The 57,671-nt window shown below is 65.6% G+C and carries 47 protein-coding genes, 1 tRNA gene and 1 pseudogene (2 of these 49 cut by a window edge); 27 read left to right on the plus strand and 22 right to left on the minus strand.

What is annotated here, in order from left to right; all coding sequences use genetic code 11:
• On the minus strand, window positions 1-118 hold the 5' end (the start) of the coding sequence (locus IPM18_07790) for a hypothetical protein (protein ID MBK9119489.1). The gene continues 242 nt to the left of window position 1, outside the view; only the first 118 of its 360 coding nucleotides appear in the window; its start codon is at window positions 116-118; the stop codon falls past the left edge of the window.
• A 237-nt stretch (window positions 119-355) separates the two neighbouring features.
• Here IPM18_07790 and IPM18_07795 point away from each other — a divergent pair, with 237 nt between their 5' ends.
• Window positions 356-1,570, plus strand: coding sequence for a hypothetical protein (locus IPM18_07795; protein MBK9119490.1), 1,215 nt, complete (start codon window positions 356-358; stop codon window positions 1,568-1,570).
• 18 nt (window positions 1,571-1,588) lie between these two features.
• On the opposite strand, the gene IPM18_07800 is transcribed toward IPM18_07795, so the two are convergent.
• Window positions 1,589-2,650 carry a threonylcarbamoyl-AMP synthase gene (locus IPM18_07800; protein ID MBK9119491.1) on the minus strand — a complete coding sequence of 354 codons (1,062 nt, stop codon included), beginning with the start codon at window positions 2,648-2,650 and terminating at the stop codon, window positions 1,589-1,591.
• 275 nt (window positions 2,651-2,925) lie between these two features.
• Between IPM18_07800 and IPM18_07805 the strand changes: the two genes are divergently transcribed.
• Window positions 2,926-3,849: a DUF1571 domain-containing protein gene (locus IPM18_07805; protein MBK9119492.1), complete on the plus strand. Its 924-nt coding sequence runs from the start codon at window positions 2,926-2,928 to the stop codon at window positions 3,847-3,849.
• Between the two features lie 64 nt (window positions 3,850-3,913).
• On the opposite strand, the gene IPM18_07810 is transcribed toward IPM18_07805, so the two are convergent.
• Window positions 3,914-5,107, minus strand: a complete 1,194-nt coding sequence (locus IPM18_07810) for a M42 family metallopeptidase (protein MBK9119493.1) — start codon at window positions 5,105-5,107, stop codon at window positions 3,914-3,916.
• Window positions 5,108-5,308: 201 nt separating this feature from the next.
• Here IPM18_07810 and IPM18_07815 point away from each other — a divergent pair, with 201 nt between their 5' ends.
• The 4 genes from IPM18_07815 to IPM18_07830 all read left to right on the plus strand — a co-directional run bounded on the left by IPM18_07815 (window position 5,309) and on the right by IPM18_07830 (window position 10,455).
• Entirely contained in the window at window positions 5,309-7,291 is a 1,983-nt protein-coding gene (locus IPM18_07815; GenBank protein ID MBK9119494.1) for a hypothetical protein, read from the plus strand.
• Between the two features lie 78 nt (window positions 7,292-7,369).
• Window positions 7,370-8,920: a glutamine-hydrolyzing GMP synthase gene (gene guaA, locus IPM18_07820; GenBank protein ID MBK9119495.1), complete on the plus strand. Its 1,551-nt coding sequence runs from the start codon at window positions 7,370-7,372 to the stop codon at window positions 8,918-8,920.
• Between the two features lie 12 nt (window positions 8,921-8,932).
• Window positions 8,933-10,003: a Gfo/Idh/MocA family oxidoreductase gene (locus tag IPM18_07825; GenBank protein MBK9119496.1), complete on the plus strand. Its 1,071-nt coding sequence runs from the start codon at window positions 8,933-8,935 to the stop codon at window positions 10,001-10,003.
• Between the two features lie 125 nt (window positions 10,004-10,128).
• Window positions 10,129-10,455 (plus strand): hypothetical protein, encoded by a 327-nt coding sequence (locus tag IPM18_07830; GenBank protein MBK9119497.1) that lies wholly within the window; start codon window positions 10,129-10,131, stop codon window positions 10,453-10,455.
• Window positions 10,456-10,471: 16 nt separating this feature from the next.
• On the opposite strand, the gene IPM18_07835 is transcribed toward IPM18_07830, so the two are convergent.
• The 10 genes from IPM18_07835 to IPM18_07880 all read right to left on the minus strand — a co-directional run bounded on the left by IPM18_07835 (window position 10,472) and on the right by IPM18_07880 (window position 22,131).
• Window positions 10,472-12,145: a hypothetical protein gene (locus IPM18_07835; protein MBK9119498.1), complete on the minus strand. Its 1,674-nt coding sequence runs from the start codon at window positions 12,143-12,145 to the stop codon at window positions 10,472-10,474.
• Window positions 12,146-12,210: 65 nt separating this feature from the next.
• Complete coding sequence (locus IPM18_07840; GenBank protein ID MBK9119499.1) at window positions 12,211-13,116, minus strand: UbiA family prenyltransferase; 906 nt, start codon at window positions 13,114-13,116, stop codon at window positions 12,211-12,213.
• Window positions 13,106-13,729 carry a UbiX family flavin prenyltransferase gene (locus tag IPM18_07845; protein ID MBK9119500.1) on the minus strand — a complete coding sequence of 208 codons (624 nt, stop codon included), beginning with the start codon at window positions 13,727-13,729 and terminating at the stop codon, window positions 13,106-13,108. Before IPM18_07845 ends, IPM18_07840 begins: the two co-directional genes overlap by 11 nt.
• The gene (locus tag IPM18_07850; protein ID MBK9119501.1) at window positions 13,726-15,534 is read right to left on the minus strand and encodes a hypothetical protein; all 1,809 of its coding nucleotides are present in this window, start codon (window positions 15,532-15,534) and stop codon (window positions 13,726-13,728) included. Before IPM18_07850 ends, IPM18_07845 begins: the two co-directional genes overlap by 4 nt.
• A gap of 181 nt (window positions 15,535-15,715) precedes the next feature.
• A complete protein-coding gene (locus IPM18_07855) occupies window positions 15,716-17,704 on the minus strand; it encodes a M20/M25/M40 family metallo-hydrolase (protein ID MBK9119502.1) in 1,989 nt (662 codons plus the stop codon).
• A 148-nt stretch (window positions 17,705-17,852) separates the two neighbouring features.
• Window positions 17,853-18,686: a ribonuclease H-like domain-containing protein gene (locus tag IPM18_07860; protein ID MBK9119503.1), complete on the minus strand. Its 834-nt coding sequence runs from the start codon at window positions 18,684-18,686 to the stop codon at window positions 17,853-17,855.
• The gene (gene thiE / locus IPM18_07865) at window positions 18,683-19,729 is read right to left on the minus strand and encodes a thiamine phosphate synthase (protein MBK9119504.1); all 1,047 of its coding nucleotides are present in this window, start codon (window positions 19,727-19,729) and stop codon (window positions 18,683-18,685) included. The genes IPM18_07860 and thiE overlap by 4 nt, the downstream gene beginning before the upstream one ends.
• Window positions 19,730-19,820: 91 nt before the next feature.
• Entirely contained in the window at window positions 19,821-20,258 is a 438-nt protein-coding gene (locus tag IPM18_07870; GenBank protein ID MBK9119505.1) for a hypothetical protein, read from the minus strand.
• Window positions 20,259-20,458: 200 nt separating this feature from the next.
• Window positions 20,459-20,899 (minus strand): YjbQ family protein, encoded by a 441-nt coding sequence (locus tag IPM18_07875; GenBank protein ID MBK9119506.1) that lies wholly within the window; start codon window positions 20,897-20,899, stop codon window positions 20,459-20,461.
• Window positions 20,900-20,913: 14 nt separating this feature from the next.
• Complete coding sequence (locus IPM18_07880) at window positions 20,914-22,131, minus strand: endonuclease/exonuclease/phosphatase family protein (GenBank protein MBK9119507.1); 1,218 nt, start codon at window positions 22,129-22,131, stop codon at window positions 20,914-20,916.
• 133 nt (window positions 22,132-22,264) lie between these two features.
• Here IPM18_07880 and IPM18_07885 point away from each other — a divergent pair, with 133 nt between their 5' ends.
• The 9 genes from IPM18_07885 to rpmA all read left to right on the plus strand — a co-directional run bounded on the left by IPM18_07885 (window position 22,265) and on the right by rpmA (window position 31,627).
• Window positions 22,265-22,708: a hypothetical protein gene (locus tag IPM18_07885; protein MBK9119508.1), complete on the plus strand. Its 444-nt coding sequence runs from the start codon at window positions 22,265-22,267 to the stop codon at window positions 22,706-22,708.
• A gap of 148 nt (window positions 22,709-22,856) precedes the next feature.
• Window positions 22,857-23,234, plus strand: a complete 378-nt coding sequence (locus IPM18_07890) for a hypothetical protein (protein ID MBK9119509.1) — start codon at window positions 22,857-22,859, stop codon at window positions 23,232-23,234.
• Between the two features lie 50 nt (window positions 23,235-23,284).
• On the plus strand, window positions 23,285-24,793 hold the full coding sequence (locus IPM18_07895; protein MBK9119510.1) for a hypothetical protein: 1,509 nt from the start codon (window positions 23,285-23,287) through the stop codon (window positions 24,791-24,793).
• Between the two features lie 72 nt (window positions 24,794-24,865).
• A complete protein-coding gene (locus IPM18_07900; GenBank protein ID MBK9119511.1) occupies window positions 24,866-25,876 on the plus strand; it encodes a hypothetical protein in 1,011 nt (336 codons plus the stop codon).
• Window positions 25,877-25,886: 10 nt separating this feature from the next.
• A complete protein-coding gene (locus tag IPM18_07905; GenBank protein ID MBK9119512.1) occupies window positions 25,887-26,780 on the plus strand; it encodes a hypothetical protein in 894 nt (297 codons plus the stop codon).
• Window positions 26,777-27,889 (plus strand): hypothetical protein, encoded by a 1,113-nt coding sequence (locus IPM18_07910; protein MBK9119513.1) that lies wholly within the window; start codon window positions 26,777-26,779, stop codon window positions 27,887-27,889. Before IPM18_07905 ends, IPM18_07910 begins: the two co-directional genes overlap by 4 nt.
• Window positions 27,890-28,089: 200 nt before the next feature.
• On the plus strand, window positions 28,090-30,564 hold the full coding sequence (locus IPM18_07915; GenBank protein MBK9119514.1) for a HEAT repeat domain-containing protein: 2,475 nt from the start codon (window positions 28,090-28,092) through the stop codon (window positions 30,562-30,564).
• Between the two features lie 11 nt (window positions 30,565-30,575).
• Complete coding sequence (locus IPM18_07920) at window positions 30,576-31,268, plus strand: hypothetical protein (protein MBK9119515.1); 693 nt, start codon at window positions 30,576-30,578, stop codon at window positions 31,266-31,268.
• A 98-nt stretch (window positions 31,269-31,366) separates the two neighbouring features.
• Window positions 31,367-31,627: a 50S ribosomal protein L27 gene (gene rpmA, locus IPM18_07925; GenBank protein MBK9119516.1), complete on the plus strand. Its 261-nt coding sequence runs from the start codon at window positions 31,367-31,369 to the stop codon at window positions 31,625-31,627.
• A gap of 86 nt (window positions 31,628-31,713) precedes the next feature.
• On the opposite strand, the gene surE is transcribed toward rpmA, so the two are convergent.
• A complete protein-coding gene (surE, locus tag IPM18_07930; GenBank protein MBK9119517.1) occupies window positions 31,714-32,475 on the minus strand; it encodes a 5'/3'-nucleotidase SurE in 762 nt (253 codons plus the stop codon).
• The gene (locus IPM18_07935) at window positions 32,450-33,577 is read right to left on the minus strand and encodes a diguanylate cyclase (protein MBK9119518.1); all 1,128 of its coding nucleotides are present in this window, start codon (window positions 33,575-33,577) and stop codon (window positions 32,450-32,452) included. Before IPM18_07935 ends, surE begins: the two co-directional genes overlap by 26 nt.
• Before the next feature lie 216 nt (window positions 33,578-33,793).
• On the opposite strand from IPM18_07935, the gene priA reads away from it, so the two are divergent.
• From priA to IPM18_07950, 3 genes are all read left to right on the plus strand, one after another.
• On the plus strand, window positions 33,794-36,097 hold the full coding sequence (gene priA / locus IPM18_07940; protein MBK9119519.1) for a primosomal protein N': 2,304 nt from the start codon (window positions 33,794-33,796) through the stop codon (window positions 36,095-36,097).
• Window positions 36,098-36,250: 153 nt separating this feature from the next.
• The gene (locus IPM18_07945; protein ID MBK9119520.1) at window positions 36,251-37,204 is read left to right on the plus strand and encodes a histone deacetylase; all 954 of its coding nucleotides are present in this window, start codon (window positions 36,251-36,253) and stop codon (window positions 37,202-37,204) included.
• Between the two features lie 328 nt (window positions 37,205-37,532).
• Window positions 37,533-38,270: a radical SAM protein gene (locus IPM18_07950; protein MBK9119521.1), complete on the plus strand. Its 738-nt coding sequence runs from the start codon at window positions 37,533-37,535 to the stop codon at window positions 38,268-38,270.
• A gap of 59 nt (window positions 38,271-38,329) precedes the next feature.
• On the opposite strand, the gene IPM18_07955 is transcribed toward IPM18_07950, so the two are convergent.
• The 6 genes from IPM18_07955 to IPM18_07980 form a co-directional block, all read right to left on the minus strand.
• Complete coding sequence (locus tag IPM18_07955; protein MBK9119522.1) at window positions 38,330-38,704, minus strand: hypothetical protein; 375 nt, start codon at window positions 38,702-38,704, stop codon at window positions 38,330-38,332.
• Complete coding sequence (locus IPM18_07960) at window positions 38,682-39,743, minus strand: tetratricopeptide repeat protein (protein ID MBK9119523.1); 1,062 nt, start codon at window positions 39,741-39,743, stop codon at window positions 38,682-38,684. The genes IPM18_07955 and IPM18_07960 overlap by 23 nt, the downstream gene beginning before the upstream one ends.
• A gap of 290 nt (window positions 39,744-40,033) precedes the next feature.
• Window positions 40,034-42,103: a terpene cyclase/mutase family protein gene (locus tag IPM18_07965; GenBank protein MBK9119524.1), complete on the minus strand. Its 2,070-nt coding sequence runs from the start codon at window positions 42,101-42,103 to the stop codon at window positions 40,034-40,036.
• Between the two features lie 37 nt (window positions 42,104-42,140).
• Window positions 42,141-42,941, minus strand: a complete 801-nt coding sequence (locus IPM18_07970; protein MBK9119525.1) for a hypothetical protein — start codon at window positions 42,939-42,941, stop codon at window positions 42,141-42,143.
• Between the two features lie 37 nt (window positions 42,942-42,978).
• A complete protein-coding gene (locus IPM18_07975) occupies window positions 42,979-43,821 on the minus strand; it encodes a glutamate racemase (GenBank protein ID MBK9119526.1) in 843 nt (280 codons plus the stop codon).
• Between the two features lie 61 nt (window positions 43,822-43,882).
• Window positions 43,883-43,964, minus strand: a tRNA-Leu gene (locus IPM18_07980).
• A 211-nt stretch (window positions 43,965-44,175) separates the two neighbouring features.
• Between IPM18_07980 and IPM18_07985 the strand changes: the two genes are divergently transcribed.
• The 8 genes and pseudogenes from IPM18_07985 to IPM18_08020 all read left to right on the plus strand — a co-directional run bounded on the left by IPM18_07985 (window position 44,176) and on the right by IPM18_08020 (window position 56,349).
• A complete protein-coding gene (locus IPM18_07985; GenBank protein MBK9119527.1) occupies window positions 44,176-46,080 on the plus strand; it encodes a family 20 glycosylhydrolase in 1,905 nt (634 codons plus the stop codon).
• A gap of 47 nt (window positions 46,081-46,127) precedes the next feature.
• Entirely contained in the window at window positions 46,128-47,468 is a 1,341-nt protein-coding gene (locus tag IPM18_07990) for a SpoIID/LytB domain-containing protein (protein MBK9119528.1), read from the plus strand.
• A 53-nt stretch (window positions 47,469-47,521) separates the two neighbouring features.
• On the plus strand, window positions 47,522-49,162 hold the full coding sequence (locus IPM18_07995; protein MBK9119529.1) for a glycosyltransferase: 1,641 nt from the start codon (window positions 47,522-47,524) through the stop codon (window positions 49,160-49,162).
• Between the two features lie 89 nt (window positions 49,163-49,251).
• Window positions 49,252-50,469: a hypothetical protein gene (locus IPM18_08000; protein ID MBK9119530.1), complete on the plus strand. Its 1,218-nt coding sequence runs from the start codon at window positions 49,252-49,254 to the stop codon at window positions 50,467-50,469.
• The gene (locus IPM18_08005) at window positions 50,466-51,308 is read left to right on the plus strand and encodes a phytanoyl-CoA dioxygenase family protein (protein MBK9119531.1); all 843 of its coding nucleotides are present in this window, start codon (window positions 50,466-50,468) and stop codon (window positions 51,306-51,308) included. The genes IPM18_08000 and IPM18_08005 overlap by 4 nt, the downstream gene beginning before the upstream one ends.
• 70 nt (window positions 51,309-51,378) lie before the next feature.
• A pseudogene (gene mnmG / locus IPM18_08010) lies at window positions 51,379-53,221 on the plus strand (tRNA uridine-5-carboxymethylaminomethyl(34) synthesis enzyme MnmG).
• 241 nt (window positions 53,222-53,462) lie between these two features.
• On the plus strand, window positions 53,463-54,029 hold the full coding sequence (locus IPM18_08015) for a response regulator (GenBank protein MBK9119532.1): 567 nt from the start codon (window positions 53,463-53,465) through the stop codon (window positions 54,027-54,029).
• Between the two features lies 1 nt (window position 54,030).
• Window positions 54,031-56,349: an HDOD domain-containing protein gene (locus IPM18_08020; GenBank protein MBK9119533.1), complete on the plus strand. Its 2,319-nt coding sequence runs from the start codon at window positions 54,031-54,033 to the stop codon at window positions 56,347-56,349.
• A gap of 50 nt (window positions 56,350-56,399) precedes the next feature.
• On the opposite strand, the gene IPM18_08025 is transcribed toward IPM18_08020, so the two are convergent.
• Complete coding sequence (locus IPM18_08025) at window positions 56,400-56,708, minus strand: hypothetical protein (GenBank protein ID MBK9119534.1); 309 nt, start codon at window positions 56,706-56,708, stop codon at window positions 56,400-56,402.
• A 580-nt stretch (window positions 56,709-57,288) separates the two neighbouring features.
• Here IPM18_08025 and IPM18_08030 point away from each other — a divergent pair.
• Window positions 57,289-57,671, plus strand: partial view of a PEP-CTERM sorting domain-containing protein gene (locus IPM18_08030; protein ID MBK9119535.1) — the 5' portion only. 376 nt of this gene lie beyond the right edge of the window; only the first 383 of its 759 coding nucleotides appear in the window; the start codon lies at window positions 57,289-57,291; its stop codon lies beyond the right edge, outside the window.

The following is a 57,671-nucleotide window of genomic DNA, read 5'->3' on the forward strand; positions in this document are numbered from 1 at the left end:
GCGCTGCCGTGGTCGTCGGAACCGGCGATCGGGCCGCCAGCGGCGTGATCCCCGAGTGCAACGCGACGATCAGTGCGAGAATGAGCAATGCGGGATGTTGGACGCGGGACGGCCACATAAGAGAAGTATACTGCACGCTGCACACCGCCGTCGTGGCGGCGTGACGGCGGCGGACTCGGCGAAGCCAGCACTTCGACATGAGCGCGAACGTCATGTGCCAATTCTGGTCACAGGGTCCAAGACACCGCTTGCGGCGCGGTGTCATGCCCACACTTGACCGCACTATTCGGCGGAGGGGACGCATAACTTGGTAGCCCTTGGCCCCCGAGCGCGGTTGGGAACCGGAGGGCGTCAAGTGGGTTGGGGAATCCCGGTAGCTTGGGCCGTGCTGCTGCTCTGGTGGGGTGTTCTGGCGTGGACCAAGCCGCAGCCGGTCGTAGACGAGGTGATTCACACCCCGGCGGTATTGGCGCTCGCCACGGGAGACTTTGCGCCTGTCCGTGAATTGCCGATGCTGCCCGGGTACCACCTCCTGGCGGCGGGGATTGTGCGACTGGGCGGCGATTGGGCTGCGCTGCGCGGCGTCAATGTGTTCTTCGTGGGCTTGGGTGCCTGTTGCCTTTACGCGGCCGCTTGCCGTCGCGGGGATGAGGATCCGGATGCGACGGTGTTGCTTCAGGTCCTCAACCCGGCCGGCTTCTGGCTGTTCGCGCTGGTGTACACGGAGCCGCTTAGCTGGCTCCTGCTCGCGATCGCCGTCTGGCTGCATACGTTGCGCCGGCCGGGACTCACCGCGGCCGTGCTGGTGCTCAGCGTGCTGGTGCGGCAGTCCAACGTGGTCTGGCTCGTGCTCTTTGCGGTGTGGTCGTGGCTCAATGCCTACCCGGCGACTGCGCCGCCTGCACGGCGGTTGCTTCGGCGCGGGAGGGTTTTGTCGGCGTACGGCGTGGCGGTCATCGTCGCGGGCCTCATCCTGCTGCTGAACGTGGGCTGGGTAATGCTGCCGAATCCCAACAACCGCGCCGGCCTGAATCCGGCGACACTCTTCCTGTGCGGATTCATCGCGGCCCTGGTGTGGGTGCCGCTCTGGCTGCCGGACCTGTTCCGGAACTGGCGTACGGTGTATGGGCCGGCGCTGCGACGCGCGAGCGTGTGCGGTATGCTGTTGGCCGGGGGTATCACGCTTTTCCTCGTGTACCGCAATCCACACCACTGGAATTCCAACCCGAACTACCTGCATGATGCCTTCGCCGAAACCCTGCTGCGCATACCTGTGGCGCGTGCCGCGGTGATCATGGTACTTCTGGCAGCGATGGTACCCCTGGTGCGGTTCGCGCAGCAGATTCGCCATGCCGCACAACTCCTCCCGGCCTGGATCTTCGTTCTGCTATTCGTGGCGCCCCACTTCCTGGCGGACCATCGCTATGCGATCCTGCCGGTGCTCATTCTCCATGCGGCCGCACGGTATACGCGCTACGAAGCGCGGGTGTTATGTGTGTGGAGCGGTCTGCTCACACTTGGAGCCGCGGCGTACTTTGTCCGCTTTGGAGCCGAGCGTGCCGGGCTTTAGCCCCCGAGTGTCCGAACGTCAATCGTCCAGCCGCCCCATCTCCGGAGGGGCAGCGGCGCGCTGCAGCCGGTCGTGAATCGCGCGCCAGGCAGTGCTATCTGGTGGCCGGTCGACCACAATGACATCACACCCTGCGGCATCGAGTTCGTGCAGCGCCGCATACAGGCGCCGCGCATACTCAACCGGTGACGGAGGCATGATGATTGTGACGAGCCGCTCGCCCGCGGTTTCAACGGTGTGTGCCGTAACATCCCACTGCAGCCAACCGACTCGCAGGTTCGCGGCCTGCAACGCCACGAAGGGCTGGGATGCACCCGGCGCAAGCAGTTTCACTTCGGCGCGCGGCGCATAGTGGCGGTGTCGCTGTCCAGGGGAGCGCGCCATCTCGGTTTCGGTCCCGGTGCTGACTGCTGCCGACGGGGCCTCCACGATCGTAGTCTTCAGCGCCGCCTCCAGGGTCAGCGCGTCAAGTAATCCCGGCCGCAGGATGCGCGCGGGTGTCGTCGTCACATCGAGTACGGTCGACTCGATGCCGCCGGTTGTCGGACCGCCATCGACCACGGCATCAATCCGGCCGGCCAACTGGTCGAGTACATGCACCGCTGTGGTTGGTGACAGCCGGGTGGAACGATTGGCGCTGGGGGCGGCGATCGGGATCCCGGCGGTGTGCAGTAAGGTCGCGGCGATGGGATGGGCCGGAACGCGCACCGCCACCGTCGAACCCCCCGCGACGACAATGTTGGGTATCTGAGCCGCACGGCGTACGACCAGCGTGAGCGGGCCCGGCCAGAATTCCGCTGCTGCACGCTCGGCCAGGGGTGGCCACTCTGCCGCCAGCGCTTGTGCGTCAGCGACGTTGGCGACGTGGACAATCAGAGGATTGTCAGCCGGCCGTCCCTTGGCTGCAAAGATGCCCGCAACTGCCTGTGCCGAGAGCGCCGATGCCCCCAGCCCGTACACGGTTTCCGTAGGGAACGCGACCAGGCCGCCGTTCCGTAGCAATGCCGCCGCGGCGGCAAGGTGTGGCCACCAGGCCTCGGGAGGTCGGCCAACCAGGTCAAATCGTTGCGTGGTGGGCATATGGTACGAGCGTAGCGAACTTGGTGGGCCTACGCGAGTGCTGCGCGCATAAGTCATTGCGGAGATGCGTCTTGCGTGGTCGGGGGCCCTTGGGTATGCTACGCACCCAAGACGGAAGGCACCCGGCCCCTGGCGGCGAACGGCCCATGCTGGTTCGCAGTACGACCTGACGAATGGAACTTGGTGCAGTCTATGCCCATTCATCCCACCGTGAACCCATTCGGTGGCGGCGCCTGATACGAGAGTGGGGCTGACTTCCGCGGCAGGAAATCCTCATGGTGAAAAACCATCGTCGGGGTGCGGTCCAGATTGGGGTGGCCGCTTTTTTACTGTTACCCCCGGTTGCGTGGCTGGTGTGGTCGCTAGTGACGGATCTGGCACAGCCCACCGCTACCGGAGTGCCTGCGGTCAAGATTGTGGCTGAAAGTACGGCCGCCGGGAAAGAGTCCGCCGAGCCGGCAGAGGCGCGGCGGGTCGCCCGCCTGGAGCTTCCGCCCATCGCGGAGCGTGAGGCCCTGGCGCAGAGTGACCCGCGGGCTTTGGCGCGTTTGGGGCGACAGTGGTACACCGAGAACGTGCGTGAGTACCGGTGTGTGCTGGTCAAGCAGGAGCGCCTCGGCCGCAAGCTCACGCCGTTGCAGGAAATCGAGCTGCGTTACCGCGAGCAGCCCTACGCGGTGTACATGCTCTGGCGGGAGAACGCGGACGGCGCGCGCCGGGCATTGCACACACGTGCTCCGGAATACATCGATAAGGATGGGCAGCAGTTGGCGCGGGTGGAGCCGAACGGCGCGCTGGTGCGGTTGATCACGACCGATGTCTTTCTGCCCATCCACGGACCTGAGGCGCGGAAGGCCAGTCGGCGGACGATAGACGAATGCGGATTCCGGGCCTCGTTCGAATTAATGGAGCAGATCAACTCGCTGGCGGAGGAGCGCGGCGTGTTGAAGATCTGGTACGGTGGCCCCGGCACCATCGACGGCCGGCCGACCTTCCAGATCTACCGCGAATTGCCCTACGAGGGTCCGGGGGGTGCTTACCCTGATGCGCGCCTGGTGCTGCATCTCGACCAGGAGTGGCTGCTGCCGGTGGCCGTGTATTCTTATGCCGACACGGAGCAACGTGAGCTGCTCGGGAGCTATGTCTTTTCGCGCGTGGAGTTGAACCCCGGACTCGGGGATGAGGCCTTCCAGTTCTGAAGAAGTGCCTATCGGGTGTGCGGGTGCGAGCCGCAGCCCGCACCCGCGGCATGTCGGGGATTACTCAGTTCTCCAGCCAGGCGGCGAGCAGGTTTACGGCGGCGAACGCATCGTCGCGGTGAATGGTCTCCGTCACGGTGTGGATATAGCGTGTCGGTACACTCAGGGTGATTGCGCGCGTGCCGGCGCGGGTGCGTTGGACCGCGCCCGCATCGGTGCCGCCACGCGGGAGAATCTCGCGCTGGAAGGGGATCTTGTGGCGCGCCGCGAGGGTGACGAATTCATCGAACAGGCCCCGGTGACTGATGCTTGATCCATCCATCAGCTTTATGGCCACACCCTTGCCGAACTCGGTGACGGCATCGTCCTTGCTGACCCCGGGGGTGTCGCAGGCGAGTGTAGTGTCGATTGCGATGCCGATGTCTGGATCGATGCCGTAAGCCGCCGTTGTGGCACCTCGCAGGCCCACTTCTTCCTGTACACAGGCCACAAAATAGATGTCGTAGGGCGAGCCGGTCCCTTTGCCGGCGCGCCCCGTGGCGGTGGCCTTGCGCGCTCCCCGGGTCGGCGCCGCGAGCGGGCAGTCGGGTGGCATGAGGTAGTCGTGGCCGAAAGCACGGCGAATCGCATTGATCGCCACCCAGAGCGAGATGCGGTTGTCGAGGGCCTTGGCGGAGATCCCCGGCCCGATCAGGGCCGCGCGCTGTTCCAGCGTCACGGGGTCACCGATCTCGACGTGCTTGACCACGGTGCTCTTGGGCAGGAAGAGATCCACGCAAAACTCGCCGATTTGCGGCACCTTCTTGCGTTCCTCGTCGGTGGCGATGTGGATCGGCTTACCGACGGGGTTCAGCACACCGGGCAGGTCCTGGCGCCCGTGGACGACGACCCGCCGCGCGAAGAGGTTGCGCGTGTCGAATCCGCCCACATTCTGAAGCCGTAGGAACCCGCTGTCGTCGATATAGCGCACATAGAAGCCAATTTCGTCCATGTGGCACGCGAGCATGACTCGCGGCGGCCGGGCCTCCGCGTTGCCGGCCGCCTTCGTACGCCCCCGGGCACCGCCGGCGCCCTTCACCGGGCGTGCGGCCCGCTTCAGGCAGATCAGGTTGCCCATGCTGTCGATGCGAGTCTCATCCCAGAAGTCACGCGTGAGATCGAGAACGAGATCACGAACACGCTCTTCGCGCCCGGAGACACCCGGTGTTTCGGTGAGGCGACGGAGGAGCTCGAAGGGGCCGAAATCGGTAGCTGACATGGATTCCTCGGCTGGCTGAAATCTTGGGAGGACGGAGCGGAATCCGTCCAAGCGGACAGTGTAGCGCCGTGCGCAGCAGGGTGGAAGGGTTCGGCATGCGCCACCTTTGGTGGACTCCCGGTCCGTGGTAGGATGCCGCCGCGTCTTCCAGCCGTGCTGCGGGTATAAGGCCGGTTGGGGGTCATAGAGAGTGGGTGAGGAATGATGCGTAGTGTGCTTTGGCGGCAGATGGGCGTCCTGGTGAGCTGCCTCGTGATGGCGGGGCCGGTCTGGGCGGACGAAATCACGGAGCCCACCACGACACCGGCGACTGAAGCCCTGATGGTCGCCGGTCCTCATGAGCGCGTCGCGAACACTTCGCGGCCGCCGCTGCCGTTCGGACCGACGCTGGACTGGCCCACGCTCTGCTGGCTTGGGGCAGCACTGGTCCTGGTGCTCACTGTGCGCCTCAACCCGGCCACGCGGTGGCGAAATGTCGACGCCCTGGTGCTGGCCGGGGTGTGCATCCTGCTTGCCTTGCGAGACAGCACACAGATGGGTGTGGGCTGGCGGGGCCATACTTGGGAATGGTGGGCATACGCCGGTCTGACACTGGCAGCCGTGTATTGGTTGCTGCGCGGTTTTGGTTTGCTCGTAGGCAATCGCCCCATCGAGCATCCGGGCCTGATCTCACCCGGGGCGCGGGCAGCCCTGCTTCTGGTGGCCGTCGCCCTGGCTGGTTACCAGTTGAAAACGGCTCCGTTGAGCTCGGCCGCCCAAGACGGCGTGATCGGGGGCCTTTACTTCAACGCCACCGGGTACCTGCCGCACGGCTTTGTGGCCGGGCACGATAGCCGTACACCGCTGCTATACCTCGCGCATGCTGCCGTGCTACGGGCCCTCCCGGTCTCGGTGCCCGATGCGGATACGGGCACGCTCATGCCGCTGACCTGGGGAAACTATGAAAACTGGAAGGATGGCGACTGGATCACCGCCGGCGATCTCACGGCACCGCGCCTGGTAGGGTATGGGTTGTATGTGCTGCTGGTGCTCGGAATTGCCACGCTGGGGCTGCGACTGCAAGGCGGTGCGGCGGGCTGGACGCTCGCGGCACTGGTCAGCGTGTTCCCCGGAACGCTGGAGTGTCTCGGGCATCACGATGTGATGTTGGGAGCGGTGCTGCTGACCTGGGCCCTGGCACTCGCTTTCGTACCCGCCTTGGGCGGACTGCTGGCTACGGCCCTGATCGTCCTGGCGGGCGTGGCATGGCCGTGGTTGTGGCTGACTTTACCGCTCTTCCTGGCGCTGGCGCTGCGACGTGGCCTCCAGGGGTTGGGTGCCATCGTGGGCTTGGGCGGGGCCGTGGCGGGGGTCGTGGCCGCATTGCTCTACCTGGTGGCCGGCGCTCCACCGCGCGAGGACGGCGCCTTGCGGATTGCCGGTGAAGTGCCCGGTTTCAGTGCGCAGATGGTGGACCAGGGTGCAATTCTCATCGAGCCACTCGCCGACTTTGAAAGCCCGGATTCAAAGGCCTGGACGCGGTGGGGGTGGAAACTGCTATTGCAGGGAGATGAGGTGCAACTCGAACGCGCCACGCGCTTCGCGAACATTCATCTCGGCAGCAGCGTCGAGCCGCAGGTCCGATTCCGCGACCTGCGGATGGCCCCCGAGGTGCGGGTAGCATTATCGGGTTGGTATCGCGAACAGGTGGCGGAGTTGCCCCCGCTGGAGCGCCTGCGCGTGCAGACACGCACGCTGCTCGAAGCAACCTGGTTGCCGGCGCAGGGGGTTGTGCACCCGGTCCCGGGCGTGTGGGCACTCTGGGGGCATGACCACCCCGAGCGCGCGACGCTCGCGCGGAGAATTCTCAAGCTGGCGGGCGGGTTGCTCGCACTGTGGGCGACGTTCGCCATCTTCTTCGGCAACCGTGTCCTGCCGCGGCACCTGCTGGGTGGTGTGCTGCTGCTTGTGACGTGCGGGCTGCTCGTAACGGCTCTGGGACCGGTGACGCACCTGGTCTGGTTGGCTGTGCCGGTGGCGGCACTCTGGGCCGTGTTTGATGTGCCGACGGGTAGCCGCACGGGTCACCGTGTACCGATGACTACGACACAGACGAACATGCCGCGCTCCGGCGCGACAGTGCTGGGCGGTCCGGCTCCGAGCAGCGCCCGTGTGACGGTCGAGGGTCCGGCGGCGCAGTCGTAGTGCGGACACAAGCTTGCCCGCGGTATCCGGTCCCGGGGCCGGCGTGGTCACAGGCGTGTCCGGGAAAGGTCAGGCACGATGCAGCGCGAGACAATCGCGATTCTTGATTTCGGCAGTCAGTATTCGCAATTGATTGCGCGACGCGTGCGAGAGTCGCACGTCTACAGCGAGTTGCGAGCGCCACAGACGCCGGCGGCAGAGCTGCGTGCCCGGGGCGTCAAGGGCATCATCCTTTCGGGCGGCCCGGCGAGCGTCTATGCCGCGGGGGCACCACGATGTGACCCTGCCATCTTTGAGCTGGGTGTCCCGATCCTGGGGATCTGCTACGGGATGCAGCTCGCTTGCCAGATTCTCGGGGGCGACGTACGTGCGTCGCAGGCGCGTGAGTATGGGCGTGTGCGCGTCGAAGTTCGCAAGGCCGCGGGTGTGCTGGCCCATCTGCCCGCGGACATTTCCGTGTGGATGAGCCACGGCGACGTGGTAACGGCCGTGTCCGACGACTTCGAGGCCCTCGCTGCGACACGCAATTGCCCGGTCGCCGCGGTGGTGCATCGGACCCGCCCGGTGTTTGGCGTGCAATTCCATCCGGAAGTGACGCACACGCCTCTCGGTGAGCAGATTATCCGCAATTTCGTCTACGAGATCTGTGGTTGTCGCGGTGACTGGCGCGTCGAGAACATGATCGAGGCGACCGTTGCGCGGATTCGTGCGCAGGTCGGAGACGCGGACCGGGTGATTTGTGGACTTTCGGGCGGCGTGGACAGCAGCGTCACGGCAGCCCTGGTGTACCGGGCGATCGGAGATCGGCTGGTCAACGTCTTCGTCGACAATGGCCTCTGTCGTCGGCGTGAGGCGGAACTCGTGGCACTGACCTTCCGTGACCACTTCGGCATGGAGCTGCGGATCGCAGACGCCGCCGACCGCTTCCTGTCGCGGCTGCGCGGGGTACTCGATCCCCAGGAAAAGCGGCGCATCATCGGTCACGAGTTCATCGAGGTATTCAAGTCCGAGGCCCAGCAGATTGCCGGGGCGCGGTTCCTGGCGCAGGGCACGATCTACCCGGACGTGATTGAATCAGGCCACGGCCACAGCGGCCACGCCGCAACGATCAAGCTGCACCACAATGTCGGTGGCCTGCCGAACGAACTCGGGTTCGAGCTGGTCGAGCCGCTGCGCGAGCTGTTCAAGGACGAGGTGCGGCTCGTGGGCGAAGCGCTGGGGTTGCCCGAGGCGCTGGTCTGGCGCCACCCCTTCCCCGGTCCCGGGCTGGCGGTGCGGATCGCGGGTGAAGTCACACCTGCGCGGCTCGAATTGCTGCGCAGCGCTGACGAAATCCTGCTCGAGGAATTGACGGCCGCCGGTTGGTACCGCAAGGTGGCGCAGGGTTTTGCGGTGCTCGTACCGGTGGAGAGCGTCGGCGTAATGGGGGATGGCCGGTCGTACGAAGGGCAGAATCTCATCGTGGTACGTCTGGTCGAGTCCAAGGACTTTATGACCGCGGACTGGGTGCACATCGACTACGCGGTGCTGGCGACGGTGAGCAACCGGATCATCAACGAAGTGCCAGGTGTGAACCGCGTGGCGTATGACATCTCGAGCAAGCCCCCCAGCACGATCGAGTGGCAGTGAGGATCACGTACGGTGGACAAGATTCGCTTCGGTATCTGCGGTCTCGGCTTCATGGGACAGAGCCACTTCTGGCGGCTGATCCGGCAGGAGCACGCTACGGTCACGGCGATCTGTGATCGTGACGCGGGCCGACGGGCGGGGCAATGGGGTCGTAGCGGCAATCTCGACCTGGGTACGCCGACCGAGCCACCACCGCTGGAAGGGATTTCGGCGTACGGTGACCTTCAGGGGCTGCTGCGCGACGAGCACGTCGATGCGGTGCTCATCGCGCTGCCGACGGCTCTGCATGCCGAGACAGCCATTCATGCACTCGATGCCGGCAAGCATGTGCTGTGTGAGAAACCCATGGCCTATCGGCCGGGCGAGTGCAACCTGATGATCGCAGCGGCGGAGCGCAACCAGCGCCAGCTCATGATCGCACACTGCCTGCGCTTCTGGCCGCAGTACGACACGATCAAGCAATTGGTGGAGGAGGGCCGCATCGGGCGGGTTCGGTACGCCACCTTCCGGCGCCTGGCAAGCCCGCCGCTCTACACGCAGGGCAACTGGCTGATGGATGAACTGCAGAGCGGTGGGGCGCTGCTCGATTTGCACATTCACGACATCGACTACGCACAGTATCTGCTGGGGTTACCGGCCACGATCACGGCCCAGGGCTTGCGCGGACCGGGCGGACGCATCGATCATGTTGTTGCCACCTACGGCTTTGAAGACGGGCGCTACGCAACGATCGAGGGTGGCTGGGCGATGCAGACCCCGTGGCCCTTTGAGATGGCGCTCACGGTGCATGGCGACGCGGGCACGCTGGACTGGTCTTCGGCGCGCGGTGCAGAGGTGCGCCTGTACACCGGGAGTGGCGCGGCGGAATCCCTGGCCTGCCCGGGAGATGCGCTCGTGAACGAGCAGGCGTATTTCGTCGAGGCGGTGCGCACCGGCCAATCCCCGGAGCGCTGCCCGCCGAGCGCTTCACGCACCAGTGTCTTTCTCGCCTGGCTGGAGCGCCGGGCCATCGAGAGCGGCAAGCCGGTGCCGGTCTCCGAGCGCCTGAAAGACGCCTGGACCGGCGGCCACGTTGCGTTTTAGTTATCGGGGCGCTCAGCCGTTCGTCCACGAATGCTGTCACAAGTTCATTGGTGGGGTTGGACCATGCCCCCAGGCGGGGAATGAGATGGACATTGCCGTCGGGACGCGCCCTACCATCCCATGAGATGGGAAAAACGCATTCCACATGGCTCGCGGGGGCTCTCTTCGCGCTGTTGGCGCTGTCCGGCTGCTGCACGCGGCCGGAGGCCCTGCGTGGCTTCGGGGCGGATGCTGCGCGGGCCAATCTTGTGCTCGGCCCGTCGGCCGATCATGCGTGGCTCGCGAAGCAGTTCACAGCGCGGGCCGAAGGTCCGGCAGCCATTGTTGGCTGGCGCGGCGAAGAGTTGACCTACTACACGCGGATTCATGTGGACGAGCAGGCCTACTACGACCGCTATGGGAGCACTTTCCATACGACGCAGTCGGTGCAGACGGGGGTGCGGATCCGATAAGCGGCTGGCAGAGGTGTCAGGGCGCGCGTTCGTAGACAAAGACGCGTTTGTTGGCCCAGGTAAGCTGGGTGGCGCCGCGCCAATCGGGGGGCTCTACTGCGATTAGCACATAGCCGAAACGTTGCCACCACGCACTCCGATGCACGTCGACATGGTCGGCCGTGAAGATCAGCCAGCGCGGCAAATCGGCGGGGTCGAGGTCGGTGGGTTCATTCTCGGGAAGGAGTACGAAGCGCCCGTGGGCGAAATCAAAGGGCGGCACGCTGTAGGGAGCGGGTTCCTGCAGCAGGCCGATCGGCTCATCCGGGACCAAGGGGGTGAAGCGGGTGGCGATGCGCGTGCGAGACTCGTACTGCACACCGGCGTCGCGCCAGAATGCGTGAAGATACAGGGGCCAGTCGTTTGCCGACAGCAACAACAGGCCCAAGACGCCCCAGACCACGTGCCGCCGCCATCCCCAGGCGACCACGATGCCCGCGGCCACCGCGAGCAGCAGCAGCGGGAGGATCAGGAAGCGGGCAAACTCGGCCGGCTTCTGCGCGCCGATGAGTACTCCGAGCGTGAGAATCGCAACCCCGGCCGTGATGCTGACCAGCGTAGCGCGCGTCCGACGGCGGAGCAGCAGCGCAAACCCGACCAGGCCGAGCACGCTCGTTCCCACCCCGATGCCGAGCGGTACGAGAGTTACGACCCGTTCCAGCCCGGCCTGGAACTGCTGTGCCTGCCCCTCGTACATCGCCGTGCTGTTGCTCAGATTGCTGACCATCTTCTGTTGCTCAAAAATGGCGTTGTAGAACAGGTACGGGTTGAGCACGACATACACGGCGGCAAAGAGCCCGGCCGCCAAGGCGAGACGCCGCAGGGTAAGGCGCGTGCGCTGCGCGGTCGGCAATGCAAGGTACAGAGCCGGTACGAACAGCGCGCCGGCGAGGCCCGTCAAGGTCAGTGCGAAGGCGTACCCGGATTGCAACCCGAGTCGTACGGCCACGGCGCGGGATGGTGTGCGCAGAAAATCGAGCGCGCTCAATCCCGCCCAGAGCAGCAGGCAGGCGGATGGCAGATGCGGCTTGGCTTCACAGACGGCCGAGAGCAGCACGGGGCTGCAGGCGCCGGCAAGCAGGGCCAGCCAAGCCGCGCGCCGTCCGGCTGTTGCCCGCGCCAGCCGTGCGATGGCGATCAGGGTGGCGGCGCCGAATGCCAGCGAGACGAAGCGGGCGGCGACATAGAATCCGCCGATGGCGGCCGGGTTCTCCAGGTAGACCCCCAGGTCGCGTGACAGCGGGAAGCAGCCCGCGGCCCCGGCGGCCCCGAGCACGGCTCCGACGAGATAGAGGTATCCGCCGCCGTACTGGTAGAGCTGCGGGTCGAAATCGAGTTGGCGCGGGTTCATGCGGGCGAGCGCGCGGAGGATAATCAACTCGTCGGGCTGCCGCGAATAGAGCCGGTAGCCCAGGAGGATGCCCGCCCGCGATGCCTCGTCGGGCACGAGGTCCACGAGGTGGCCGTGCTTGTCGAGCGGGGTGAGGTCAACATCCGCACCGGCCGCGCTGGCCCGCAGTACCGCGAGTGCCGCTGTGCCGCCGTAACGTTCGCCAGGCCAGGGCGGAGCGCCGCCGAAGAGCGTCGCGTCATGGGAATTGGTCGGCAGACCCCACGTCAGCAGCGGCAGCATGGCGATCGCCCACACCATGACCGCAGCGCCGACGGCCAGGTTGTGGCGACACTTTCGCTTTCGGGATGTGTGCGCGGTTACCCTCACCGCAGGAGTATATCGAGGATTCCGAGGGCGCCGAGGAGCAGGCCCACGATCCCATTGACCGTGAAGAACGCAAGATTCACTTTGCTCAGGTCCCGGGGCGTGACGAGCGCGTTTTCTACGAGCAGCAGCACCGCCGCACCAGCCACTCCAATGTAGTAGAGCAGGCCGAGATCCGCGGTGAGCCCGACACCGAGCAGCGCGGTCAGCGTGACGATGTGAAAGCTGCGCGCCAGCCACAAGGCTGCCGGCACACCCAGCTTGGCCGGCACTGAGTGCAGTCCGGCACGGCGGTCGAAATCGGCGTCCTGGCAGGCATAGATCAGGTCAAAGCCGGCGATCCAAAATGCAACCGCGACCATCAGCAGCCACGCCGGTGCCCCGAGCGTATCCGGTCGCAGGGCGATCCACGCGGCAACGGGTGCAAACGCGATACCCAAACCGAGCACGAGGTGGGACCAGCGGGTGAAGCGCTTCGTGTAGGAGTAGCAGCAGAGCCACGCGAGCGTCGGGATGCTGAGCAGAAGTGGCCACGGGTTGGGGGGTTCGTTGGTCGCGAGGAATCCGGCGCAGCCGAGCAGAAAAGCTGCGCAGGCCAGCAGGAAAAATCCCCACGCGGCCGGCGCTGTGATCTGTCCCGCCGGCAACGGTCGGCCGGCGGTCCGCGGATTGGAGGCGTCGATGCGGGCATCGGCCAGGCGGTTGAAGGTCATCGCAGCGCTGCGCGCAGCGACCATACAAAGAATGATCAGTACGATCTGCGGTCCGGTGGGCAGTGCGGGGTGCGCCGCGAGAAACGCGGCAAACAATGCGAATGGTAATGCAAACACGGAATGGCTGAACTTGATCATCTCCCCCCAGGTACGGATGGCGCGCAGCCAACTCGCCAGCGGGTTACTCCTCATCGCCATTCTCGGCGGAGGAAGCCGGCCGCTGGTGCTGAGCCGGATCCCAGCGAATGTTCAGCGTGTGCGGCAAGCCAACGAGGTCGAGAATCCGACCAACGACGAAGTCGATCAGGTCATCGATGGTCTTCGGCAGCATGTAGAATCCCGGGCAGGCGGGGCAGATGATGCCGCCGGCCTGGCTGATCCGCAGCATGTTGGCCAGCTCGATCTGGCTGAGAGGCATCTCGCGCGGGACCAGCACCAGCCGACGGGCCTCTTTCAATGTCACAGCAGCCGCGCGGGTTACGAGGTTGTCACTGATGCCCGCGGCCACCGCGGCGAGCGTGTGACCGCTGCACGGGCAGATCACCATGCCGTCCGTGTGGAATGAGCCGCTCGCCAGGCGCGCGCCGGTGTCGCGGTGGGGATAAAGGGTGACCTGCGGTTGGGGGGCCCCGAGCAGGGTCTCGGCACTGATGCGCCGTAGCCCGAGTTCATCAGCAAAGAGTCGCTGGCCGAGCGGCGAAGCAACCACGTGCAGGTGGGCGCCGGCCCGGACGATGGCCTGCGCCAGTCGCTGGGCGTAGATGGCGCCACTGGCGCCGGTAATTCCGAGGACGATTTGCTTCACGGGGTCTCCGCGGGTTCGGTGGTGACGGCGGCGCGCGGTACCAGTTTGCTCAGCCGTTCGGCCGCGCGCCCGGCCCAGACGGACTGCGGAAAATCAGAAACGACCTGGCGATAGCGCTCGATCCCGGCGGCCCGCAGCGCGGGGTCTGTGCCAAAGGCCTGGGTCTTCAGCTCACCCAACTCGAACAGGGCCTCGACGCGGGCGTCACCGCCCGGGAACAGCGCCAGGCAGGCCATCAGGTTGCGGATGCGAAGTTCGCGGTCGGACCCACGGCTCGCCCAGCGCACGACGAGATTGTCGTACAGCAGACTGTCGGGGTACTGGTGGGCCAGCCGGGCGAGCTGCGCGCGGTAGCCCCGCCGGTGTGGGTCGAGCGTGGCCAGGGCCTGCAGGGGGGCATCGCCATAGGTGGGATCAGCGCGGTTCGCGAGGATCAGCTCGCGTAACTGCCGCAGCTCGAAGAGATCCTGGTCTGGAATGTACTCGAGCGAGGTCTCCGGGGGCGGGGAGCGCAGGAAGGCGCGAGGTGTCCGCACCGCGGCCTCCGCAGCGCGCTGGACCGCTTCCTGGTCGAGCGCCTCCAGCGCGCCGGCCACATCGCCATGCCGCAGCAGCAATTGGGCATTGCGGAGCCGTGCGGCCACGGCGAGCGGTGAATCGGGGTACTGGGTCAGGAGACTCTTCCAGATGGGTTCCGACTCGGCGTGTGGAAAATCCGTGTAGAGCTCGCGCCGCGCAGGGTTTTCGAGCAGTGTGCGCTCGTCGAGTCGCGTGTCGAGGGCCCGGGCCTGGACGAACAGGACGTTGGGAACGTAACGGCTGGTGGGATGATCCGCGATGAATTCCTTGCACGCTTCGTAGGTCTCGCGCCGGTGGTTCATCAAACTCAGCAACAGGTCGTGTGCAATCCGCTGCTTGAGGAGCCGTTGCTGCTGCGGATCGGAATGCCAGACGCCCATCAACGCTGACCGGAAGGGTTCGCGGTTCGCGCTCGGGTGCGTATAGCGATGCACGAGGTCGAAAATCGCATCCGTCTCGTCGCGGACCGGTTCGAAACGCTCGGAGCGCGGGCCGTGCTGGGCCTCCAGGACGCGGTAATGCAGCTCATCCACGCCGATATAGGCCTGGAACAGCAAAGCCGGGGTCGCGAACATCACGGCCATGACCGGGGCGATCGCGCCGGGCCGGTGATTCACGACGCGCGCGATGAAGATCACCACCGCCATCATCGTGCAAGCCGCAAGCATTGCGAGCACCCACGGGGCGATCAGGAGCAGCCGCTCCTCCGGTGAGATGCTCCCGCTCAGCGGGTCGGTCGGACCGCGCGTCGCCAGAAACAGGTAGATCAGCACGGGTACCATCGCGAGCAGGGCGGAGCCGTAGCGAAATCGCATCCGGAAGGGTCGCACCGCCGCGAGAGTGCAACTGATCAGCAGCGTGAAAGCCATCCACGGCATGTGCGCGAACACGAGCACCGCCGCCACGAACGGCAGGGCACTGCGGAAGCGATAAAGAATGGCGACCGAGATCGGCATTGCGACGATCGCGGCGAGCAGCAAGCCGATCACCACGCCGTGCATTGGGGTGTGGTCGACGCGGATGGGAAACAGGATGAAGTCGTACAGGTTCTGCGTGTTCGGCCCCCAGAGCCGGAGTGGATCAAGGTAGTCCTGGGCGCGGAAAGCGAGGGGCTTGCCGACACGCAGCCAGTGCGTGAAGGCGCACAGCCCGCAGAAGAGGACAACGTTCACCAGCAGCAGAATAGTGGCGCGGATGCGGTACTTGCGCGCTGTCCAAGACCACACGTCCGTGATTTCGGGTGTGTGAGCGGGGGGACGCGCGCCTTCCACCGGTGCGCTGACGGGCCTTCCGTCCCGGGGGCCGACACTCTCTGTGTGGGCGGGTACCATGACGTCCGTCATCGTACCGGCGCATGTTCCAATCGAGTAGGCCGCGCGCCCGGCGGTTCGCCGCAGGGCCGTGCAGCTACTGCCGACTGCGCTCCGCCGGGGTGGCCTCCAACGGCACTTCCAGTGTCAGTTCCTGCCCGTCGCGGCGCACCACGACTGTGACCTTGTCGCCCGGCCGCAGGTCGCGGAGGGCTTCCATGTACCCGTAGATGTTCTTGATCTCGTGCGTACCGATCTTGAGGATGCGGTCACGATCGCGGATGCCACCCTTCTGAGCGGCCGATCCTGGTGTGACCATCTCGACCAGCAGGCCGGGTTCCTCGTCGCCGGCGACATCGGGCATGATGCCAAGGCGTACCTGTGGCCGGCTGGGCATCTCAATCTCGGGGTCCGCGCGCGGCGCATCCGGGCGTGCTTCCGCCGGGGCGGGCGTATCACCGTTCGTGGCCGCCTGCTCCTCGATAGCCGGACGCGGCAGGTCTTCCTCGGGTCGTGCCCGGGTGTCCTGTGCGGTGAAAGTGGGTCCGTTCTCCAGGTCGCCGAGTTCGCGCAGGATTCCGTGGAAGAGGGCCAGCAGGCGGGTGGCGCCGGAGGCATCGATCTTGTCCCATGTGTCGGTCGGCTGGTGATAGTCGGAGTGCAGCCCCGTGATGGGGAATAGATAGGGCACGTTCCTTCGATAGAAGCCGGCATGATCGCTGTTGCCCGAAAGGGACTGCGCGGTCCGGAAGTTGATTTCCAGCGGCTCAGCCAGTCGCGGAACCAGCTCGCCGAACTCCGGTGCGCTCGGAATGCCGAAGATGGTGAGTTTGTCCTGGGCGAAGCGGCCCACCATGTCGAAATTGATCATGGCCCGGATGCGCTCGAATTCGACGGTGGGGTGATCGACGAAGTGCCGGCTGCCCAGCAGCCCCATTTCCTCGGCGCTGAACGCGATGAACAGGATTCCACGCCGCAACCCACCCTCCCGCGCGAGCACCTTCGCCAGCTCGATCACGGCGGCCGTGCCGGAGGCGTTGTCATCGGCGCCGAAGTGAATCTGTGGCTCGCTCGAGCCGCTGCGCGCATTCGGAATTTCGCCGAGGTGGTCATAATGACCGCCCACGACGATGAGTTCTGCGTCGTCGGACTTGCCCGGCAGCAGCGCGAGGACATTGCGCGTCTTGACCATCTGCGGGCGGATGCCGGGATGAAGCTCAATGGTCAGGCCCAGGTCGAAGGGCTGCGGTTCGCGGTCCTTCTCCAGCTTCTCTTGCAGGGTGGCGAGATCCGGCTTGCCGGCCTGCTTCAGCAGCGCGTCAGCGTAAGCACGCGTGATTTGCGCCATGGGGAGGTTCAGCGGACGCTGTGCGGACCACTCGGAGAACGGATACAACTCGTCCTCCTCTCCGTCCCGCAGGGGGTTGACGATGAGAAGTCCCTTCGCACCCAGCCGCGCGGCCGTGCGGGCCTTGCGTGTAAAGAGCGAGTGCCGAGAGGGTTCCTGGCCACCGAAGGCCGCGTCCGGATCAGCGCTGCGCGGCTCGTAACGAAAGACGATAAGTACTTTGCCTGTGACCTCGAACTCCTCGAAATCGTCCCAATCGTATTGCTCGGCCCGAATACCGAAGCCGGCGAACGCCAGCGGTGCCGCCACACGATCCGGATCGGAGAAGGGGAGTGGGATCCAGTCCTTCCGCAGGACGGGTTCAGTCGCGTCCGGCACCGTCAGCCGCGCTGTCTCAGGATCGAGTTCGTGGCCACGCCGCACCTCGAAGGTCTGGAACCAGGTGCCATCCTCACCCGCGGGCTGGAGTCCGGCAGCGGCAAACTGTGCAGCGATGTACTCGGCGGCCTTCTCAATACCGGGCGTACCCGGGAGGCGGCCGGTGAGCTCCTCACTGGCGAGGTACTTCACATGGCTCAGAAAGTCTTCCGCCAGAAACGGTGCAACACTCACGAGGGCCGGATTGGAGGTTGTTACTGCCGGGCGTGAGGTGGCCAGATTGTCGGCGTGAACTGCGGCCGCGGCCGCCAGGGTGATCGTCCACAGGATCGGCGTGAGCCGCGGTCGAATCGACGGCATGCGGAAACTCCGATGGGGTTGCGGGATGCGTGGGAACGGAACAATTGTAGCCGGCCGACAATGCGGCTGTCGCATGGAAAATTGTCGCCCGGATTCGGTGTTGCACGGATTCGGGTGGCGGCGCCCCCAGGGGATCAGGACGCGGGCTTCAGCGGGCGGGCCGCGGACCCGGAGCACGGTCCCCGTTCCGCCCGCGCCGCGGGGCGGATGGACACGGGTCCAGCGGCAGGCGATCGATGAGCTCGATCAGGGTGATCAAGTCCCGGCGATTGTGCTCCAGCACGCCCCGCAGAGGGGCAGCATTCCCCGTACGGATGAAGTGATGAAACAGTGCCGGAATCTCCGCGCTGGGCACATCGCCCACGCGTGGCACGCCGAGGATCTCCGCTTCGAGGGTGACGAGGCGGCAATTACTGACGCGGCCACGCCACGCCCGCCGCGCGGCGTGCAGCAGGTCGTAGTGCCGTAGGCACGGAGGCATCACCACGCGGTGCACTTGGGCCCGGTCGCGCAGCACCGGCTCGTCAAAGCTTTTGCCATTGAAACTCACCCACAGCGGGCAGTCGCCAGCGGTTTGCGCGAAAGCCGCCAGTATGGCGGCTTCCTCCGGGTAATCCCGTGCCAGCCACTGCACGAGCCGGGGACCGCGTTGGTCGAGCACGGCCACACCGACCAGAAAGACCGGTGCTCCCGGCAGGCCGCCGGTCTCGAGGTCGAAAAAGAGCGCACGGCCTGGTGCGCCCGTCCGAGCACCTGCGATGTCCAGTCGCGGATACACACGCGCTGCAACCGCGGCCGCCGCGGGAGAGAGCGCCGCCACCGGTGTTTCGATCTGCCAGCACGGTACGTCGCCGCTGGCCAGGACCTGCCCGCCGAGGACTTCCGCCACGCTGCGCGGCGTTGCGTACCCGGGAGCCGGGGCAACGGCCGGCCGGCCACTCGCGAGACGGATCTCTTCCAGCTTGTGCCGCAGGGACTTCACGCGTGCGACTCCGCAGGGGCACCGGCGCGCAAGCAGCGCACCGCCGCCGCCGGGTCGTCGGCGGCGAGCACTGCCTGGCAAACGGCGAGGCAGGTTGCGCCGGCATGCCAGAGCGACGCTGCGTTGTCCGCGGTCAGGCCGCCGATGGCAACGAGCGGAAGCGCGGTCCGGGAGCGCGCGTACCGTAGTGTTTCCGCACCGGCAATGTGGTCCTGGGGCTTCGTGGAACTCGCCCACATGGGCCCGACGGCGAGATAATCGGGTTCCTCGAGCAGGGCGGCGTCGACTTGCGGCTGGGTATGCGTGCTTTTGCCTACCAGCAGCTTCCCGCCCGCGATGCGGCGGACCTCGGCCACGGAGAGATCGTCCTGTCCGACATGCACAATGTCGGCGCCCGCGAGCTTCGCGAGATCGGGGCGATCATTCAGCGCGAGCAGAGCTCCGTGGCGGCGCGTCAGTTCGCGCAGCGCGCGGGCGCGTGCGAGCAGCGCGCGGTCGTCCAGGTGCTTCTCGCGCAGTTGAAGGCAGTCTGCGCCGCCCCGCAAAGCGGCCTCCGCGCTGGCCAGCCATTCGCCGCGGCACAACGCGGCCGTGATCAGGACGTACACGCGTGCGCGGGCCAGGCGCTGTCGCAAATGTCCGCGCAGCACGATCCGCGGCTCGAGTTCGTACGCGCGGTAACGCAAGCGCTCGGCTGCCGCGGCCGCGGCACCGTCCACCAGTTTGCCGTACTCCCCGACGACCCGGGCGGCTTCCTGCCAGCGGGCGAAAGCCGCGGAGACGATGGCGCCGGCGTCGCCGCGGTGCAGTTCGGACGGCGTTTTGAGAGCGCGGCCGATATCCCCCGGGGTATCGCGCGCCGCCCGTAGTTCATCGGGGCCGAACGCGGCACGCAGTCCGGCCAGTTCGTGCCGGCACCGCTTCAGTTCGGCCGCGCTGTCGGCGTCGTTGAGCGAGAAGCGGGCGTAATCCTCCACCACGCGCAGGGCCTCGCGCATGCGATTGAGGTTGGCATCGAGAATGCGCAGCATGTCGGCGTGCAATCGAACGCTCCCACGGGTGCGGCCCTGGAGCTGGGGACGACAATCGCTCGGCGGGGTCATTCCCAAGCGGCAGGGTCCATGCCTGCGGGGCTCATTCTATCAGACTGCCCGGACCGCGTACCCCCAGGGCGATGCGTGCCACATGCACGGCGCCGACAACGACCGGCAGCGCACTGAGGGCGATGGCCCAGCGAACCAGCATGGCGCCGGAATCGCGGCGCGCCCGGCCGACGAGCTCGCAGATGATGAGCACGAAAGCGACCAGCCCGAACTTGTACACCGCCAACCCGGGCAAGGCGTATTGTTCGATAATCCAATTGGCGAGGGCGTTGGCCTCCGTGCCGCCGTGGTGCAGGATCACCCACGTGAACATGATGTCGAGCGAGGAGAAGAAGACGAACCAGAGGTACGGCTGCGGGTAGAGGACGCCGTACCGCAGTCGCCAGGACCCCTGGCGCGCGTTGTGATCAGGGGCGCGCGTTTGCGTCTCGGCGGAGCCGGGCAGCATGGGAGGGGATGATTCGGACACAGGGGCCTCTCCGGCAACACCTGCGAAAGTATAGTCCCGGAGGCAAGCGTGCGGGCACGCTGCCATCCAGTGCCATCCGGTCGGATTTCGTCAGATTCCATCGGAAGCTGCGCAGCTTCGAATGAAGCGGGATGCACCCGGACCGCAGAGGTAGGGGTGCCCCTCCTGCAACCGGAGTACACCGACGGGCGGGAACCTGTTTACGCGGGCCCGCCGTGCGCCTGCTCACCGAGCACCTGCACCAACAAGCGGCGTGTCGATCCGGTGTGTCGGTGTTCCCACAGATAGATGCCCTGCCATGTGCCCAGTGCAAGGTGTCCGTCCTCGACCGGGATCCCGAGGGTGGTGGCGGTCAGGGCGGCCTTGATATGGGCCGGCATGTCATCTGGCCCTTCCATGGTATGGGTGAAGCGCGAAGGTTCCTCCGGTACAAGGTGGGCGAGCCACCGCTCCAGGTCGCGCCGTGCGCTCGGGTCGGCATTCTCCTGGATGAGCAGACTGGCCGACGTGTGCGGCACGAAAACCGTGCTCAGCCCAGCTCGCACCCCACTCGCGCGGACGGCTGCAGCCACCTCGGTGGTGACCTCGTGCAGTCCCTGGCCGCGCGTGCGGATCGCCAGTCGCTTCAGCACCGCCGTCATTCCAGGATCGGCCGTCACTCCCCGAGGCCCAGCACCCGGAAATCAACGACCAGCGGGAGGTGATCGAACTCGCGGCCGACCTCATCCAGTGTGACGTCGAACTTCTGCAGACCGGCAGCGGCCAGGTCCTCTGACGTCATCGTCGTGGTATTGAGGATGAAGGACTTCGCCGCCTCGAGCACGCTGTCGGTGTAGATGACGTAATCAAGGCGCCCCGGATCCCATTGATCGTTGTCGTTTCGCCAGGTCCAATCGTCGGGGCCCGTGATGTTGTGCAGCGGGCGCAGGTCCGTCAGGGGCGTGTCGTCCCAGTCGGGCTTGAAATCGGGTCCGTAGCGGGCTTCATCCTGGATGTCGCCCTCCAGCAACGTGGTCACTGGCTGGAAGCCGCCGACGATGTTCAGGTCGCCGGCGATCACAATGGCGGTGAGGCGTGGCAGGTCGATCGGACCACCCGGTGCGCGGGCTGCGCGGATCCACGCGGCGATCGCATCGGACTGTTGCTGCCGCTGCGGGTCATTGTCGGTGCCACCGCAGCACTTGTAGTGGTTGTTCAGGACGTAGAAATCAACCGGGTACACATCATCCGGCAAGTCAATCAGCGCCATCGCGAGGTCGCGGTCCCCGCGCGGTTCGAGCCGGCTTGCGGTCATCAGCAGCGGATACTTGCTGACGATGACGTTGCTGTGCCCCTGGTAGGTGTACCACTGTCCGCCGGGCGGCGGTGGGGCGATCTGGTGCATGAGTTTCTGCACATCCTCGGCAGTCCAGAAGCGGGCCTCGCGATTATCACGCTCCCCGGGATGCCGACCGATCTCCTGCAGCGCCAGGATATCGGGGTCGAGCGCCTGCACCACCCGGGCGAATTTGGGCGCATGGGCGGCGTCCACCTCGTGGAAGATCGCATTCCACATGACGTTGTACGAGACGAAACGCACCGCCAGCGGATCCGCCCGGTCGACGAACGTGCCGGTTGGCGCGCGCTGTGGCCAGCGCACCGGTTGGGCGACGGGCCGCGTTGTGCCGCCGGCCGGCGTTTCGCTTGCTTCCGGTTTCGACCGTGGATCTGTTTCCGTGGCAACGGAGGCCGCGGTGCCACCCGCGCCGGCGGTTGCGGGTGCGCTCGGGCTGCGGGTGTCGCAGCCGGTGAGCAGCGTCCACGGCGAGATCACGGCCGCCACGCAGAAGAGCAGCCGGGCGCGTGCCGTTGCAGAGAAGGGGCGGTACGGCATGGTCCGTGTCTCCGAATCGGGTGGGAGGGGACCGCCGCCCTTCGCAGAGTCGCGCAGCCCCAAGCGGCACGAAGTGTCGCCCGTGGGCTGCGACCTGTAAAGGCGCCGCCTGCGCGGCCCCTATAATGCCGCGATGAACTCCTTGCCGGCATCTCCATTACCCTACCGCTGGCGCGTACACCCTGCGGTCGAACGTCCGACGGCGGCGGCCGCCGCGCTGCTCCTTATCGTTGCATTGTCCGTGGCCGTATTTGTCTCGACCGACAGCAGTCTGTGGGCCGTATTCGCCGCAGTGGTGCTGGTGCTCTCCCTGGCGCGATTCTTCTTCGCGAGCGACTACGAGGTGACGGCCATGCAGATCGAGGCCCGCCTGCCGTTCGGCACACGACGGCTGACGTGGTCCGAACTGCGGCGCGTGGAGATCGGCGCACACGCCGCGTGGCTCTCAGCGTACCGTGGGCGCTCGTGGCGTGATGGGCGGCGCGGCGTGCATGTGCTGTTCGGCACGCACCGGGCGGCGGCGCTCGCCGCCCTGCGGGCTGCGATTCCTGCGGAAGTGTGGCCCGCGCAGGGGTGACAGCCGCAGTCAGGTTCGCTACGATCTCGCCAACGGGTCAAGCGCGGCACAGTTCGAGCCGCCGCGCCGGCGCCGGGCCCAGCGGTTTCGGCCTGTGCGTAGAACGGCCTGATCTGGACCACCTCAACGGCGCAGGAGCGTTCGGCCGATGCGGAAATGGTGGCAGCATGCCTTTGCGGTGGAGCCGGCCGGCGTGCCGGAGCCGACGGCGGAAGAAGCCCGCCTGATCGATCGCCTGGCGCGCAGCATCGTCCGTCGCGGGCTGACCACCCCGGCACTCTTCTTTCTCGATAGCAGTCATTGCCTGAACTTCCTCAGTTCCCAGGCGCTGCTTTTTTTCGAGCCGCTTGTCCGGACGGTTTTCCGCGGCACGGCTTACACGACCTTGGCGCGGTTTCTCGAGCGCCGCGGCAGTATCGAGTACCTCTGTCGGCGTATTGAGGACGTGCTGGCCGAACCGCCGCCGCCGCCCGAAACGGCCCGTGCGTCCGCCCCGAACGATCCGCCGGGCGATTCCCAAACATGAATCCTGGTTGCGCGGACGATTGCCGTGCGCCTCAGTGTGGAGCCCGTGCGATGGCCAACTCCTCACCGCCCCGCCTGTCCGTCTGGCTGTTGTTACCGAGCATCCTGGCGGCGGCATCGGTCATGGCGCAGAACCCGGCGCCGGACGCCGTGGTGACCAAGGAAGCCGACCTGCGGGCGCTCTGGGGCATCGTCGCAAGTCTGGAGTGGGCCCCCACGCCCGGTGCACCGCGGCGCCTGGTGCAGCAGCAGCTCGAACAACTCGACCAGCCGTTGCGTGCTGCCCAGGCGCTCCTGGCGCGCTATGAACGTGGCCCGGCGGTGGTATGGTGGGACGGGGTGTGGCTGCTGTTGCAGGATGCGCACTACGCGCGGCTGGACCAGGAGCGAAACACGGCACTCGAGGCGCTCGACGCCGAATTGGCGAACCTCCGCGCGACGCTGGTGGACCTGTCCCCGCCAGTAGTGGCGTTTGATGAGGCCAACGACAAGGGTGACAAGATCAACATCGCCTGGCGCCGCGTGGCCGATGCCCCCGGATACCTCATCGAGCGCCAGGAGGTTGAGCGCGACGGAACGCCTAAAGAGGACTGGCGGATCGTGAAGCGCGAGCCGGGCACGATTGCGCAGTTCAAGGATGAGTACCGCCTGCGGACGATGCATCATTACCGTTATCGGGTGCGTGTGGACGAGGATGGTGGACCGGAGCTTGGCACCTCAGCCATTGTGCAGGCCCGCCCTGACCTGGTGCATATGGGGCGGTTATGGTTCCTTGGGTTCCTCCTGGTGCTGTGCGGCGCGGTGATGTTCTATATCGAGCTGGCGCGGCGGGGTGTCCCGCTCAAGGTGCGCAAGATCGCCGGGCTCGAGGCCGTGGACGAGGCCGTCGGCCGCGCTACGGAGATGGGGCGGCCGATCCTGTTCGTACCTGGGATCCAGGACATGAACGACATCCAGACCGTGGCCGGCCTGATCATTCTCGGCCGCGTCGCCCGCACCGCGGCGGAACACGACGCGTCGCTCGAGGTACCGACTTCGCGCTCGCTGGTGATGACGGCAGCGCGCGAAACCGTCCAGGCCAGCTACATTTCGGCGGGTCGGCCCGACGCCTTCGATGAGAAGCGGATCTACTACACGACCAATGAGCAGTTCGGCTACGTGGCTGCCGTGACCGGTGTCATGGTGCGTGAGAAGCCGGCGACGTGCTTCTACATGGGTGCGTTCTTCGCCGAGTCGTTGATTCTGGCCGAGACGGCCAACACGACGGGCTCGATCCAGATCGCCGGTACGGCCCAGCCGGCCCAATTGCCGTTCTTCGTGGCGGCCTGTGACTACACGCTGATCGGCGAAGAATTCTTCGCGGCCTCCGCCTACCTTTCGGGCGAGCCGCAGCAGCTCGGCAGTCTCAAGGGACAGGACGTGGGCAAGCTCATCGTGCTGATCCTGCTCGGTGTCGGGATCACCCTCGCAACCCTGAGTGAGCTGTTCGGAGCGCGGTACCAGTGGGTCGGCGGGGTGCTGCACTTCCTGCAACAGAACATCCTGAGCTCGGCGACGTGAGGCACAGACGATTGGAGCGTGGCCGTGGCGGCGGCATAGGCGCTGCGGCCGCGGACCGGAGGTGACTGGGCTGTGAAACGAACGATTCCCCTGCTGATTACCGGCTGCGTCGGCGCGTTGCTGGTGATTACGCACTTTCTGCCGGTAGCCGAGGCGCTCGGCGAGATCGCGGCAGTGCATTTCGACATCCTGGCTGCGATCGCGTTCATCCTGGGCGGCGGCAACCTCGTGCGGAACCACGGTGCGAAAGTCTGGCGGCGCCAATCCGGCTGGGGCTACAGCGGCGTGGCGCTGATCGCCTTCCTCGGTACGCTGACCGTAGGACTGCTGAAGATCGGGGTCCTGCCGCAACCGGGCTATTGGTCACGCCTCGACGGGCCCGGCCAGGCGATCGGTCTTGTCCAACTCGACATCAGCGAGCAGCGCCGGACGCTGACCGTGCGGGCCTACGCCCTCCCTCCGGAGCAGGACCATGCCCTGCTCATCGACGGTGCGGAACTCGCTATGATCCGGACCAATTCCGAGGGCCAGTTGCTGTACGAAGTGGAGTATCGGCCGCTGCTCGGCGAGCCCGCAGAGCTGCCGAACCCACCCGGTGCGGACCTCCTTGCTACCGTCCACGCGGGCACGCTCTTTGCGGTTGCCGACGTGCTGCGGGGATCTTTCTCCGCCTATGGAACGCATACGGGCGAATACAACCAGAACGGCGGGGCGATGTGGTTCGCCTATGAGTATGGAATGCAGCCGTTGCAGGCGACCACCTTCGCGATGCTGGCCTTCTACGTCGCGTCGGCGGCCTTCCGGGCCTTCCGCGCCCGGAATTTTGAGGCGGTTCTGCTGCTGGGCACGGCGTTCCTGATTCTGCTGGGTCGCACGGCCATCGCAACCTGGCTCACCGGGTGGCTGCCCGACGAGGGCTTCTGGTCCTTCTTCAAGATTACGAATCTGACGACCTGGATCATGTCGTGGCTGAACACGGCCGGCAACCGGGCCATCATCATCGGGATCGCACTGGGCATTGCCTCGACTTCGTTGAAGGTCATGCTGGGGATCGATCGTTCATACCTCGGTTCCGAGCGTTAGGAGCTGGCCGATGGAGCGCTTCTTCCAAGCCCTGGTGCGCCTCGATCGGCGCTGGATCTTCCTGTTGATGGGGGTTGCGGTCATGATCCCCATCATCGCTAAGATGGAGTTCGAGGAGCAGCCCACCAAGATCACGCAGGATGTCTTCGACCTGATCGAATCATTGCCGGCGGGGTCGCGTGTCCTGCTGCCGTTTGACTACGACCCCGGCAGCAAGCCCGAGCTTCAGCCCATGGCCACCGCCCTGGCATGGCACTGCGCGCGCAAGGGACACAAGCTGTACTTCCTGGCCCTCTGGCCACTCGGACCGGAGATGATCGAGGAAACGATTGAGACGGTTCTCAAGCGGGATTTCCCCCACTACCGGTACGGGATCGACTACGTGAATCTCGGCTTCAAGCCGGGGGACGAAGGCGTCATCAAGGTCGTCGTCTCGAACCTGCCATCGCTCTTTCCGACCGACCATCGCGGGCGCAGTCTCAGCCGCATGGAGATGACCCGCGACCTGGTGAACATCCGGTCCATGGATGCCATCGTGAACGTCAGTGCGGGCTACCCGGGTACGAAGGAATGGGTGCAGTATGCCGCGACGCCGTACGGCCTGAAGATCGTCGCGGGCTGCACCGGCGTGCAATCGCCGCTGATGTACCCTTACATTCCTGACCCGCTGGTCGGGCTGCTGGGGGCCATCAAGGGCGCGGCCGAGTACGAAGCGGCACTTGCGGCCGCCTACCCCGAATACTGGGCCGACCCCGAGGGCACGGGTTCACGAGCGGATTTCCGCCAGGGCGTGCGCCGGATGGGGCCGCAGCTCATCGCCCACTGCGTGATCCTGCTGCTGATCATCCTCGGAAACGTGGCGCTGTTCGTGCATCGCAAGGAGCGGGCAGGAGTGCGGGCATGAACCGTGAAAATCTGATCCTCTTGCTGGTGCTTGGAGTTGGTGGCCTGGCGCTTGCGATTTGGGCCGCCACCGGCCAGACCAGCCGCGGCTACTATCGGGTCAATGTCGATGGTGTGCCGCGCTCGCTCTCGATGCGGCAGGCCGAAGCACGTCTGGCGGATCTCGCCCGCTTCGGACTCCCGACCGAGGCGGAAGCGCGCTTCCGCGCAGCGACCACCATTGCCGAGCGTGACGCAATCCTTGCTGCGCTGGAGGTCAGTCCGGCGCTGCGCCAGGAACTGCGGCAGCAGTACCTCTTCGAATTCTCCTGGGCACGAACCATCGGCCTGTGGGTTGCGGCCTTCTTCACGCTGGGGATGCTCTCCTTTCTGTACCGGGACAATGCCTGGTACAAGATCGCCGAGCACGCCTTCGTCGGTATTTCGGCCGCGTACTGGATGATTGTCGGCTTCTGGTCCCAGCTCGTGCCGAACATGATCGGCAAGCTCTTTCCGCGCTGGACCAAGTTCAACCTCCAGCCGGGCCTCGACCTCGACGACATCGCCATCAAGCTCGACATCGAGAGCTGGCTGCGCTGGGTGATCGATTACCACGCGGCTGCGGTCAACCCGCTGGGCTGTCACTGGTGGCAGCTCATGAACTGGTTCTACTGGGTGCCCGTCATCCTGGGCATCATGCTCCTTTGGCGGCTGGCTCCAACCGGCACCTGGATTGCCCGCTGGCCGCTGGCCTACGTCATCGGGACGACCGCCGGCCTGCGGCTGGTCGCGTATCTGGAAGCCGACTTCGTGCTGCAGATCGCGCAGACCGTCGTGCCGCTGGTCCAACTGGCCTACGACCCGGTGACGGGTGCCATCCAGTGGGGCAAATCGTTCTACAACTCCCTGAACCACACACTGCTGGTCCTGGGGGTGGTCTGCTCCCTCCTGTACTTCTTCTTCTCGGTGGAACATCGTGGCTTCGTCGGGAAGGCCTCGCGGGTCGGGATCTGGGTTCTGATGATTACCTTTGGCGCGGGCTTCGGGTACACGGTGATGGGCCGCGTCGCGCTCCTCGTCGGTCGATTCGAGTTCTTGCTCGAAGACTGGCTGAATCTCGTGAAGACGTAACATCGTTGTCCACCACCCCGGCCTTGTAGGTGGCGTCCCGATCCTCCGGATTTACGGGTGTCTGGCCAGGTCCATGTGGCGCAACAGCCGATTCCTCACGTTTGACAGCCCCCCCAGTGGCGCTATAATCGCGGCCGATTTGAAGCTGCGGACTGCGCCAGCGTCCGTATCCAAACCGGTTGCGCTTCGTGGAGACGAGTATGTATCGAATCGCCCGGCCCTTCCTCCTGTTGGGCCTCGGCTTGGTCGTTTTCGTCGGCGCCCGTCCCGGCTTCGCACAGAGCACTCCCGCCGACGCTTGGCCCGCTACCCGCACCGACTTCATCACCGGGGAGGCCACCCGCGCGTGGCAGCTCTGGGCTGCGGCCATGAAGGCCCAGCTTGAGCGCAATGCCGACGGCGTGGAAGGAGCGCTCGGCGAATTGCTCGCACTCAACCCGGCCCCATTGCGCATTGCACTACTGGCCGATCACACCGTTCGGCGCACGAATGCCGGTGGTGCCGTGCTGCTCTTCGAGCAGGATCGTGATGCCGGCGCCTTGCGCGCGAATGGCCAACGGGTGGCCACGCTGCTGGCGACGGGTCGCGAACAGATGCTCGAAGCCGAGGACGGCTTCTACTTCTCACAGATCGGCCGCTTCGACGTGGCCGCCGCCAACTGGCAGGCGCTGCTGGCCGACAACCCCGATCCGGTTTCCCTCGTGGAATTCACAGACCGGGTCCCGCGGCGTCGCGAGATCCTGATCCAGTTGCAGACGCATCCGACGCTCGGGGACAGCGTGCGCCGCCTGATGGATCTGCTCGCCGAGGGGGAGCGCCTGGTCAAGTCCGATCCCACCCGCATCCAGGAAAACATTCGCCGGCTCGGTGGTGCGCCCCGCGCTTTCGAGAACGCCCTGCAAGCCCTCATCGACTCGGGTGAGCAGGCCGTACCCTTCATGATCCAGTTCCTGCGCGACCGCACGCAGTTGGAGCTTCGGCCGGCCATCCTTACGGCCCTGCCGCGACTGGGGCGACCGGGGCTCAATCCGCTGGTCGCCGCGCTACGCATGAACGATACGGCCGTTAAGCAGGATGTGATCGCGGCGCTGGGGGAAATCGGCTACTCGCAGGCGGTTCCATACCTGTTGGCGGTGGCCCAGGCCGAGAGCACGCCTCCGGAAGTCATCATTGCTATTCGTGCGGCACTCGAGCGCATCGTTTCGCGGGGGGTGGCGGTGGATATCAGCCAGTCCGCGGCGGAGGCCTTCTACCAGTTGGCGGAGGCGTACTACGCCGACGCGGGTTCGCTCGCGGCGGATCACCGTCTGGCGACCGCCGAGGTTTGGTACTGGCGCGACGAGATTCTGCAGAATGTCTCCGTTCCGACGGCCATCTTCAACGAGGTCATGGCCATGCGGTGCGCCGAGGAAACGCTCATGCGTGACCCCGGGCACCAGCCGGCACTTGCCCTCTGGTTGGCGGCCAACTTCCGCCGGCAGGCACAACTTGGCCTGGAGGGGGTCGATGCGACCCGCCCGGCAAGCTATCCCACGGGCTTGTACTTCGCGCAGTCGGCGGGCCCCGCCTACTGCCTGCTGGCCCTTGCCCGTGCCGTGGACGATAGCGACCCGGCGGTTGCACTTGGTGCGATCGACGCTCTGCGGCGTACGGCGGGTCCGGCGAGTCTCGTCGGCGATGCCGAGGGTCGTTTGCCGTTGGCGGAGGCGCTGTCTTTCGGTGATCGCATGGTGCGCGTACGAGCCGCCCTCACGCTCGGTCACGCTCGGCCGGAGCATACCTTTCTGAATTCTCAGAACCTGATGCCGGTGCTCGCCGAAGCGCTGCAACTGCACGGTGGTGTTCGTAATGCCCTGGTCGTAGACCCGGAAGAGGTGACGGCTAACGCCGCCGCCGCTGCCTTACGGGCTCAGGGATATGACGTCATTGTCGATGGCAACCTGTTCACCGGGCTGGAGAAAGTCCGTACGGAATCCCCCGGGGTTGACCTGGTGCTGCTGGGATCTGATGTGCGTTCGCCCGACCTGGCGGCCGGCCTGGCGGCCATGCGGGCGGAATTCCGCTTTGCGGCGACGCCCGTCCTGATCCTGGCGAAGCCGGGACAGCTTGAGGATGCCCGGCGTTTGTCTGTGAGTGATGCGCGGGTCGAGTTCATTCCTGCGAACGCCCTCCCGGGGGAGTTGAATCGGGCGGTAGCTCTGGTACTCCGCACGGTGGGGACGGAGCCGATCACGCCGGAAATCGGTGTTCAACTGGCACTCGATGCGGCCGGTGTGCTGCGCGACCTTGCGCTGACGAACAACCCGGTTTTTGAAGTCGCCGACGTCGAAACGGCGCTGCTTGCGGCGTTCACTTCGGAGGATGCCGTCTTACGCCGTACCATTGCTGACGTGCTCGGCTTCATCGCGACGACAGCAGCTCAGGAAACGATCGCCCGACGAGCGCTCGATGCGACGGTAAACGAGGACGAGCGCGTGCAGATGTTCACGTCGCTGGCGGATGCCGCGAAGCGTCGTGGGAATCTGCTGCCTCCGGAGATCGTGGCGGACCTGGTGAAGCTCGCGGAGGGCGAGCCGAACCTGCGGCTGCGCGAGGCCGCCTCGCAAACGCTTGGAGCACTGAATCTGCCGGGCTCGCCGGCCAGCGCGATCATTCGGAACCAGCACCAGGGTTAGGAGCATCGGCAATGTCAACGGTCGTACTGACGTGGCTGCTGCTGACGGGTCTCGGCCAGTTGCCGGAGACCGATTCGAACTCGGTGCGCCAGCCGGCCCCGACCCCCATTTCGTGGGAGTTCGAGTTCCGCTTCCTCGATCCGCGACGGATTGAGCTACCGATCCCCGGGAGCGATCGCACGGTCGTTTACTGGTATGTGGTGTATCGGGTCACGAACCCTACGCCGCGCAGCCAGCGCTACTACCCGCTCTTCCAGATCGTGACGGAAAAGCTCGAGGTCTTCGACACGGAAACCGGGATCCATCCCTACGTTTTTGAGGCCATTCGGGAGCGTCACAAGCTGACCCATCCCTATCTGGTGCCTCCGACCGAGGCGATCGGTAATCTACGGTCCGGCGCCGACCACGCGGTGGACTCGCTTGCGGTGTGGAAAGAAATTGACCTAACTCAAAACAATTTCAGTATTTACGTAGGCGGGCTGAGTGGCGAACTCCAATATGTGACGAACCGGGCATACGATCCGGAGAAGCCCGAAAGCGTGACGGCTACCGGCCCGGACGGTACCACGCGCGAGGTGGTTCTGAATCCGAAGTTCTTCACCCTTCGCAAGACGCTGGAGATTCGTTATAATCTGCCGGGTTCGCCCGCCGCTCGGACAGAGGTCCTGCCGGAGCGGGACATGGTGCGATGGATCATGCGGTAGTACATTGCTCCCTGTTCCGGTGACAAACCGCCAGGGGGGAAGTGTGTTTTTTTCATCCGGCCGCACAGGCCGTGTGACTTTTCGGAAGGTTGTCGAACATGGCACATAAAAAGGGTCAGGGCTCAACGCGGAACGGTCGCGACAGCAGCCCCCAGTACCGCGGCGTGAAGCTCTATGGTGGTCAGGCCGCCAAAGTGGGCAGCATCATCATCCGGCAGTGCGGTACCCCGTTCAAGCCGGGCAAGAATGTCGCCCGTGGACGCGATGACACCTTGTTCTCCCTGGTGCAGGGCACAGTTGAGTTCAAGGGGCGGGTGGTTTCCGTGCAAGCCGCACCTGAGACCGTCACCGCAAACTGACCGAGTGCCTGCACATGCTCCTTGCGAACCCGGTGCAGCCCTGGCTACGCCGGGTTCTTGCGTAGGGTGTCAGGGGGGACGTGGGGTCAAAAGCTCGGCCAAGGCCACGAATCAAGTTCGGCGAGGCGCTGTGTATCGGTCAGGTCGGCCTGCAAAGGGGTTACAGTGACATACCCGGCGCGCAGGGCTGCCACATCGCTGTCCGGGTGACCGTCATGGTTGCCAAGCCGACCGTCGAGCCAGTAGAAGGTACGACCGTCCGGCTCGGTCTCCTTCTTATAGTGCTCATCCCAACTCACCGATGCCTGGCGACAGCACCGCACTCCACGCGGCTCACCGTCTCTCAAAGCCGGCAGGTTCACGCTCAGACAGGTGCCCGGTGCCAACGGGCGCTGCAAGATGCTGTCCAGCACACGGCGCGTCATTTGTCCGGCCCACCCGAAATCGAGCTCATCCGATAGTTCCAGCGAAAACGCAATCGATGGAACCTTGAACAACGCCCCTTCGACGGCGCCAGCCACGGTGCCGCTGTAAAGCACGTTGATCCCCACGTTCGCCCCGGCGTTGATGCCGCTCAACACCAGATCGGGACGCTCTTCCAGCAACTCCAGCATCGCGAGTTTGACACAATCCGCCGGCCGGCCGGCAACACTCCAGCCGTGGAAAGTGTGATTGACATGCACGCGGCGCACCAGCAGTGGCTTCAACACCGAGATGGCGTGTCCGGTCGCGGATTGGGAATCTTCCGGGGCGACCACATCCACGTGTCCGAGGTCCGCGACGGCGCGATAAAGTGCCTCAATACCCGGCGCCAGGATGCCGTCATCGTTCGTGATCAGAATTCGCATCGCGGTATTCTATCGCGATCGCCTCTCCGGAGCGCCGGTCGCGCACCCGACCGCTGGAACTCGCGGTGGTCGACCCGCTCGCACCCTCACCCAGGCACTTGGAACTCGCCTCCGGACCCCTGGGACCGGCCGCGGTGTGCAGCCAGACCTGATTGCGTCCATGCTCCTTCGCAGCATAGAGCATGGCGTCGGCATTTTTCAGTAGTTCATCAACGGAAAACGTTTGGTGGTCGCGGCTGGCGACGCCGCAACTGACCGTCACCGGAATCGTCGTGTCACCCGTGCGCGCGGGCTTTGCCTCGATATCGGCCCGGATGCGCTCCGCCACCGCCACGGCTTGTTCGGCGGTCATGGTAGGGCAGACGACCACGAATTCCTCGCCTCCGAAACGGCCGCAGAGATCCGGGCGTCGCACGGCTGGCCGCAGGAGGTTCGACACGTGAACCAGCACGAGGTCGCCGGCCTCGTGTCCGTAAGTGTCGTTGACATGTTTGAAGTGGTCGACATCGAGCATGATGCAACTGAGTGGCTGGTCCTCGCGGCGAGAAAGCTCCCACGTGTCATGCAGGCGTTCGAAGAGGCGGCGCCGATTCGGCAGCTTGGTCAGCACGTCTGTGTTCGCGAGTTGCTCAAGCTGATTGGCCAGTATCAGCATCTGGGCGTTGGCCTTATGCACTTCGATGCTGCGGCGGAATACCTCTTCCTGCAGGCGGAGCATGCGCTCGCCGACCCGCAATCGCGCCAGCAGCTCACCCTGGTGATACGGCTTGGTCAGGTAGTCGTTGGCACCGCCTTCGAGCCCCTGGATAACGTGCTCTTTCGAGTGGTGGGCACTGAGCAGGATGAAGTAGATGTTTCCCAGGGCTTCGAGCCGCTTCAATTCGCGGAGTTGCTCGCAGAGTTCCATGCCGTCCATCTCGGGCATGGCCCAGTCCGCAAGCACGATACCCGTACCCATGGCGCAGATCGGTTGTATGGCGGCGCGCCCATGCTCGAAACCATCAGCGGCATAGCCCGCGGCGTGCAGGTGCCGCAAGAGCAGGCGCAGCGTTTCAGGGTCGTCTTCCACCGCGATAATCGGGTATCTGTGCTGCTCGCTCATAATTCCTGCCGCCGAGACGCGCGGACTCCGCGAACACCCCGTTGTATCATCGGGTGAGTTCGGCCTGATGTTGCGGACCTCGGGTCGCAATCCGTGCAGCGCTGGGTGGCGCTCCCGTCGCAGGGACTATCGGACGATGGCGCGACAGGATTACGAACTGAGTCCGATCAGGCCGAACTCCGGCCCTGATACCGGGATGGCCCGGAGGAGCGCGACTTGAATGGTGGCGCACGGAAGCCCGGCCGCCCTGTGCGGCAATTATGGCTCGCTCCGGAAGGAGCGGAAACAAGGGAACAGCGTGTCGCGGATGTCGCCATTGCGCTGCCGGTGCCCCGCAGCCGAACCTATGCGATCCCGCCCTCTCTTGAAGGAGTGGTGCAACCCGGTGCCAGTGTCCGGGTTCCGCATGGTCGTGGCCGGCGCGTCGTGGATGGGATTTGTGCCCGGGTGACGACCGCACGCTGGAAGCACACCCGCCGGGAGATTATGTCCGCCACCCCCGGCCCACCGTGGTTCACACCGGCCTTGCTCGAGTTGTCGCTCTGGCTGAGTGCCTATTACGTCTGCTCGCCCTGGAAGACCCTGGCCGCTGTATTCCCGCTCGCCCTCCGGCACGAGCGCCAGGTGGTGCAACGCTATCTGCGCCGTGTGGCGGCAGTCCCGGTGGGGCGCATTACTCCGCGACAAGAAGCCCTGCTCGCTGTGCTCGCCGACGGCTGGACGGCGGAGGCGGACGCGTTGGAGCGCTCGGCCACATCGCGGGCCATTCTGCGCACGCTGATGACCCGTGGCCTGATCGAGCGTGAAGAGCGGCGTGAAACCGCACCGCGCCCCCCCCTGACCATGTCCGCGGCCGAGTCCGTACCGGAGGATGTGTTCGCGCTCACCCCCAGCCAGGCGGCGGCCGTCACGCGCATCACGGAGCAGTTGCAGGCGGATGAACCCTTTCGGGTGTTCCTGTTGTTCGGGGTCCCCGGCAGCGGCAAGACCGAGGTCTACGTCCGTACGATCCGGCACGTCATCGCTACAGGCCGCCAGGCCATCCTGCTCATCCCGGAGATTGCACTGGCGACACAGATTGTTGCGCGGCTGGCGCGGCGTTTTCCGCGTGTCGCCATACTGCACAGTCAACTCAGCGTGCGCCTGCGACAGGACACGCTCGCAGCTATTGCGGCCGGTGAGGTGGATGTCGTCATCGGCACACGTAACGCCGTCTTTGCGCCCTGCCCGCGGCTCGGGCTGATTGTCGTGGACGAGGAACAGGAGACCAGCTTCAAGAACCTCTCGTCACCCTACTACCATGCGCGTGACGTGGCCATCATGCGCGGTCGGCTCGAACGGGTTCCGGTCGTGCTCGGGTCAGCGACACCCGCACTGGAAACCTGGCACAACGCCACCACGCGACAGCACTTCGAGCTGCTGCGTCTCCCGGAGCGCGTGCCGGGCGCCGAGTTGCCGTGCGTGGTTGCCGTAGCGCACCGTCCGGATGAGGAGCATGCCGCAACTGCGGGGGAGCGGGGGTTGCTCGCGCCGCGCCTGCAGCGCGAGTTGGCGCGCGTCCTGGCGGATCAGGAACAGGCCATCCTGCTCTACAATCGGCGCGGCTACGCACCCTATCTGCGCTGCACCCGCTGCGGCACCGTGGCGCGGTGTGAACGCTGCCACGGGCACCTCGTCTATCATCGCAGTGGTGCGAAGTTGAAGTGCCATCGGTGCGGCACTTCGAGCCCGGCGCCGGAGCACTGCCTCGATGCCGGCTGCGGCGGCCGCCTGGAGCGCGCCGGGGCGGCGATTCAGCGCTTGGAGGAAGAACTCCGCGCACGTTACCCCAAGGCCCGGATTCTGCGGCTCGATGGCGACACGATGCGCAGGCGCGACGACTACGAGGCCGCCATCGCCGGCTTCACACGCCGCGAGGCCGATGTGCTGCTCGGCACCCAGATGGTTGCGAAGGGGCTCGATTTTCCCGCGGTCACGCTTGTCGGAGTGCTTGCGGCTGACGAGGGATTGCGCCTGCCGGACTTCCGCGCTGGCGAGCGTGTTTTTCAACTCATCGTGCAGGTCGTCGGCCGCGCCGGCCGCAAGGAGGGTAGGTCGCTCGCCATCGTGCAAACGGCGCCCGATCCCCCCCCCGTGATCGGCGATGCACTTCGCCAGGACTACGAGGCCTTCGCGCAGTCCGAGTTGCCGCTGCGGGAACGCCTGTGGCAGCCACCTTTCACGCGGCTCGTCCGGCTGGTGCTCGCCGACGGGCGCCCGGGACAGGCGCGGGGCGAAGCGCTGCGCGTCGCGGGGCTGCTGAAGGAGACGGCCGGCCGCCTGAGTGCGGCGCTGCGGATCGAGGAGGCCGAGCCCTGCCTGCTTCGCCAGCAGCGCGGGCGGTTGCGCTGGCAAGTCCTCCTACGGGGACCGCGTAACCACAGTATGCAACAGTTGCTCCAGGTGATTCGCAGCGACCGCGCCGTGCGGCCACGGGTGGAACGGCTGACCATCGACGTGGATCCGGTCGAACTCCTCTAGTGTCTTGGGCAGGTCGCCGGAATCACGAGCGGGGGAGTGGGCCGTGACCTCTCCGTCAGGTGAAACGGTGGACAGGTTGTCAAACCGGCATGGCCAGGGAAACCGGATGAAATTCGCGGGCGGGGCGCGCCCGGATTTGTTACACTGGGCGACATGGCAGACTTCGCGATCCTTTTAGACGAGCGATTCGTCCGGCATCACACCGGCGATGGTCATCCGGAGTCTCCCGAGCGCCTGCGCATCATCACCGACGCGCTGCAGGCGGCCGGACTGCTGGACCAATGCCCTGTCTTGCCGGGTGTGTATGTGGGAGAGGACATACTGCAGGCGGTGCATACCCGCGATTACCTCGTGCGGGTGGAGGCCGCTTGCCGCCAGGGATACCCCTTCGTGGATGTTCCGGATTCGGCGGTCTGCCCCGAAAGCTATGACATCGCGCGACTGGCTGCTGGGGGGGTACTCGACGCGGTGCGCCGTGTGGCGCGCGGTGAGTTACAGCGGGCCTTCTGTGCGGTGCGTCCGCCTGGGCATCATGCTGAGCGGGACCGTTCCATGGGTTTCTGCCTGTTCAACAACGTGGCGTTAGCCGCCGCGGTTCTGAAGCAGGAGTTTTCGATCACACGCATCCTCGTGTTCGATTTCGATGTCCACCACGCGAACGGAACGCAGCATGCTTTCGAGGCGGACCCGTGTGTGCTGGTCATCAGCATGCACGGCCATCCGCGCACGCTGTACCCCGGAACGGGATATGCGGAGGAGGTGGGCGTGGGTCCGGGGCGCGGATACACGATCAACATCCCGCTCGAACCGGGCGCGAACGATGCCGATGTGCGCACGGCCTTCGAAGACGAGGTATTGCCGGCGGTGGAGCGCTTCGCGCCGCAGGTCGTGCTGGTGTCCGCCGGATTCGACGGCCATGAGGACGACCCGCTCGGGAACCTCTCGTTCTCCGATGAAATCTTCCCATGGATGACGAAGGAGATGCTGGGAGTTGCGGAGCGCCATGCCCGCGGCCGACTGGTGAGCGTACTCGAGGGGGGCTACCACGCCGGTGTCTTGGCGCGCTGCGTTCCACAACATGTACGCCTGCTGGCCGAAGGCGGCTGAGGCGGTGAACCGGAGAAACAACGCAGACTCGCGACCCCGCCGGATCGCGAGTCTGCCAAGGTCGGTTGGCAGGAAGGGCGAGCCGAGCAACGTCCTGCCAACCCTTCTCCACACCGCGTGGAGAAGAATTCTTTCGCTGGTACCAACCGGCCCCGATGGGCCAATATTCCAGAAATCTCGGCACAGAATGATAGGCCCGGCCCGGCGAGTCTGACGCATGCAATCTCGGCCCGAAGTCTTTTCCTCACACCCGCGTCGCTGGCGTGAATTCTCGCTCGTTTATCCAGTCATTTCCCGGCGCAGCCATGGATTAAGCATCGGCGTCGACTTGAATCCTGACGCCCGCTGTACCTTCAACTGCGTCTACTGCTCGGTAGCGGCCGAGCGCCCGCGCCCGCCCGCGCGGGTGGACCTGAAGCGGCTGGACGTGGAGTTGCGGAGCTTGCTGGACCTCAACGCGCAGCTCTTTGAAGAGCCCGAATTTCGCGCCACACCCGGCGAGTTCCGGGTACTGCGCGACATCGCCTTTTCCGGAAGCGGCGAACCGACCGTGTCCGAGGTCTTCGGCCCCGCCGTGGACCTGGTGGCGGGGATCCGTGAACAGCGCCGCCTGAACGATATCAAACTGGTCTTGATCACAAATACCTGTGGTTTGCACCGGCCGGAGGTTACGAAAGCCCTCACCGTACTCGACGCCCACGGAGGCGAGATCTGGGCGAAGCTCGACGCGGGCACCGACGAGCACTACCAGCGCATCAACCGTTCATGCTTTCCCCTGTCGCAGGTGCTGCGAAACATCCGGGACACCGCCCGAGTTCGCCCGATCGTGCTACAGTCACTCTTCTTGCGTTACGGGGGGGTGGGGCCGGCCCCCCACGAGGTCACGGCTTACCGTACCCGGGTCGAGGAACTGCTCGCCGCCGGGGCCCGGTTCAAGCTCATCCAGGTGTACACCGTCGCTCGACCGACCCCCGATGCCGATGCTACCCCACTGGAAGCGCCGGCCCTCGAAGAAATTGCGGACTTGCTGCGACCGCTGGGCGTTCCCATCGCGGTCTACCCCTGATTGCCCACCGCATGAAGTCCGGCACAGGGGCCGATTGAACCCGTTGCCAGGTCGCCGGATTATTCGAGTACGTAGGGCTTCCGTTGTTCATACAGAGCACGGCGTTGGCGGTACTCCGATAACTGGCCGGCGTTGACGCGCTCCGCCATTGCAATCGCCCGCTCGATCTCCTGCACGGCGTCGTCGAAGCGTCCTACGGCGGCCAGCGCCGCGGCCAGTGTATCGAACACTTCATGGCGGACGTTGGTCATGCTCTGCACGGCCTGCTGTGCCATGGCGAGCGACTCTTCCCGGTCGGCGGATGTACCGTCCGGGCGTGTTGCCTGAAGCCAGGCGAGCGCATTGACGAGGTTGGTATCTTCCGGCGCCGCAGCCAGATCCTCCCGCAAGACCAGCTCAGCGGCCTCAAATTCATGAGCTGCGAGGTGGGTCACGGCGAGACTTACGACCGCCGGACCAAAGACCTTGCCATCCACGTCGCGGCGGGCCTGGGCGAAGTTTTCCCGGGCGTCCCGCAGGCGCCGCGTACTCGGCGCTCTCGCCACGACCCTTGGCCTCGTTGGCTTGCATCAACCGGAAGCGGCCGAGCGCATGCCGCCCGACCACGCCGCTGCGATCCACATCGGCCGCCGTCTGCAAAGTCTCTTCCAGTTCGCGGAACTGCCCGCGCTCGAGCAACCGATCGGCGTAGCGCAGCAGGGTTGCCATGTCGAGACCTTCGCGGAGGAGTTCCTCTTCGTAGGTATCCACCAGCGGCATGGGTACGACCTCGTCCACGCCAGGGACCGCGAAGGGTGCTGCTTCTTCCGCTTTACCCTGGGCCACCAGAGCGGCGTGCAGGCCGGTGCGGGCGGGGATGTACCCGGGTTCCATGGCCAGGGCGTCCCGGAAATGCTGCTCAGCGCCGACCGCGTTCTGGGCCCGCAACGCCAGCAGTCCAAGCCCCGCGTGGGCCACGAGTTGTGCGGCGCGATCCTCCTGCTTGAGGACGGCCTCGTAGTTGACCCGGGCGCGGGCCGCATCCTGGTCGCCCACGAGCGCCGCAAGCCGCAAGAGTGCAGGTGGGTACGGCTTTTCATCCCCGGCCAGCATTTCGTACATCCGGATGGCCGCATCTTGCTGTTTTTTTGCCTCGTAAGCGCGGGCGAGGGCATAACGCCAGCGGGGGGCGTCTGGCCGCAGCGTACGGGCGCGCTCAAAAAGGGGTATCGCTTCGTCAAGGTAGCCCTGGGCGAGCGCCAACGCTCCGAGCCGCCCGACTGCTTCGGCATCCTCCGGGCTGCGGTTCACCACGCTCCGGGCGCTGGTGAATTTCATCTGCAGGGGCAGCGGCAGAGCGGTCACATCGATTGCGGGCGGGGTGAAGGTTGCGCTTGCAGCCGACCCCGGGGACCTTGTGCTGCTGCCGGCAGCCGGGGCCGGCTCACCCGGCTCCTTGCGGCAACCGCTGGCGACCAGCAAGCCACCGGTCAAGATGAGTACCAGAAATGGGAACCTGAAAGCGCACACCGAGCTATGCCACATGTCGTTCCGTCCGCCAGGAGAAAGCTGGGACTCACCGCGGAACACCGGCGCCCCCATGCCGGAGTCCGCTCGAACCCCAAAAGAGTAAGGTTTGGGCGGCGATCTCGCAACGGTCGGAGGTCCTACGCGGGGGGTATGAGCGCATCCTGCGACCGGTCGCAGTTACGTGGCATCGCAGTTCAGCTACGATTCGTGTTGACGGTTCCCGGGCGGGACGGCCTTGCCGGCAGAAAGAGTTTTTACCTGCCCACGAGCCGGTCCCCCGCGGTTGGCAGAATCGTCAGGGTTGCGTCGCTCCACTCGGCTACCGCAAGGGTCCGGCCGGTAAAACGCTGCACGACGCGCAGTTCTCCGAGGTCGCGATCCCCGCGGCGCAGCGTGAGTCGCATGCCTACGTAGCTGCGCGACATTTCGATCGTGGCGAGTCGCTGCTCACCATCCACGTAACGCACGTGGCCTTCCGTGGGCTTCATGCTCAACACCGCCCGACCGCGCTCCAGTGCCGCGACAAAGCGTGGCTGTTCCCAGGGCGGCAACGTACTGATCGTGCGGTCGAGCAGCGGAACTCCCAGGGGGGAGTCGATTTCAGCCAGAGCGGCGGCGGCACCGAGGCCCAGGCGCAGATCGGCATCGCGCAGCAGGTCGACAAGCACCGGCTCCGCGACCTCCAAGCGCAGCTCCCGCAGCACCTCCAGCGCGAGCAGGCGATCGCGCGGTGACTGGGCGGCGAGGTGGGTTCGCCAGTCGCCCGCGCTGAAGAGCACATCTTCCGTGAGGAATGTCGGCGTGTGGCGGTAATAGATCTCGAGCGTCAGCGTTGCGATCGCGGTCGCATACACCCGGCCGCCCATCCGGCCGAACAGCCCCCAGTTGGAACCGAAGGGGACCCAGCTCCCGAAAGTGTGTTTGCGCAGCCCATCGCGTGTCAGTTCGCGCTCCTGCAGTGGCAGGATCTCATCGCGCAGGCGGGCGTTCCAGCGCTCCCAATCCTGGCCGCCGCGTTGGAACATAGCCAGCGTGCCATAGTACCAGTAGTACTCGTTGTGGAACTGGGTCGGATCGCGGCCCCGGGCCCGTGCCGCGGAGGGCAGGTGGTCGAGCAGGAGACCACGCTGGCGTAGTGGCTGAGGAGCGTCAAGACGCCAACCCAGCATCTGCGTGCTCATCAGCCCAGCGGCGAACATCCCCGGTCCATGCTGGTAGCGGGGGCGATAATTGTCGTCGAGCCGGAAACCGGTGCCCGAGTCGGCGTAGCGTACGCGGCCGTCGGGTTCGGTGGCCCGCTGGAAGTGCAACGCCGCGCGGATCAGCGTGTTACGGGGTACGTCTACTTCGACCGCGAGGCAGGCGTGCAGGGCCTGCACCATCCACGCGGTGATGGACGAATCATTCCGCCCCGTGTTCGGTGCCCGGCGGTAGTCCCAGCCGCCGAGGGCCTGTTGACTAGCGACCAGGTTCTGCACGGCGCGTTCCAAGGCCGGCCGCACCCGGTCGTCACCAGAGAGCGCGAGGTACTCAGCCAATGCGAGCGTGGCGAGCGCGTCGTTGTAGCCGGCCATCGCGTCGCTTACACCGAAGCCGCCGGCCGCCACCTGAAATTGTAACAGGGCATCCACGGCGCTGCGCACGACCAACGGATACGGGCCGGTTTGGTCCGTATATCCCGCTCCGAGAAACGCAAGCAGTGCCAATCCCGTCAGGCCGGGGTCGAGATCGACATTGAGCCGGGTGACGGCGACGCCCCCACAGCGATCACCAGCGGGACACTGCCGGTCAAAGTGCAGCCGGCTCCACGTGCCATCGGGTGCCTGGTGTGCCGCAAGCCAGGCCAAGCCGGCCTCGACGGCGCCCTCGGTCTGCTGGGAACCGCCGTAGCGTGTCACGCCACGGCGGCGGGCCTCCTCAGAGCGGTCCCACTCCTCCTCCGCTGGATCGCCGGGCAGGGGGCTGCCGGAGGGGCGCGGCGGCAGCCGCTCCGGTGGTGCGGCGGGCTTCGCCTGGGGGGCGGCTCCCTCCTGCGTACGGCGGCGATCCACAATGGGCCCGGTCGGTACAGCGGGTGGCTCAACTTGGGGCGGGCGTGCCGGGCGCGTGGCCGTGGAGCGTGTGGTTACGGGGGGTCGGGGTGCCGGCAAAGCAGAGACATCAAGCGGCGGTGCCGGTGGCGGCGGTTCGAGACCATCGACCGAGGAGGACCAGAACAGCAGCGGTACTGTGATACAGAGGATGCCAAGCAGGCAGAGCAGGGCAAGGCCCAAGCCCCAAGGCCAGCGGCGCGGCGCGCGCGGGCTGGATTGTGGGTTGGCCATGCGAGTGCGCTCCCGGGTGCGAACGGCGCGGCGGCCTCTAGTCCGCGCTGCCCGGCCAGAGCCACTGCACGAGCTGCTGCGTCTCGTACGCCACCCACTCCACGCCATTGCGATAGGGTGGCTGACGGCTTTCCGGCACATTCCCCGCCTTGACGAAGGCCGCAGCGTGGTGCTCGGCGAGCCACTGCTCCCATGCGAACGGGTTGCCGTGGTGGGTTTCGCCGGTCAGCGCGACCAGCGTGCATTCGCATTCGTGGGTGACGGCAAAATCCTGATCCCGCAGGCCCGCTACCAGTGCCGCCAACACCTCCTCATCCGGACAGCACACCAGCCCGCGAGCGGCTTCTCGCCGCGCATGCCGGTCTGTGTCGCTGGCGAGCCGTGCGAGCAGGGTACGCCGCACCTCCGCGTGCAGGTCCTCGGGGACGCGCCCCGCCACGGCCGCATCCGCAATCAACTTCGTCGCATCCCAGCGCACCAGATCGACCGGTGGCCAGACCTGTTCCGCGGGATGCTCGTTGAAATTGAGGATTTTGAGTGCGGTCTCGAGGCCGCGTGGGTCATGGGTACGCCCCAGGCCCCGCAGTGCGACACAGCGTGTCTGGGGGTCCGTCTCCAGCAAGGCAATCGCCATGAAGCCGCGCACCGCCCAGTCGCGGTTCCGCTGGTTGCTCTTGGAGATCTCGGTTACGGCGCGGCGGCGTGCGTCCGGATCCTCGGCGGAGACCGCCACGAGCATGTTCTGCTGTGCCGAATGCTGCGGCTCGAAGACTTTTTGTACGGCGCGATCGAGCTTCATCTCGAGCAGCGGTCCGTCATGGCAGCCGGCCATTGGCATGAGCAGGGCCGCAACGATTACTCCATTCGCGATACCCCTACGGCCGCGGCGCGCAGCGCAATGGCACCCCCACGTAACGCTCCGGTTCCACCAGCTCGACGTGCTCGATCGACTCATTGAGAAACCTCGATCCCACTTCGCGAAATCGTGCCGGATTGTCGCTCACGTAACAGCGCATCGTACCGGTGTGCTCCGGGCCCCTCAACCCGTTGACTGCGGCGAGCTGTTGCTGCACCTCGAGCGAAGTTTCGCGCCCGCTGTCTACGATTGCGACTGCGGGGCCCAGGCACGCTGCGATCGCACCGCGGAGCAGCGGATAGTGGGTACATCCCAGGACCAGAACCCCGATACCCCGCTCACGTAACGGTCCGAGATACGTCTCCACCGTCAAAAGTACGATCGGGTCTGTGTCGGTCCGGCCTTCTTCCACGAGCGGTACCAGCAGGGGGCACGGCTGCCCGAGCAGTCGCTGCTCTGGCGCGAGTGTGGCGATCGCCCGAGCGTAAGCCTGGCTCCCGATGGTCGCCTCGGTACCAATGACTGCGGCCAGTTTACCGTGCGCCAGTGCGACGGCCGCCCGCGCACCTGGCTCCACGACTCCCACAACAGGCACCGGCAACTCGCGCTGCAACTCTTCCATCGCCAGTGCACTGGCTGTATTGCACGCGGCCACGATCAGCTTGGGTTCGAACTGCAGCAGAAAACCGGACGTTTCGAGTGCGAACTGCACGACGGTGGGCTGTGACTTGGTGCCATAGGGCACGCGCGCCGTATCTCCGAAATAGACCAGGTCCTCGTGGGGCAACAGTTGCCGCAAATGGCGTGCCACGGACAGCCCCCCCAGTCCGGAGTCGAAGACACCAATGGGTCCACCGTTCATGGGGTCCTCCTTGACCGGGCGAAGCGGCTGCACGTTCGTCCGCGACCGGAATGGCCACGAGTGCGAGAGGCGGGACTCGAACCCGCACGGGTTACCCCGCCAGAACCTAAATCTGGTGCGTCTGCCAATTCCGCCACTCTCGCGTGCACCCTGAATACTACCACGCTCATGCAGCCACGGGAAAGGAGTGACGGTACGGCGGCGGCCCACAATCGCATGGCCTGCTTCCGCCCGAAGCCCCCCCGCAATTTCACGGAATGGCACCGCGCGGTACGCTGCTCACTGTATCGCCGGTCCCGGCCGCTGCGGCTGGGGATCGGTGGGCAGAGGGAGTTGTTGCGAGGATTTTCGATCGTGTCTCCCGAAGAGATGGCCGCGAAACTGCTCCCCCGTCCGAGTTCGCTCCGTTTCACCGGTGAAGTGTGGCGACTTCCGTTACCACTGCCGGTGCGTCTACCCGATCAGTTGCGCGTTGCCCTGGCAGCCGACCTGGTCGCACTGGCGGATGCGTGCCTGCGAAGGTTCGGTGTGGTTCTAGAGGTCGGTTCGACCGCGGCTGAGGGGGGCGTGTCGATCCTGCTGGTCAATGACGAGACGGTGGCTACGGAGGTGCCGATCGGAGTTCAGGATGCGGTCACGCTGCCACCGGCCACCGAACAGGGCTACGAACTGGAGGTCACGCGACAGGGAGCACGATTACGGGCGCGCTCGGTCCATGGGGTGGCTTATGGGTTGCGCACGCTCCGGCAATGGGTCGAACTCGGGGGGGCGATCTGGCCGACGTTCATGATCGACGATGCGCCGATCTTTGCCCAGCGGGGGGTCTCACTCGATATCAGTCGTGGCCGTGTGCCGACGCAGGCGTCGCTGCACACGCTCGTCGATCGCCTGGCAGCGCTGAAGTTGAACCACCTGCAACTCTACATGGAGCACACCTTTGCGTTTTCCTGTGATCCTGCGATCAGCGCGGATTGTGATGCTCTGACACCAGACGACCTCCGAGAGCTGGATGCGCACTGCCGTGCTCATCATGTTGAGCTGGTTCCAGCCCTGGCGTGCTTCGGGCACATGGGGCGTATCCTTAGTTTGCCGCAGTATGGTGCGCTGGCAGAAATCCCGGCGTCGAAGAACTGGGAGGTCATGACCTGGGATGAACGCACGCGCGGGCTGACGCTCGACGCGAGCCAGCCCGCAGCGCGCGACCTGCTCCGTACCCTGATCGCGGAATTGCTGCCGTGCTTCACGGCACGACGCTTCAACATCTGCTGCGATGAGACGTGGGATCTCGGCAAGGGGCGCGGCCGGGACCGCGCGGCGCAGATCGGCTCCGGACGGATGTTCCTTGAACATCTCCTGTGGTTGCACCAGCTTGTGGCGGAGCATGGTCGCGCGGTACTGCTGTGGGGCGATGTCATCCGGAACCACCCGGAGTTGATTCCCGAGTTGCCGCGCGATGTGACAGTGTTGAACTGGGGTTACACGCGGGACTTCGACTATGACACGACCGCGCAGTTCCGCGCCCACGGCTTCGATACCTGTGTCTGTCCGGCCACCCATGGATGGAACCGCGCAGTTCACGACCTGAGCTATGCCGAAGAGAACATCCTCGGCCACGCACGAGCCGGGGCGCGACATGGTGCCATCGGCCTGCTCAACACCGAATGGGGCGACGGCGGACACCCGTCCCCGCCCGGCGCGGCTTTTCCAGCGCTGGCGTTGGGGGCCGCACTCGCGTGGAATCCAACCGGTCCGACAGGCGTAGAGTTTGATGCGGCCTTCGTCCGGCTGGCCTATGGACTTGATGATGCGGCCCCCCTGGAGGCGTGGCGACACGCGGTGGCCCTGGCGGACACGATCCGCGTCTGGCCGGCACTGTATGCCCCACTGCCGACCGTGACCCTGCCGGAAGTGCTGGGTACTGAGGCGCTGGAACGATGGGAGGATGCGGCGCGCAGTGCGGCCGCCGCCTTCGCCGCACTCGCTCCGGAGGACCCGCTGGCGGCGCGTGACTGTGCCGAGCTCGACCTGGCGTTACGCGTGCATGCTCTGGTGGCACAACGCTGCCTGCTCGCGCGGCGCATGGCGGCGGGTGCAACCGTTGGCGCCGGGCTACGCAACCTGGCCGCGACCTGCGATGAACTCGTACCGGAATTCGAGGCGGCCTGGCTGGCGACGTCGCGGCCGGCCGGTCTCGAGGAGGTCACCGCGGTCTTTCGGCGGCTGGCGACGGAAGCACGGCAGCAGGCCGTGGGAGTGTGATCATGCCGAGTACTACGGCACCACGAATGTCGGCTTGGACGTTGGCAATGCAACGTGAACCCATGGTGCGGATCGGCATTGTGCTGGCACAAGACGGGCAGCGCGATCTCGTCATTGAGATCCCGACCGTCGACTACACGCTCGATGCGGGTGATGGGGGCGAAGCAGCACCGGCCGGCGCGCTGCTCGCACTGCACCTCGACGGGGAAACGGTTGCATTTACGCTGGGGGATCAACGTCTGCGACGCGCGTCGTGCATCCGGCTGATGCCGCGAACTCCGACGGCCCTTGTGCCGGGAGCAGGTGTCATGGTGCGCGATATTGTGGCAGGGCGGGGCTTCCACTGGCAGAAGCGCATCCATCAGTTTTTGTCAGGCGCACTCGAGATCGTGCCCGCGGCCGGTGGCCTCGTGGTCGTCAACGAACTCCCGCTGGAAGATTATCTCGCGGGCGTGATTACGGCGGAGATGAGCGGCGCCTGCCCGCCGGCGCTCCTGGCGGCGCAGTGCATCGTGGCGCGCTCCTGGCTCCTCGCGCTGACCGAACCCAAGCACGGCGACGAGCCCTTCGACCGCTGCAACGACGACTGTTGCCAACGCTACCAGGGCACGGGTGATCTGAGCCCGACGGCGCTGGAAGCGACGCATGCGACGCGCGGACAGGTGCTGCGGGCGCCCACGGGAGTCGTGCTCGATGCCAACTATGCGAAGAGCTGCGGCGGTATTTCGGAAACGCCGGTGGCGGTCTGGGGCTTCGAGAAGCCGGGCCTTTCGGCCATCGTGGACGCACCTCCGGGCGCCGCCGAGCACCGTTTTTTCCCCCTCATCGACGCTCATCTTGACGAGTATCTGGACGGCCCGTGGGTGGCGCGGACGACCTGTTTCTGCAGCCCGAACGTGGTGCCGCTCGACGCCATCGGGCGCTACCTGGGGCGTGTCGATACGACGGATGATTACTTCCGCTGGACGGTGCGCTATCCGCAGGCCGAGCTGGCGGCACTACTGCGGGAACGGATGACGGATGCGGCGGAGCTGACCGAGGTGTGTGACCTGCGTGTGCGTGGACGCGGGGTCAGCGGCCGCGCGTACAGCGTCGAGGTGCTCTGGCGCGATACCGCGGGTCGGGAGCAACGCAGCCGGCTCGACAGTGAGTACCGGATTCGGCAGGTTCTGCACCGCGGATTCCTTTACAGCAGCGCGTTTGCAGTCCGCCCCGAGCGCACCGCCGAAGGTCGCCTGACGGCTCTCACCCTGCGCGGTGCCGGCTGGGGTCACGGTGTGGGACTCTGCCAGATCGGGGCCCTTGGAATGGCTCTGCTCGGGTATGACCACCGCCAGATCTGTACACACTATTATCCGCAGGCGGAGCTGGTCACGGCGTATGGATAAGTGCGCCGGCGGCACGTTGGCCGCCTCTCGGACCCTTGGTAGAATCACCGCCCATGGCCAACTCATTCCTCGAAACTCGTGTTTCCATCGTGCTGCTCTTTCGGGAGCCGCTGCCCTATGACCGTGGCGCTTTCGTCACCACGCTCCAGTCCGTGGTAGCCCAGGATCTGCGACCACATGAAATCCTCATTGTGGATGACCGCGGGCCGGATGCCCGCCCGGACTTTGCCGACGGCGACCTTGTCGCCAAGGTGCGCCACCTGCCCGGGACCTACGCCAACCGGGCCGCCATGCTCAATGCGGCACTGCAGGCCGCGACCGGCGACTACATCCTGCTCGTCCTCAACGATCAGGCGGCGGTCACCTTGCGGCAGTCCGCCGTGCAGACCCTGGTGATGGCCGCCACTCGGCACGCCGCGCGGGGCAGTGCCGCGGCCACTCGGCACCTGCGGCCGGTGGGCTTCGTGTACGCGGATTATGACCGCGTCGACAGCGCCGGCCAGAAGCGTGAAGTCCACCTGCTCGACTGGCATCCGGGCCGGCTGCGCGAGACCACGGACTTCGGGGCGGCCTTCCTCTTTCCCACGCAGGTACTGCGGACCCTGGGCGGCTTCTCGACCGAATACGGTGCCGCCGCCGACTGGTACGACCTGCGGTTGCGCGCGACGGAGCGGCACGATGCTGTACACATCGCGAACCGCTACGCGGGCGGGCTCTACTCGGTGGCCGCCGCGGGTGCGGGACACAACGTGTTCGCATACCTGCTCGCTGACAAACAGACACAACTCGAGTTGGAGCGCGCCTGCACGGCGCACCTGGAGCGTGTCGGGGCACGACTCGCCCCCGGTGTCCACGTCGGCAGTCTGGAATATACCACCGCCGAGAATGAGGCCTTTCGAAATTGCCTTGCCAGCATCGTGACGCCGGTCAACCAGCGGCCCGAGTTCATCGGCCGGGCGATAGAAAGCGTGCAGGCGCAAACGATTCAGCAGGTCGAGATGATCGTGGTCGTGAACGGCGGACCGGCGGATCCGACAGCGGACGAAGTACGGCGGTACATGCCGGGCGGAGACCGGCACCAACCCGATAAACCGCCCGTCCGCCTCATTGTCGTCGATGTCAACAACCTCGGACTCTGCCTCAACACGGGTATCGCCGCCGCGCGCGGCAAGTTTTACGTACAACTCGATTCTGACGACCGCTTGAAGCCCGACGCGGTGGAGAAGCTCCTGGCGGTGTTCCAGGCGGACCCCACTGTAGGTATGGTCGTGGGTTCATACGAGGTATGGACGCTCGATGCCCAATCCGGCGCATTGCACCGTAATGCGGAGATCCCCGTTGTAACCCACGACGAGTGGACGGCGGACAACGGCCGCAACAACCTGCTGCGGATCAACGGGGCCGGTGCCCCACGGGCGGCGCATGTCAAGGCGATTGCCGCGGCCGGCTGGTTCGGCGTGAACGATACAGCCCAGTGCCGGAACTACGGTGAGGATTACGATCTCGTCCTGCGAATCAGCGAGCGCTTCACCATTGGACGCGTCTGGGAACCGATTTACGAGGTGATCCGGCACTCCGGAGGCACCGACCACGCGATCGACCAGACCACGATCGACCGCAACGACAATGCCAAGGATCACATGCGACTGGAGGCCCTGCATCGGCGGCAGGCACTCGGAGCAAAGTCGTCCTGAGCCGGTCGCATCCGGCTTGAAGGGTCTGTCCCAATCCACGGATCAGCCCGCCATGATGACGCCCCAACGGGCATGAAGACCGATCGCACATGAATCAAGATCTTCTCCTCATCGGTGTCGATGGTGGCGCGACCGAAGCCAAGGCCCACGCCGCCACTTGTGACGACTTCGACCGGCCCGCCTCCTTTACGCTGCGCGCCGAGGCCAGCGGCTGCGTCTACCCGATCATCGCCGGGTTCGTACCCGTCCCGGTCGGGGAGCAGCTTGCCCAGCGCGACGCCGGTGCCATCGTCCTTACTGCGCACGAGCAGGAACAGGGCACCGCGTGGATTCGGGCCACGGCCGGCGCCGTTGCTGCCGTGGCAGAGCAAGCTGGAACCGATCCGCAGGCAGCGCTCCTGATCGGCATCGGTATGCCCGGCCTGAAGACTTCCGACGGCCGTGGCATTGCGGTCATCAACAACGGCCCACGCCTGCCCGACTATCTCCGGCAGTTGGAAGGCGAACTGACGCAACGTGGGCTGCGTCTTGCGGCTCCCATTGCCGCGCTCGGTTCTGATGCCGACTACTGCGGACTCGGCGAGGAGCACGCCGGCGAGGGACTCTTCCGTGATGTCGCGCATGCGTACTATGTCGGGGGAGGGACAGGCGTCGCCGATGCGCTCAAGCTGCATGGCGGACTTGTACCCATGGATCAGGCCCGTACCTGGCTCCAGAAATCATGGCAACTGACCAGTGCCTTAGGGCCCACGTTTGAGCGGCTCATCTCGGCCAAATCACTCAATGCCGTTCATGCCAACCTGTACGGTGGCGTTGGTGCTGCGAATCGGGAATTCCCCGAGCGGGCCGCCCTGGCTGGCGATCCTGTGGCGCGTGCCACCCTGCATACGGCGGCCCTCGTGCTGGCGGAGCTGCTCGCTGAACGCATTCTCACGATCTTTCGCGGACGCATCGCAGCGACTCACCGTGGTGACGCCTATGCGCGGCTGGCGGAGGAACATCCCTTCCGTGGCACCGTGCTGGAGCGGATCATCATTGGGCAGCGCATCGGTGTGCTCTACGCCTGGTCCGAATTGCGGCCATACTTTGCAGCGCCGCTTGAGGCGTGCCTGGCGGCGCTGTTACGCACCGCGCAAGAGCCGGCCATCACCGCGGCTGTGCTCACGGGCACAGGGGCGCTGCGACCCGGATTCCTGGTATCGTCGCAATTGCGCGCGGCACCGGCGCTCGGGGCTGCGATCGCCGCAGTACAGGCACGGGTAAGATCCCGTGCGGAAGCTGGTGCGAAAGGTGGTGCGGCAAGATGAGCACAGGTGCAAACCTCCCACCGCTCGACAGTGCCTACGCGTTGTCGACGGAGGCCCTGGCTGCCTACCAGCGCGATGGTCACATCCTGCTTCGTGAAGTGGTGAGTGTGGCGGAGCTGGCACCCTACCGTGCGGCCATCGCTGCTTTTGTCCGTGGCAGCGGGAAGGACCAGGTGCCCCTGCATGAGCGCGATGCATACCACCAGGCGTTTCTCCAGGTGGCAAACCTGTGGGAGACGGATGCGGTGGTGGCCCGGTTCACGTTTGCCCGCCGTTTTGCCCGCCTTGCCGCCGAGCTGATGGGCGTCGAGGGCGTGCGGTTGTACCACGACCAGGCGCTGTTCAAGGAACCGGGCGGTGGCCCGACGTTCTGGCACCAGGATCAGTATTATTGGCCGTTTGACACCCCGCACATGATCACCATGTGGATGCCCTTGGTCGATGTCCCCGTGGAGATGGGGGCGCTGACGTTTGCGTCCGGCTCGCACCGTGAAGGGGGGTTGTGCGCGGAGTCCATTTCGGAGACCTCCGATGCCGCCTTGAAGCGCATCCTGGCGGAGCGGGGCTTCCCGGTGGTCGTAGAACCGCTCCGGGCAGGAGACGCAACCTTCCATGCGGGCTGGACGATGCACATGGCGCCGGGCAATCGCACCAGCGTGATGCGCGAGGTGATGACGGTCATCTACGTCGCCGATGACGCGCGCATTGTGGCGCCAGACAACCCGCACCGCCCCGCGGACCTGGCGCGCTGGCTGCCGGGTCAGCAGCCGGGGGAACGGGTGGGGAGTTCGCTGAACCCGCTGCTGTACCACCGGGTGACGCTGCCGACCGTGGGGTAAGGGTGCGTGCAAGGGCATCGGAGCAAGGAAATCGCGCTGACCTGCCGGTTGTGCGTACAATCTCCCCGTGATGGCACGTGCGTTTGATGTCGTTGTTGTTGGGGGTGGGCATGCCGGAGCCGAGGCCGCTTGGGCCGCGGCTCGCGTCGGCGCCCGCACCGCGCTCATTACACATGATCCGGCCGCGATCGGCCGGCTGTCGTGCAACCCCGCCATCGGTGGGATCGGAAAGGGGCAGATTGTCCGCGAGGTGGATGCGCTCGGCGGCCTGATGGGGCTCATCGCCGACGAGGCCGGCATCCAGTTCCGCATGCTGAACCGGCGAAAGGGACCGGCCGTGCAGTCGCCACGGGCGCAGGCGGATAGCCACGGGTACCCGCTGGCCCTGCAAGCCCGCTTGGCGACCTGCCCGAATCTCGTGATTCTTGCGGCTGGTGTTGAAGCGTTGCAGTCGGAAAGCTGTGGCCACGAGAATCGGCGAATCACAGGAGTCGAGCTCTCGAACGGCGAGCACCTCACCACCCTTGCGGTTGTCATCGCGTCGGGCACGTTTCTCCGCGGACTCATGCACACAGGGGAGGATCGCACGGTTGGTGGCCGCATTGACGAGGCCGCTGCGAACGGGCTCAGTACCGCCCTCGCAGGATTGGGGCTGCGGCTGGGTCGCTTGAAGACCGGTACACCTCCGCGGGTGGCGCGTGAGAGCGTAGATTTCAGCCGACTGGTGGAGCAGCCCGGCGACGCGGAGCCCGTGCCGTTCTCGTTCCTGACCGAGCGGATCACACAGACGCAGATCGTTTGCTGGCATACCAGCACGAACCCTGCGGTGCATGCTTTGATTCGCGCCAACCTGGCGCGGGCGCCGCTCTATAGCGGGCAGATCGAGTCCACCGGCCCACGCTACTGCCCGAGTATCGAGACGAAGGTGTTGCGCTTTCCGGAGAAGGACCGGCACCAGATCTTCCTTGAGCCCGAGGGGCGCCATAGCGCGCGGATCTACATCAACGGCATCAGTACGTCGTTGCCACGCGACATCCAGGCGCAGATGGTCGCGCTGATTCCGGGCTTGGAGCGGGCGCGGATCGTGCAGTGGGGTTACGCGGTCGAGTATGACTTCGTCCCCCCGGAGCAAATCGACGCGACGCTCATGACCAAGACCGTACGCGGACTGTTCCTCGCCGGTCAGATCAACGGGACGAGCGGTTACGAGGAGGCCGCTGGGCAGGGTTTGCTCGCCGGGCTGAATGCGGCGCGGTTCGTGGCCGGGCAGGCCCCCGTGGTCCTGGGACGTGACCAGGCGTACCTTGGGGTGCTGGTCGATGATCTTGTCACGCGCGGGCTGATCGAACCGTACCGCATGTTCACTTCCCGCGCAGAGCATCGCATGCATCTGCGCACAGACAATGCCGATGAACGGCTGACTCCCATTGGGAGGGAAACCGGACTGGTGGATGACCAGCGCTGGCTGCGGTTCGAACGCCGGCGCACACGGATCGCCGAATTGCTTGCACTGGTTGGGATACTTCGGTTCGACGGTCGTTCGGTCGCGGAGTGGCTGTGCCCGGCCGGAGGAGGATGGAGAGCGTTTCCGCACGGCGCTGCCAGAATTACGATCTCTTGCAGCGGACGCCGATGTCTGGTCGCGGGTGCTGGTAGAGTTGAAGTACGAGGGGTACATCCGACGGCAGGCGCAAGTGATTGCCCAATCTCGGGCGATGGAGGAGCGGTTGTTACCGCCGGATTTAGACTACCACAGTATCGCACAGCTTCGTTTTGAGGCCCGGGAACGGTGGGAGGCCGTGCGACCCCGTAGCATCGGGCAGGCAGCCCGGGTCAGCGGCATCCGGCCCACCGATGTCAGTCTGTTGCTCGTACACATGGCAGCGCTCGAAAGGCGACGAACGGCGGGGTAGTCACCGAGTGGGGTCGGGGTGGAAGCGCAACTTTCGGCTAAGGGCGTGAGAAGGCGCGGGGCGAAATCCGCAAACTGCGCAGAAAGTTCCTTCGGAACCGCGCCCGATGGGCAGATTGTGAGTTCCGAATATCGAACAGCTTGCCAAGACCGCGCAATCGTGCTATATTTGTTAATATGGGTAGTCTGGGAAACCTATGGGGTATTCGATGGCGCAGACAGAGAGTGAACATGTGGTTCCGCTGAAGGACGTTTTCACCACCGGCGAGGTGGCGGAAATTTGTAACCTCAGCCAGCAAACGGTGATACGTTGCTTCGACAGCGGTCGCCTGCGGGGCTACCGGGTGCCGGGGTCGCGCTTCCGCCGGATCCCGCGGGATGCGCTCATCCAATTCATGAAAGAGCACAATATCCCCCTCGACCAGCTCGAAACGGGTAAAACCCGTGTGCTGGTAGTGGACGACGATCCGGCCATCGTCGAGATGCTGGTTGAATTGCTCGAGCGCGACGGGCGTTTCGAGGTGCGGACCGCGGCCACCGGCTTTGATGCCGGGCTGAAGACGCGTGAGTTCCGTCCAGATGCCATTGTGCTGGACTACATGTTGCCGGACATCAATGGAAACGCCGTCTGCCGGAGCATTCGTAACGACGAGTCGCTGCGGGATGTGCGCATTATCATTGTCTCGGGTGTGATCGATCGGGAACGGGTGGAAGAACTGCTGTCTGATGGCGCCGACGACTTTATTCAGAAGCCCTTCAGCATCCAGCAACTGGTGAACCGCATCACCGAGCTTGTGGGCAGCCGGTAGGATGAAGGTCGTACGAGCGTTTGAGGCCCGCATGCCAGCCACCGAGCCCACTTCAACCGAACGTGTCCTGAGCCAGTTGGACAGTCTGCCGACGTTGCCGGCTGTGGCCGTCAAGCTGTTGCACCTCACCGCCCTCGCTGAGAGCGATGCGCATGATGTTGTTCAGCTCATTCGCGGCGACCAGTCGCTGACGGCCCGCATACTGGCGGTGGCGAATTCGGCTGCCAACGGCGTGCGGTTCCAGGTCACCACACTCGAGCGAGCCGTGCCGTTACTGGGCTTCGGTGCCCTGCGCAGCATTGCCCTGGCCACCAGCGTGTTCGGCTGCTTCCCCGCCGCCGAAGAAGATCCGGCGGCGGGGCCGGCCTTCGACCGGGCAGAGTTTTGGAAGCACGCGCTGGCGGTCGCGTCGGCGGCGCGGCGGCTCGCCCAGTTGCGCCCAGAGACGGCTTCTGCCGCCGAGGATGCATTCGTAGCCGGATTGTTGCACGACCTGGGCAAGGTTGCACTCGACGCGGTGTATCCGAAGGCCTACGAGCGCATCGCGCAGCAAGCGAACCAGTCGCGTGGCGACATCGCGGATTACGAGCGGGAATTGCTGGGCATTGATCACACCGTGGCTGGACGGCGTCTGGCGGAACGCTGGCGCCTGCCGCGTGAGCTGCAGGAAACAATCTGGTTGCACCACCTGGCAGGCGATGCCCTGCCCGTCAACATAGCCAAGCCGCACTTGATCGGACTTGTACAGCTTGCGGATACGCTGGCACGCGAGCAGCGGATCGGATACTCCGGCAATCACATCTTCTACGAGCTTTCGCCGCGGCTGGCGGAGCGCCTTGGTTTCAGGGCTGCGGAGCTCGAACCGGTCGTTGCCGCTTTGGCGGAGGACGTGTCCGCGAACGCGCGACTGCTGGGCCTGTCGTCGGACACCCCGCAAGCGGTGTACTACCAGGCGATGACGCGCGCGAACAACGAGTTGGGCCGGCTGAATCAGGATCTGCTTTTGCGGAATCGGCAGCTTGCCGTCGGGGCCCGGTACTTCGTTGCGCTGGGGCTGTTTGAAGAGCAGTTGCAGAACTGGGCGGATCCGCTCGCCGTCGTGGCAGCCCTGGCGGTTGCCGCCGCCCAGGCACTGCAGCGTCCGAGAGTGCTGGCACTGGGGCGCCGTGCCGAGGAGCGGCTGCTCGATTTGTGTGCAACGATGGCCGCGCCTGAACTCCGGCAGGGGTGGACCGAGCCCCTGGACGATGCCCTGGGCCGGACGTTGGACGATGTGCGCGCTGGTGTCGACGCCCTCGCAATGACAGTACCGAAAGCACTGCGCGAAGCTCTGGGTGAGACCGGCCGGCAGCTTGGCGACGGCGCCTTGTGGTGGTTGCCGATCGCACACGAGGGTCGCACCCTCGGCGGGGTCGTCTACGCCTCCGCGCACGATGAACGCGAATTGCTCGCACAGGAAGCGGACGAGCTGCGGGCTTTCTTGCGCAGTATGGGGTTGGCACTCGGGCGGGCGCACGCGCAGGCCGCGGCCCAGCGGCTGTCCGAGCGCTTGGCGGAGGCCAATCGGCGGTTGCAACAGATGCAGGTCGAACTGCTGCGGTCACGGACCCTGTCGATGATCGCGGAGATGGCCGCGGGGGCCGGACACGAGCTCAATACACCGTTGAGCGTGATTTCCGGCCGCGCCCAAATGCTCGCTGCTGGCGAAAAGGATTCGGAAGCACAGCGCGCCTTGCAGACCATTGCACAGAAAGCGCATGAGTGCAGTGGCATCGTCAGTGAACTGATGGATTTCGCCCGGCCCCTTCCGCCGAAGTTGGAGCCGGTTGATCTGCTGGCACTGGCGGCGCGGGTCTGCGACGAGCTGGTCCTTGCCGAGCAGCTCGATCCGGAGCGCCTGCGGCGTGCCTGGCAGGCGGAAGTCGGCCGGTCACCGGTGGAGCCGCTGTATGTGCAGGCCGACCGCGAACAGCTCACGCGGGTGCTGAAGGAGTTACTCGCCAACGCTGTCGCAGCGGTTGTTGAGCGCGCGAGCGTGATCACAGTGCGCTGCCAGCCGGCCCTGCAGCGGGATATGGTCGAGCTTCGCATCGAGGACACCGGTGCCGGCATGGAACCGGCGGTCCTGCAACGGGCATTTGATCCATTTTTCTCGCACCGACCGGCGGGGCGCAGTCGTGGCCTTGGCTTGGCACGGGCGTACCGGATCGTTGAGGCGCACGGGGGGCGCATCTGGCTGGAGAGTCGGTTGGGCGAGGGGACTACGGCATATGTGCTCATCCCGCGGGCGCCGGGTACAGATCGGCCGATAGCGCGCTGACCGCTGGCGGAGCAGGGCGGCCCCGCCGGACTTTGTGGGGATGCGGGGCTTTATGCAGCCGTCAGATTCTCGAATTCCGCCAGGATGACGACGCTTGAGCCCGCGGGGTCCCGCAGTTCGACCTTGACGTGCCCTTTGGACTTGAGGCGTTCCCGGAGGGCTTCACTTGCGACGTAAACCACACTCGCGTGGACGCGCTTATCGCCTTGGAAGAACAGCGTCTGGAGGCGGCGCTTCACGGCTGAGGAGGTACGCTGGCCATCATCATCCCAGGTCGAGAATTGCGGCACCGCACCGGGACGACGGACGCGCACACGGGTACCGGCACCGAGAGCTCGCGAAGCAGCAAAGTGACCCACAGGATGCTCTCCATACGGTCAACCGTGCGCGCACGGGTAACCACAGGTTGTAATAGTCGGGAAGGCACCGCGGCGCCGGCTACGAAGAAGCGTCGCGCGGGGTTGTCGCTCGGATTGGAGTTCTACTGGTTTCCGGACCGGAAAACAAGAACTTTTTAAGGTTGGCTCTTGCCACTTCCGTCTGGAAGCGATCTGAACCCTCCTCCCCTTGCAGAGCTGGGTTGGGGAGGTGCGAGAATCCTTTGATGAACGCCCCTCTCACGATCTCTTTGCGAAAGACGGAGGGTGATTGGGAGAGCTGTCACTCTGTCACGGTGTGATTGGACGTGGTTATCGGTCATTCTGGTGATTGCGCCCTGATCGAGTCGTGTGGATTCTGGCAGGTCAGGCGTGCTGGCAATTGAAGTTTGAACGCGTTCAGCGTAAGATGAGCAGCGTATCAAGGAAGGAGATCAGGAGGGGTGTCTCCAGAATTGCTACCGGTGACCAACCCGGTTCCGGGTAGGACACTAGTGTCCCATTCGACACCGATAGCAACTCCTTCCATGTCTCTTCACGCATTTCTTTGGAGGATGGCGAGATGAAGAAGCTGGCAGTTCTGGTCGCGGCTTTGATGGTTGTCACCGCCTCGGCGCAAGTAACGATCTATCAACAGGACTTCTCGGGAATGCCCAATGGTCCCCTGACAGGTGAGTGGGCGGGCTCCGGGCTGCAGCAGGGCGGTGTCCCGGTCGTCGTCAATGACGGCGAAGGTCTGGCCTACATGCAACTCGAAGTCTTCGCGGTTCCGGCGGATAACGCGTTCCGGCAGGAATCCCGCGCGGTCCTGACTCTACCGAATCCGGTAGACCTCACGGCGTGGACCTCGGTCAAGATCGAGTTCGACATGACCCTGCCGTTCACCGGCAACAACGGCCACAACATTTATTGGGACTTCGACAACACTCCGAACAAGTTCGGCCA

The organism is Phycisphaerales bacterium (assembly GCA_016716475.1).
Lineage (GTDB): Bacteria > Planctomycetota > Phycisphaerae > UBA1845 > Fen-1342 > JADJWG01.

Coding starts and splice junctions, on each gene's coding strand:
- IPM18_07815 (MBK9119494.1), top strand. CDS start 5,309: ATGATGCGTAGTGTGCTTTGGCGGCAGATGGGCGTCCTGGTGAGCTGC.
- guaA (MBK9119495.1), top strand. CDS start 7,370: ATGCAGCGCGAGACAATCGCGATTCTTGATTTCGGCAGTCAGTATTCG.
- IPM18_08000 (MBK9119530.1), top strand. CDS start 49,252: ATGAATCAAGATCTTCTCCTCATCGGTGTCGATGGTGGCGCGACCGAA.
- IPM18_07905 (MBK9119512.1), top strand. CDS start 25,887: ATGGAGCGCTTCTTCCAAGCCCTGGTGCGCCTCGATCGGCGCTGGATC.
- IPM18_07920 (MBK9119515.1), top strand. CDS start 30,576: ATGTCAACGGTCGTACTGACGTGGCTGCTGCTGACGGGTCTCGGCCAG.
- IPM18_07805 (MBK9119492.1), top strand. CDS start 2,926: ATGGTGAAAAACCATCGTCGGGGTGCGGTCCAGATTGGGGTGGCCGCT.
- IPM18_07990 (MBK9119528.1), top strand. CDS start 46,128: ATGCAACGTGAACCCATGGTGCGGATCGGCATTGTGCTGGCACAAGAC.
- IPM18_07895 (MBK9119510.1), top strand. CDS start 23,285: ATGGCCAACTCCTCACCGCCCCGCCTGTCCGTCTGGCTGTTGTTACCG.
- IPM18_07880 (MBK9119507.1), bottom strand. CDS start 22,131: ATGCCGTACCGCCCCTTCTCTGCAACGGCACGCGCCCGGCTGCTCTTC.
- IPM18_07975 (MBK9119526.1), bottom strand. CDS start 43,821: ATGAACGGTGGACCCATTGGTGTCTTCGACTCCGGACTGGGGGGGCTG.
- IPM18_08005 (MBK9119531.1), top strand. CDS start 50,466: ATGAGCACAGGTGCAAACCTCCCACCGCTCGACAGTGCCTACGCGTTG.
- IPM18_07915 (MBK9119514.1), top strand. CDS start 28,090: ATGTATCGAATCGCCCGGCCCTTCCTCCTGTTGGGCCTCGGCTTGGTC.
- IPM18_07970 (MBK9119525.1), bottom strand. CDS start 42,941: ATGCCAATGGCCGGCTGCCATGACGGACCGCTGCTCGAGATGAAGCTC.
- IPM18_07885 (MBK9119508.1), top strand. CDS start 22,265: ATGAACTCCTTGCCGGCATCTCCATTACCCTACCGCTGGCGCGTACAC.
- IPM18_07835 (MBK9119498.1), bottom strand. CDS start 12,145: ATGGTGTGGGCGATCGCCATGCTGCCGCTGCTGACGTGGGGTCTGCCG.
- IPM18_07855 (MBK9119502.1), bottom strand. CDS start 17,704: ATGCCGTCGATTCGACCGCGGCTCACGCCGATCCTGTGGACGATCACC.
- IPM18_07965 (MBK9119524.1), bottom strand. CDS start 42,103: ATGGCCAACCCACAATCCAGCCCGCGCGCGCCGCGCCGCTGGCCTTGG.
- IPM18_07890 (MBK9119509.1), top strand. CDS start 22,857: ATGCGGAAATGGTGGCAGCATGCCTTTGCGGTGGAGCCGGCCGGCGTG.
- IPM18_07830 (MBK9119497.1), top strand. CDS start 10,129: ATGGGAAAAACGCATTCCACATGGCTCGCGGGGGCTCTCTTCGCGCTG.
- IPM18_07810 (MBK9119493.1), bottom strand. CDS start 5,107: ATGTCAGCTACCGATTTCGGCCCCTTCGAGCTCCTCCGTCGCCTCACC.
- rpmA (MBK9119516.1), top strand. CDS start 31,367: ATGGCACATAAAAAGGGTCAGGGCTCAACGCGGAACGGTCGCGACAGC.
- IPM18_07995 (MBK9119529.1), top strand. CDS start 47,522: ATGGCCAACTCATTCCTCGAAACTCGTGTTTCCATCGTGCTGCTCTTT.
- IPM18_08020 (MBK9119533.1), top strand. CDS start 54,031: ATGAAGGTCGTACGAGCGTTTGAGGCCCGCATGCCAGCCACCGAGCCC.
- IPM18_07840 (MBK9119499.1), bottom strand. CDS start 13,116: ATGAGGAGTAACCCGCTGGCGAGTTGGCTGCGCGCCATCCGTACCTGG.
- IPM18_07945 (MBK9119520.1), top strand. CDS start 36,251: ATGGCAGACTTCGCGATCCTTTTAGACGAGCGATTCGTCCGGCATCAC.
- IPM18_07935 (MBK9119518.1), bottom strand. CDS start 33,577: ATGAGCGAGCAGCACAGATACCCGATTATCGCGGTGGAAGACGACCCT.
- surE (MBK9119517.1), bottom strand. CDS start 32,475: ATGCGAATTCTGATCACGAACGATGACGGCATCCTGGCGCCGGGTATT.
- IPM18_07910 (MBK9119513.1), top strand. CDS start 26,777: ATGAACCGTGAAAATCTGATCCTCTTGCTGGTGCTTGGAGTTGGTGGC.
- IPM18_07800 (MBK9119491.1), bottom strand. CDS start 2,650: ATGCCCACCACGCAACGATTTGACCTGGTTGGCCGACCTCCCGAGGCC.
- IPM18_07875 (MBK9119506.1), bottom strand. CDS start 20,899: ATGACGGCGGTGCTGAAGCGACTGGCGATCCGCACGCGCGGCCAGGGA.